Here is a 57671-nt window from a genome sequence, read left to right as displayed (position 1 = left end):
AACGTCTTAATGTTTCTGCACATCAGATATCACCTCGCTCTTGCTCCCCGGCCGCGTAAGCCTGACTCCGTATAACTCCACTCTCAATTCCGTGTTTTTTCAGTTCCTTGCCCAGCTTACCGATAAGCATATACCCGTACATTCTGAAGTCTGCCCTCAAGGACCACACGGGATGACCGAAAGTGGCGGGTTTGTTCCCTTCGATGAAGAAGTGGCTGAACCAAGCGAGCCCATACGCGATGATCGGGCGAGTAGAAACAGCCACCACTTGAAGAGGAAGCTCGCGAGAATGCAGGCGAACACGCAAGTCGTTCCGAGGAAGTGCCAGGCACGTGTGGAAGCTTTCTTGTGCTGTGAAAGATAGAAAGGCCAGAAATCATCGTAACTTTGAAAATTTTTCGTTGTCGGTTCGGACATATGCATGCATCCTCCAGTTTTCGGGTCTTTATTGGACTTGCTTTTTACTCGTCCATCTTTCGTTGATTAAATTTCAGCATCTGATGCTTTGTTGAGCTTGAACGATAGAATATTTTCCAGAATTTTTCGAAAACAAACTGCGGGAGCTCGTTAGTAAATACTTTCCTTAAAAATACCGAATAAGCAAGAAAACCGCAAGATTTTGGCTTCCTAATGTATTGGCTTGTCGCCTCTTACTGCTCCCCCGTCCACGCGTCTTCGAAATAAACATTGTCCATTAAACTAAAAACCATGATAGCATTTTCTGGTGACGGTTTTAGAAAAAACAAGGCCGCTGTTTCCGGTTGAATACCAGGAACAGCAGCCGCTTTATTAATACGCTCTTTTATTTCCGTCTACTCAATAGATTCTGGGCACTTGGTTCTTAATCGGTCAAACCTTATCTTTATACTCATTCGGAACGACCAATCCAGGCTTCGAAAACCACTGTGGGGCGTCTACCCCCGATTGGAGAATGATATTGCCGTACGGATCGAACGCGCCCGTACGGACAATCGCTTTAGCCTTGTTCGCCGCCTCCGTCAGGATCTGCTTATGTGGCAGCGTATCGAATACGGAGCAGTCAAAAATAGCATGTACTTTTTCCATCAGTGGTTTATTGTAGGTGGGAACTTCCGATGCATAATAGACTTTCTCCGCAATGAAATCTCCTGCGATCAAACGCAGCACTGTCTCGACATCCGGATCATCTTTTTGCAAGGCGAGATCAATTCGGCGTACATGATTGGGTATCGGGAAGCCGGCATCTACAACGAGCAGCCAGTCTCCATGCCCCATCCCGGCAATGACCTCATTGAGGTCTTGATTAAGAATCGCGCTTCTTTTCATGCTTCACACCTCTTTCAAAGTTCAAATTATTTCTGGGATTCGGCAATGGCTTCATCGATGTTCTTAGCGGATACGAAAATGGAAGGAAGCTCGATCTTGGCTTCAATCGATTCGCCTTTCGCCAGCTTCACCGCTGTAGCGACGGCAGCTTCCCCGTATTGGTTCGGATAGATCGCCATCGTACCCGCAACTTTGCCATCCTTAATGGCATTGAACGCATCCATCGTGCCGTCATTGGATACGATTACGATGCCCTTCCGGCCGGAAGCTTCAATAGCTTGTAGAGCGCCGAGCGCCATTTCGTCATTGGCTGCATATACGCCGTTGATATCCGCATGGGCTTGAAGCAGGTTCTCCATTACGGTCAGTCCTTCCGCCCGATCGAAGTTAGCCGATTGGCTGGAGAGAATTTTGATCCCCGCATTGCGTCCCATCGCTTCCTGGAAGCCTTGGCTCCGCTCCTGGGCAACACTCGTACCCATTACGCCTTGCAGTTCAACCACTTTCCCCTTGCCGCCAAGTTGTTCTGCCAGGAAATCTCCCGCCGTATTGCCGTGTTTGATTTCGTTGTAACCGAGATGACTGACCACCTCGCCTCCGTTCACTTGCCGGCCGGTCGTAATCACTTTGATGCCGGCTTTATTAGCCGCTTCAACCAGCGGAACGGTTCCGTCACTGTCAACCGGATCAAGTATCAATACGTCGATTTTCTGCTGAATCAAGTCTTCAACGCCTTGCAGTTGAGTCGCGAGATCGTTATTGGCGTCCACCACAGACAGTTTAACGCCAAGGGCCGCCGCTTCCTTCTCCGCGCCTTCTTTCACGGCGACAAAGAACGGGTTATTCAGGGTGTTGATGGCGTAGCGATCTGGATTTCCGAAGACCCGGCTGCCGCTGGTTCTGCACTCGCATTGGTATTACCCTTCTCATTGCCGCCGGATGTGTTGTTTCCGCCGCAGGCAGATAAAATCAAGGTGAAGCACAAGATCAAGAATGCAGCTGTTTTTTTCATAGAGAACCCTCCCGTTTATTGTTTGTCTGCGTTAATGAACCGATCGATAATGACTGCGAGTAACACAATGACACCCTTTACGACATTCTGGTAAAAAGGAGATACGTCGATCAAATTCATACCGGTCGTTAGTACTCCAAGCAAGAGAACCCCGATCAGTGTACCGATTACACCTCCCTTGCCTCCGAATAAGCTTGTTCCTCCGAGAATGACCGCCGCGATCGCATCAAGCTCATAACCGTTCCCCGCAATCGGGGTAGCGGCAGACAGCCTTGCACTGAGGATGATCGCCGCTGCACCTGCAAGCAGGCCGGAAACCGTATAGACGATGACTTTATGCAGATTGACCCTTACTCCCGCCAGCACAGTCGCCTTCTCGTTGCCGCCGATGGAATAGATGTAATGGCCATGCACGGTCTTCTTCAGCACGTAGAAAAAGAGCGCATAGACGAACACCAGCAGAATAATGGGAAACGGAATGGGGCCCAAATAACCTTGACCGATGAACTTGTATACCGGATCGGATATAATAATAGGCTTTCCGTCGGTGTAGATTAGGGTAAGTCCGGATATTGCGGTCATGGTAGCCAATGTTACGATGAAAGGGGTTAATTTAAGCTTCGCGATCAGAATGCCATTGACGAAGCCGAAAAACGCGCCTGTGAACAATCCTGCCGCTATTCCCAGATACGGATTCCCCGTACTGATTGCCGCCCCGGCCGATATCGCACCGGCAAGCCCTACGATGCTGCCGACGGACAAATCAATGCCCGCAGTTAGGATGACTAAGGTCTGGCCGACGGCAATTATACCGACAACCGATACCTGACGCAAAATATTGATAATGTTGGATGTTGTGAGGAAGTTCGGCGTCAGCATAGAAAATATGGCGATAACGAGCAGCAAAATCAAAAGCATGCCGTAAGTTTGCATGAAATACAAAGTATTTTTTCGTGACGTCATTCCCGATGCAGGAGCCGCCTGGTTCATCATCTTGCCACCTCCTTAACCGCTTTGTTGTCCTTGGCTCCTGAAGCATATTCCATCAGCAGTTCTTCGGTCGCCGTGTTGCGGCTGAACTCTACCACTACTCTGCCCCTGAATAACACCAGAATTCTATCGCATAAGCCAAGAATTTCATCGGCATCGCTTGAAGCGACGAGAATACCTTTATCCTTATCTGCAAGCCGTGAAAGCAAATGATAGATTTCAGACCGGGCGCCGATATCAATTCCCCGCGTTGGTTCGTTCAGTAAAATGACCTCGGGATCGGTGTACAGCCATTTGCCAAGGATGACCTTCTGCTGATTGCCACCGCTCAAATTTCGGACCGGCTCGCTCAGCGAGTTGAGTTTAATATTTAGCGACTGGACGTAGGAGTCACCCATCCGTTTGATTTCCCCGTCACGCTTGATTCCGTACCTAGCCAGCTTCCCCATTGAAGCGAGCGCCATGTTCGATGCCGAGCCCAACTCCAGCACCAGCCCTTCATCCTTGCGGTTCTCGGTTACGAGTGCTAGGCCGAGCTTCTTCGCCTTCGCCGGAGAATTGATATCGACCTTGCTGCCATGCAAGAAAATTTCGCCGGAATCGCAGCTTTCCGCGCCGAACATAACCTTCGTAAGTTCCGTCTGTCCAGCCCCGAGCAACCCGAATATCCCTACTATTTCTCCCTTGCGAATCTCAAGGGACACACCGCTGAGCACATCTCCCTTACGGATATCCTTCAATTCGAGCACCGTTTCTTTTGCCCTGCGGTCGGATTCAGGGAAGTAGTGGCCGACCTGCCTGCCGACCATGCATTCGATGATCCTCTCGCTGCTGAAATCCGCGATATCGCCCTTGGCCGTAACGCGGCCGTCTTTCATGATTGTGACATAATCGCATATTTCCTGTATTTCGTCCAAGCGGTGAGAGATATAGATAATGCCGATTCCGAGACTTTTTAGATGCCGGATAACGGCAAACAATTGATGGGTTTCTCCGGCAGTCAAGGTTGCCGTGGGCTCATCCATAATCAGTATTCTGGACTGGTCGGACAACGCTTTCAAAATCTCAACGACCTGCTGGTGTCCGATCGACAAATCTCGGATTTTCTTGCCGGGATCGAGCGAAATCCCGTATTGTTGCATAAGCTTCTTAGCCTCAGAAATCGCTTTGGATCTGGCAAAGAACAGACCGGATGCTCCGAGGCTTCTTTCCTTGCCCAAATAGATATTTTCCGCAACCGTCATTTCCGGCACCAGGCTCAGTTCTTGGTGAATAATGCTGATTCCGAGGTTCTTAGCAGCGATCGGCGACGTGATACTGACCGCCTCTCCACCGATGAAGACTCTGCCGGCATCCAGGGCGTACACGCCGGAAATAATCTTTACCAGTGTGGACTTTCCCGCTCCGTTTGCGCCTAGAAGTGCATGAACTTGGCCGACATCCAGCGAAAAATTAACGCTGTGCAGGATCCGGTTCGGGCCGAACGATTTGTCGATGTCCTTCATCTCCAAAATCGTTGTGGATCTCATCGCACTCCTCCCGGCTGAACGGACATGAACAAAGAAATCTGCTCACGCGTCGGCAGGGCTGGAATCACTTCATGTCCGATGACCGTGTACGCACCTACACAGCACGCAAAATGTACGGCCTCCTCCAAACTTTGACCTTCACCTAGCGCGACGGCCAGCGCTGCGTTGAAGGAATCTCCCGCGCCTGTCGTATCTACCGCATCAACAAGGATCGCCGGTATTGTATAATAGCTGTCAGCGCTTACAACCATAGCACCTTTTTCACCAAGCGTGATGATCACGGCTTCTGGTCCTTTGCGGAGCACCTCTCTCGCCAGGTCAATGTATTCGGAATCGGTTAACTGTTCGTCCGGCCTGCGGCCCGACATAATCTTAAGCTCGGATTCATTTGGCGTTACATAGGTCGCGAACGGCAGAATCGAGTCCAATTCGGTTTGAGCGGGCGCCGGGTTGAAGATGACGACCTTGCTCATATCACGAGCCATTTTCATTGCATGCCTCACGGTATCCAGATGGCTTTCCAATTGAAACAAGACAACGTCGGCTTCTGCTATCGCAGATTGTGCCGCCTCAATGTCTTCCGGTAACAACTCCATATTGGCACCCGGATCCACGATAATGCAATTGTCTCCGTGCTCATTTAGAAAGACGAAACCAACACCCGTTTTCCTTATGGTCGACCGTTTCAAGCGGCTGATATCGACTCCTTCATCGGTTAGCATGCTGACCGCGTCATCACCGTATCGGTCCGTCCCGATACATCCGATGAACCGGACGTCGCCTCCCAACCGAGCTGCCGCGACAGCCTGATTCGATCCTTTTCCTCCCGGGCATTCGCTGAAGCCGCTGCCGAATACCGTCTCACCCCACTCCGGCAATCGGGCAGCCTGAGCGATAAGGCCTACATTGTAGCTTCCGATGACTGTCACACTTGATTTTCTCCCCAAGGTTGTTACCCCTCCCTGACGATCGCGATGGATCTGGTTTATCACATCTTCCAAACTACCGCTTGGATGCTTTTTCGTACATATGTTCAGCAATTTGCTTAATTTCGTCTATTTCTTCCGGGGTGACGGTGTTTAGTACAGCGGCTACAAGCCGCTCGCACTCGCTTTTCACCTTCGTATAATCGTCCGGGTTCAGGCCTCTGTTCTTAAGTGCCTCAGACAGCCAAGTTTTCCCATATCCCGTATGGATCGTTTCATCCGCCCAGTCAAAATCCATATCATGCTGGCTCATGCGGTCATTCATTTTCTCAAAGTTTTTAATCCGTTCAATCTTCTTCCCGATATTTTTCGACTCGAAGTAGAACAACATACCAAGACGGTAAATTGGATCCTGTCCCTTGCAGGAATCGTAGATGTAGGAACCAAGCGGCAGCTCACCATCCTCAAATCCCCATGCCGACAATCGGCTGTACCCCATGCGAACGTGCCGGCTCTCGTCATACACCCATCTCGCCGCATCATAGATAAATTCCCATTCGAATTCACGCGAGAAATGATATAGAACGAATCCCGCGGTTTCAACCGCCCAAACCTCGTTGAAGTGACTGACCGCGCTTCGCAACTGCAGCTTCATACCGTCTCCGTAAGGATAGGAGGAGTCAACCATATCAGGCCAATAAAACCGCACATTCCGAAAGCTGTTTTCGCGAAGGGGAACATGCAGCGGCTCATATTCCTGAACCGGCATTTCCGATCCTGGGGCATTTGGGCCGTCAAGCCCAATTCCGCCGATATGCTGCAGCAGCGCATCCTGTTTCTTTAACCAGGCGTCAGCCGTTTTTACAGCCTCCGCAGGCTCGTCAGCAATGATCATGCCGATAAATTTCTCGATCACTTCAATGTGATGCTGCTTCTCGTCAATCGCAAGCCTCAGGAACCGGTATGTCGGTCCGTCACCGATTTCATCCGCGAATTTCAAATAGGTATGGTATGCGGTTCGGATAGCCGGCTTTATAATGCGGGATAGCAGCATCATATAAGCGAGCGCATTGGGAGCATGATAACCTGATCGGATGAAATCAACCAGCGGCTGATCTGTGCCTACCTCTAGCATTCGGCTTGGGAAACGCAATTCATATACCCGCTCCCGCAACATATTGCCCGTCATTGCATCTTCCCACAGCATTTTCGGAAAAAGCGTTTTCATTTCGAAGTAAGGGATTGCCGGCAGCCAGGCCGCCTGCCCAATGACCATGGCCTGTTCCATGAGGAAAAAACGTTTCAAAATAACTGCCGTATCGTACCGCATGTACGTTCCGCGTTCTGTGCCGGGTAAAAATTGAACCGTCATATCAGCACTCCTATCGCATTCATATTAGTCTTTTGCTTCTTAAACCCGGGGTTGAAACGAGACCAGTGATCTCCTATACTTATAATTAATCGTTGGTGTTGGACTATATACCTTTATATACGTCCTAATAAACATATTAAAGTATACCTCCCGTCACTGTCAATCGCTTCATTTCAAAATAATCTGGAAAGGACTGTCGCTATGGATAATGACAAAATTTCGATAACGAGCCGATTCGAGGTTCACCATTCTTGGTGGGCTATGCGCGGCATAGGCAGCCCGGAAGGAGAATGGCCGCTCGAGGAGAAGCTGGAGCGCATTGCAAAGGCCTCCTATCAAGGGATTCTTGGGCGTTTGCCTGCTGAGAGTGAAGCATCACTGTGGCGCCGGAAGCTCGACGACTTGGGATTCCGTTTCGGAATTGAAGCCTTCATCAATGAACGGAAGGACATCGAGGATTACTTAAGCCGGGCAGCGGATTTCGGGGTGGATTATATCAATGCGCAAGTGGGCAGTGCTTTTGTGACCGGCGGCGATGCTATCGAACTCTTGAACGGCTTGGTTGAACGTGCTGCAGCGTACAGGATACCGCTCTTTGTGGAAACCCATCGCGGCCGAGTGACGCAGGACCTGCTCCGAACCATCGATTATGTCCGGCAGATCGTCGGGCTTAAATTGACGATTGACTTCTCCCATTACGTGCTTGCCGGCGAAATTTTTCGCAATGTGGAAATCGTCGATCCCTATTTTGCACCGCTTCTCGAAAGAACAGCTTCCATCCACGGCAGGATATCTAACGGTCAGCAAATACAGGCGGACATTACTGAGCTTCAGGAGCACCCCATGACAGAGCATTTCGGACGCTGGTGGAGGGCGGGCATGAAAGAGTGGATGCAAAGGGCGAAACCTGGAGATTTCCTGCCGTTTGTATGTGAGCTAGGCCCACCTGATTATGCCGTGGTCTTACCCGATCCAGCATCGTCTGTCCGTCCCGTCGAGTTATCTGACCGCTGGTCTTCGGCGCTTGCTCTGAAGCGGTTTGCAGAGGAGCTTTGGGCTGACGTTGAGGCCGAACACGGCTAAGGTCCTAACGAAAAACCTCGCTTCCGCTGATCTTACTCAGCGAGCGAGGTTTGCGTTCGTGTATTTCTTAATCTCTACGAAGTACGGATGTCAATTTGATCTGATCGCTGCGAATCCATACCTTTGAATATTCGAGCGGTTCATCCGTGTCGGAATGAATAACCTGATCAAGAAGAATAATCGGCGTATTTTTCTTGATTTGAAGCAATTTCGAGATAGGGGGCGTGGAGCCTTGAGCGATAAACGATCGTTTCCCCCATTTGATTTTCTTCTTGTAATGTCCTTCAATAAGGGAGAATAACGTTTCTTTCGTGAAATCATGCTTGTCCATCTCCGGATAAAGCTTTTTCGATAAATAGTTTTCGAGAAAGACGACCGGAGTGTCCTCAAGAAACCGAAGCCGCCGAAGAAAATACAGCTGCTCGCCCTTCTGTAGACCAAGCGCCTCTTCCACTAGTTTGGGAGCTTCGATAAGATCAATTCCGATGAGTTCCGTTGTAAAGTCCTTTTGGTATTCAAGGAGAGCCTCGGCTGTAGACACCAGCCTCTCAGCAACAGGGGATTCCAGCTGTCCGCCTCCAACAACAAATGTGCCTTTGCCGTGAATTTGGATCAATACGCCTTCGTCTGACAGCTGTTTAATGGCTTGCTTCATCGTACCTCTGCTGATCTCCAGCGACTCAGCCAAATCGGACTCGGAAGGCAGCTTATCCCCTGCTTTCCACGTGCGCTGCCGATGTTTTGTTTAATCCAATTCTGTACCTGTACGTAAATCGGCTCGGGACTGATTCTGTTGATAACCGGCGGCATATAGATCATCATCCTCTATACGTTTATATACTATAATATACATATCTAATCCTTTTGTGACAAGCCGTATTCATTTCAGCGACTGTAAAGCACATCCTGTTAGCCGACATGCGGGTTTTCAGACACATTGCATCACCATCAGGATCAGCAAGAATCTCATAATAGTAGGGCTTGGCAAACACCTAAGACAGGTGTTTCCCAGGCCCTCTAATTTTTATCCGAGTCCTTCAAGCGGCTTCGCGTTCACTTGCAAACGTTTGAATTGAGACAGCAGAAATATACCGGTCAAAACCGATGCCACTCCTGACCATAGGAACCACACTTGGACGCCATACTGATCTACAATTGGTCCTGCCAGCAGCAAGCCGATTGGCGAGGCGAGCAGCATTAAACTGGTTACCAGCGAGATGACTCGCCCCAGCATCGCAGGCTCGTAAGCTTTCTGAATCATCGCCATATAGGGTCCGTTAAAGAACGGGGCAGCCGCCCCCATCAAAAACGATAGAATGGCGAAGACAATAAAGGCTTCATCGCTGATTACTCCGCTTCCTATACAGGTTAAGCCGATTAGCACCAAGCTCCCGCAAATATACGTGATATCCTGCCATTTCGAAGCCGCGACGGATAACAATAATCCGCCAAGTATCATTCCGATACTGAACACCGCCTCGATCAGGCTTGCGCTATATCCTCCCCGTTCAAAATGGGACAACGTCATGAATGGAAACAACATCGCAAGCGGCATGAAGACCACGCTGAATATCGTCGTTGCGATCGTAATAATGACAATAGGTTTAACTTTTATGAAAGCTTGCCAGCCCAACTTGAATTCGCTAATGAAATGAGGTGCTTGCTTCGCTTCCGCCTTCGGTTGATTAATCTTAACTGACAGAAGCATAAGGCTTGCAATTAAAGCCCCAACCACATCTAAGAACAACACCATGCCAAGGGAGGCAGCCGAATAAACGGCAATACCAAGAGCCGGCCCGATAACGGTAGAAACCGAAAAGACCATTTGATGCCAGCCTGCCACCCGCGTCAACTGCTCTTGAGGAGCAATGAGGGGAATCGCTGCTTGGAATGCCGGCGCATGGAAGGCGGTAGCCATGGAGCGCGCCATCAATATGAGATAAACGAATCCCAAACTCGGTTCGCCAAAATAATAATATAAGCCTAAAACGAGACTGAATGCCGCAATCGTGCTATCTGCCGCAATCATAGTAAATTTTCTATTCCATCGATCCAGCCAAACGCCGATAAACGGACCTAAGATTGCTTGCGGCAAGAACGCGACAAGCCCGGCTATCGTCAACACTACAGCGGACTCCGTCGTTTCCGTCAGATGCCAAATGATCGAAAATTGGACCATCGAGCTCGTTAATATAGAGAAGATCTGACCGCTAAATATGATCGCAAACGCTTTTTTCCAGTAAGTTGGCATTCTTCATTCCCCTTTTTTGGATGCTAAAGAACCATTCCTCGTTTATGGACAATGTAAAAAGTGAAAAACAAATAAACCTTGCCATCATCCCATACAAATGGCCGAGTTTACCTTGTTCGTTCGTACATTACCTTAAACGCATGGAATGGGTACACAAAATAAACACCTCCAAAAAAGATACCGCTAGTGTATCAATGTTGGAATTGGAATTCAATGGTTGTAAAATGAGAAGGTGATTGTATAGGAGATGTTGTCAATCGACGGACGGAGGTCACGGGAATTCCGTGTTTAACGCGGCAGATCAGCTAGAGGCTATCTCGCTAAGGAATCCAAAGCCATTTCCAAGATGATGATCGGTTAAACTTTTTTAGAAGTTAATCGCAAACAAGCAAACGTCCTCATCGGTGTTGTCAAACGGAATCATGCCTTCAAATTGTAACGGGAAGCGGCCTCAACGGCATACCCTTTCCCTGTAAAATCAGGTAGAAAAGCAAACCCAATATCTACATCTTCTAAGAAATCTCTTTTTACCAGTCCGCAAATGCCCATCGGAATGCCCCCATCCTTCAACTCCGTCATGTAAAATCCGAAACCCAGGCGGGCATACATATCTAGAGCTCCTTTTAGAATATAATTTCGCGCGTCATCGATGGTTCTCACGCCTCTATCACCTATGTAACTGACCCAGGAAGGGTCGTTCAAAAGCTCAAGGATAAAAGCAGCATCCTCAATGGTTTGCAGACGAAGAATCAACCGTTCTGTTTCTAATACTTTCATGGTAGATGCCCCCGAAAAAAATTTTGAGTGTAGAGGTGAGAATAATGAGCAGATTCGGAATGTATGCTAAATTCACGGCTCAATCCGGTAAGCGCGATGCTCTGGTAGAAATCTTGTTAGAAGGTGCCGATTCCAGCCAGTCAATGAAAGATTGTGAGTTGTATATTATCAACATATCGGATACCGAGCCCGACACCGTATGGGTAACGGAAGTATGGAGCAATGCTGAGGCACATAAGGCTTCTCTCACCCGAGAGGAAACAAAAATGGCTATCCAACGTGCAATGCCCTTGATCGCAGGTGTCGAGACCATCAAAATGCGACCATTGGGAGGTAAAGGTCTCTAATCACGATCATGCTGCGGGAAGTACTTAAAGGATACGGTTCTATTCCATATAAACAACAATACCACTCCGGCAAGGAGTGGTCATTGTTGTTTGTTTTTCGCTTTATTCATATTCTCAGAAACTCTGAAGGTAACGATCTTACTTATTAATTCATAAGGCAGCGACTGTCCAATTGGGAATTGAACAGACCCTTTTGCCCCTTTATATGCCGCTAATTCAAGCTTAAATGCTTCGATTCCACTGGGAGCCGGATAAAAGCCTATGTGATTTTTATAAGCAGCAAAATGCACCAAGTTCCCATTCTGCACAAAGGTCGGCATTTGGTAGCTAATCTTTTCCTCTGCGTCAGGTGCTGACTCTTTGATAACTTGTCTTAATTTCAAAAGGATCTTCTGAGTCTCAATGGGAAACTGTGAAATATACTCGTCTATTGAACCAATCTTGCTATGTTCCATGATGTCCCTTTCCACTCCTATATTTTACTCACTTTACGATGGCGAGTTGATCTTATTTCTCGTCTAATCTACCGATAACAGAGCAGGATATTGCCAGAATTGAACGCCTTGCTATCCACTAGCTGAAGGGACAGCTTTTCACGGAAATTCCGGAATAATGGCCTGCCTATGCCCAAGACGACAGGATTCAGAATTAATCGGTATTCATCGATCAAACCAAGCGGGGCGAGAAGCGACACGAGGGTGCCGCTGCCGAAAATCGCAATGTCTTTGCCGGGCTGTTGCTTTAACTCCGCGATTCGGAGTGGGGTGCTGTTGCTGTCCTTGATCAACGATGAACGGTTCCATGTCTTGTACCCTTCGGCACCGTTTACAATGCACAACTTGAGTCTAGCATATTAGCAATATTGAGATTTCTTATGTATTGCTGTTTTAAGAAAGAACGGCCGCTAGCTAAAAAGCCATTTGCACCTCATTCGAGGATGCAACCGGCTCAATTCTGCTTTACACACTTCGCCAAGCAGCGTCCCTACCGGCAGTGTACATCGGAACAACAGCTACCGACAACAGGCCTGAAGCTTGCTTTTGAATAAAAGACGGATGTGATCGTTGATGAGCAATTAGCGTTCGGTGGACGGGGTTGTTATTGTTGCCGTTTCCGTTCACGCCGATAATGCCGATTTATCACCGGTCTCGACCCCAAAAGTGACATCTTCAAACAGAATTTTATCGCCGCAGCTCTTTGTTATATGTTCAACGGATAACAAGTGCTTCATACCAACCCACTTTGTCAGTAAGTTATAGAACAACCACTCGTATCGTATCAGAATGGGTCTGATAAAAGGGGAATAAGCGTCGCCGGGAAACACATTTATATGACATTGTTCATCTATTTTCCTACCTACTCCACTTCATCACTTTATGGTAAAGTTATACATATGCGCTAAATAATCCCGAAAAATATTTGGCGTTATTATATAATTAAAGGAGCGGTAGAATGAAAAGAAAAGCCACGGCATTTGTTCTCGTCCTCGCAATGGCCATGGTGCTAATCGGATCCGCATTTGCGGCCGAATCAAGCACAGACACCTGGCAGGTATCGGTCGGTAAAGAAACAGACGCGGCTTCGCTGGACTCCATGTTCCCAAAAGTAGTTTACATCCATGAAGGAGACAAAGTGGTGTTCACGAACGCAGCGAAATTTACCCCTCACACCGTTACGTTTTTAGCGGGCAAGGCCCCTCTCTCACCTGAAGATCCTGCTTCCGTAGCTCCCTCAGCAGCAAGCAGCGTAAGCTGGGACGGAAAAACGCTTTTAAACTCTGGCATCTTGGAACCTACGAAAACGTACGAAATCACTTTTACAGCGAGCGGAGCCTACCCCTATTACTGTATTCTTCACCCGCTTATGAGCGGAACTGTAGTCGTAGTTCCTAAAGGCCAGCCTATCCCAAGCAAAGTAGAACAGGCCGCGGCTACAAAAGCGCAAGAAAATGAACTCATACTGCAAGCAGAGGCACTGAAAGGGAATCATGAAATTCAATATACCGATAATGGAAACGGTTCTTTGACATACAAGGTAGCGCTGGGTTCCGCTCACACCACCCTTTCCCATAATCGCATGACACCGGATTTAGTGACCATCAGCGAGGGCGATTCCGTGGAGTGGAGTAACCTAAGTCCATACGAACCGCATTGGGTCACCTTTAATAAACCTGCAGATCTAGATTTTTTTACTGACCAGGGCCTCAATCCGAAGTTTTTGGCTCCGGCAGGGGGCAGCGAATTTAACGGAAAAGGATTTATAAACTCCGGAGTGGTGATGAACGGTCAATCTTACAAATTAAAATTCACTAAAGCGGGGACCTATACCTACGAGTGCTATCTTCACTCGGGTTCATTAATGAAGGGCACAGTCGTTGTGTTTCCCAAAAATGCTGTGAAATTCGTAGTTAATGGTAAAGCGGTCGCCGATTCTGCCAAAGCACAATGGAAAAACGGCAGCTTGTACGTTTCTATACCGTCTTTTGCCCAAGCGATGGGTGGAAAAGCCGTATACGACAGCAAGCTTAAAGCGATAGTTGTAACAGTGGGCCAGGGATCGCAGGCAAAAAAAGTTCAAACTGCATCTATTAAATTGAATGGAACCAATTATGCGTCTGCGGAACAAATTGTACGCGCGCTGGGCGGAACTTATACTTGGAATGAAAAAACCAAAACTTTCACCGTTACAGTGGGCGCCGCAGCAACTGCGGATCATACCGGTCATCAATAGAAGTATTATTCATTAATTGACAGTTCAACAGGATAGAGAGGGAGCGTAGACGCTCCCTTTCTTGTCTTTAACAGGAGGGAATTCGACAATGAGAGGGAAGGTACGGTATAGGTTACGGTATGCATCGCTTGTAATTGCGGCTGTTTTGACATCATTCAGTATGACCGGGACCATACGTTTCGCGGAAGCGGAGACTCCTAATGTTAAACAGTTCGAGTTATTTGCAACAGACGGCTATTTAACTCTACCCGATGGTCAAGAGGTTTATATATGGGGTTACAGCTTGAAAAATGAAAAGGGCAGCGCGAGTTATCCTGCCCCAACATTGTCGGTAAATGAAGGCGACCGGGTCGAGGTCAAGCTAACCAACATCGGTGCTAAAAAGACCGGAATCAAACGCCTCGCTCATACGATCCATTGGCATGGTATGGATACGAACCAGCAGAATGACGGAGTGCCTCATACTTCACCTGCCATTCAAGTCGGAGAAAGCTTTATTTACCGTTTTACCGCGGATCATGCCGGTACTTATTTTTATCATTGCCATGTGGATACGGTCGAACATTTACAAATGGGCATGCACGGCGCATTAATTGTCAGTGCAAAAGATGGTGCGAAACAAGCTTGGACCGGCGGACCGTCTTTTGACAAAGAGTACGTATTTCAGCTAAATGAAATCGACCCTGTTTGGCATAAAGCAGTTGAGCAAGGAACGGCGTACGACCGTACGGCGTTTCATCCGAGATATTGGACCATTAACGGCAAGGCGTTTCCGGATACAGAGACGGACCCCACGACCATGATTGAAGGTTTGGTTGGTCAAACTGTTTTGATTCGAATGATTAACTCTGGCTACCAGCCGCACAGCTTTCATATGCACGGTTACCATTTTCAAGTCATTGCTTCAGATGGCAGGCCTCTGCCTCAGCCGCTAACCAAAGACACGATTCTTATAGGGCCCGGTGAACGTTATGACCTAATGGTTAAATTTGATCAGGACGGCATGTTTCCTTTCCACAGCCATAATATCGTTGATAACACGAATAATGGGGTTTATCCGGGTGGTTTGCATACTATGATAGAGGTTGGCAAGCAAGTGAAACCGTCAACCACTGCTTCTATAATTATAAAAGCCGGAAAGAAAACGGCAGTTGTTAACGGCCGAACCATTACGCTTCAGAGTCCGCCGATAGCGATGAATGGGACAACGTACGTCCCCCTCCGTTTCCTAGGGGATCAGTTAGGTGCTGAAGTGAAATGGAACCAGAGCCAGCAGTCGGTGATCTATTTGAAAGGTAATATATCCATTGAGTTGTGGCTGCATAAGAAGCAAGCGAAAGTGGACGGCAGGCTAATCACCCTCTCCGCACCGCTCAAAACAATAAAGGGAGCTATAATGGTTCCTCTTCGATTTGTGTCGGAGCAGCTTGGGGCGAAGTTAGAACTCAATAAGAAAAGCGGGGAAATCATCGTTTCAGCCGATGTGGCACCGAGCATGCCGGAATCAGACGGGTCCAATGGCCATACCGGGCATGGCTCAACAGACAGTACCGACAATAAACCACCCGAAACCTCAGGCACTGTCGGCGGAGCACCGGTGGTGGAAATCAAAAACAATGCTTTCTCTCCCCAGAAGCTTACGATAAAAAAAGGCCAATCAGTCAAATGGGTGAATAAAGACACCCAGATTCATACGGTGATTGACCTCGGGGAATCTTTTACTAGTAACAATCTACTAATGAATGGGGAGTACGTTCACACGTTTGGAAGTACGGGGACATATACCTACTACTGCTCGACCCACCCAAGCATGCAGGCGGAAATCATTGTTACCGATTAGATTGTTTCCAAAAGAAATGGTGCGGTCCTTTGACAAGGAAGACGCACCGTTTCTTTTTATAGACTTGTTTGACTCCAAGATCTAAGATAATTTCGGGCAGGGAATGATTTGCCTTCATATGCCAAAGCCCGAGCGGGGGCGCGCTCGATCTTATTTTCTTCCGATATTCACTCTTCTTCCTGCTCCAGCGCGCGCTCCAACGCGTCGAATTGCATGTCCCAGAGCCGTTCGTAAAATTTCAGCCATTTGCTCGCCACGGTGATCGACGACGGATTGAGACGACACATATGCGTTCTTCCGATAACCGTCCGATAGAAGATGCCGGCTCCTTCCAGCACCTTGATATGCTTAGAGACGCCCGCCAGGGAAATGTCGAAGGGAGAGGCCAGTTCCGATACCGACCGCTCTTGCACGGCGACTAGCCTGACCATCTCCCTTCTCGTCGGGTCGGCCAGCGCATGGAAGACGAGATTCAGCTTTTTTTCGTTATCGTCGATCATCGCCTTATCGCTCATTCGAAGGATCGGCGAAGGAACGAAGCAGATTTCGGCCGAGTGCCGTCGAAGCGACCTTTGTCGGATCGACGTAGCCTAGATAACTTAGAGCGGCCAGCGTCTGTTCTCCTTCGTCGCGAACATGCTCGGCGTAGATCCCGTCAATCGTTGCGTCGTCCAACGTACGCGCGCCGATTTTCTCCACGCGGAATTGCAACGCGAGCAAATCGTTCAAACCGCCGAACATCAACGACCAGCCATGCTCCGAACCGTCTCGATATTCTTTCAACGCTTTTTCGATGTCCGCTTCCGTCCAATTGTCCTGGTGTGGAACGAAGATCTCTTGCGTGAAGCTCATCTCACAACCTTGCTCCAAGGCACGAATTTCGACCGTAATCGTATCGATCGAGTCACTGAACTGAGGCATTTTGAAGGTAAAAACCAAACGATTCGGGCGATCGATCTCGATGTACTCGCCGATAGCCGTATAATCTGTGCCCTCCCGATGTTCAGTGATTTGCCATTCGCCGCCCACTCGGGGCTCGCTAAGAGCAACCTTGTTGGTCGCCTCCCTGGTGAACAGCCATCTTCTCATCATCGCAGGGTTCAACCAAGCATCGCATACTTTCTCTGCCGACACTTTAAATCGTCTGTTCATGTTTAAAGTCGTCTTCGATACATTCGCCATTGCGTTCTTCCTTTCCGTTTCACTATAGTCAACCAATCGGTTAAGTAATATTTCTAGCCGAATTGACAATGATACATTATTTTTCTGCTTACATAAACTTACAAGATAACTTTTTGGCCGGATCCACGTCTAAAGAATAACATCAAATAGACTTGGAGCTGACCTCATGAAAAAGCTTTTCGCATTGCTCCTGCTTACCACGCTTATTACCGGTTGCGAACGGAATGGAACATCGACCCCCGAGCCGAGCGCTTCCGCCGATCAGATTGCTGCTAAAGGCATTTCGCTCCAATTCGTTAAGTCGCCGGACGGAAACATCGAGCTAAAATGGCCGACGAAAGACATTTTCGAGAAAATCGGACATCCCATCCAGTCGGGGGAGAAACTCCGCAACCTTTTTCCCGACCAATTTCCGAGAAAGTCACCGGAGGCGACTTACGCGTTCCATACGCGTCCGAGCGAGGAACAGGGACTGTATTTTCAGTATTTTCCGGCAGACAAGCAGATCCGAGCAACACTCACCGAAGTCGATGCGAAATTCAAGCCAATCGGGCTTCCTCCGAACGTACATACGGTTTCGGTCGATCCTCGAAGCAACAAGGATATCGTACATAAGCTTCCCTTTCGCGTGAACGTAATTATGCCCGAGAAAACCGATGCCCTGTATACGTTACTGACGGAGCTTGTGGAGAAAGACGGGACTGTTTCCGATTCGATCGTTTACGTCTATTACGTGCCCGGCAAGTTCATTAACGCAAAACTCGAGACGGACAAGAAGGTTTATGCGCCGAACGATAACCTTCAATTGAAAATTACGAACCATGGACCGACGAATTTAGCTCACGGGGGCAGGTACGATTTAGAGAAGAAGGAACAGAATGGCTGGGTTCTACTCAACGGTATGAAGAAGGCAACATCAATTGCCGATGTCGGCTATTCCGCTTATACGGTCGGTGAATTCACACAAAATATTAAACTCCCCGACGACCTAAAACCCGGAACATACCGCATTACCAAAAGTGTCGGCGCGGATAAAACGGATTATGGAATCAAACTGTCCGTCGCTTTTGAAGTAAAATAAGCCTCTCTAACATTTGAACCTCCCTGTTGACTTTGACCATAAAAAATACAGAGCATAGGCGATAATCTCACCTTGATCTGTACTTAAAATTGAATACGATCTCTAGCCTTTGGGCTCTTCCTCTATCCCCACCACAATCGGATTCTCCTTATAACTAATCCAATCGCTCCAATTGCTAACTAAAGATCGATTATTTATACTTGGTCCTACAGAAACAGTGATAATCTTACACCAATACTGAATTCTACAAATCAACCTATCGTTTTGCCTGCTGCGCTAGATCCTAAATGGGCTTTACAAGCCAGATGCCTTGTGACCGATGGGTAAAATATGACCGAAGGCACTGTACAGCGTAAATTTGCCGATCAACTTGTTGAATTAGCCATGCACAAATTTCTTTTCCATACGAAAACAACTACGAAATGAAAAAACCAGGCGTATAGTTCACAATCATCAAGGATGACTGCTAGTAACGCCTGGTTTAGTTATTTATTATGTATATTTAACGAGTTACCGAGTTACGTTGAACGATTCGGGGATTTTGAGTTTGATACACAGCCTTTTTCCAATCTGGCCAATTATTGACAGCCTTGATGGCTAATTCAATATGCGGATCCCTCTTTCTCATGGTCATATCGGTTTCCCCTTCTCGATGGAAATACTTCTTTCCTTTCTCCATCTACATATCTCTCCTTTTTGAGTCAAATATAGTCGCCGCGTGTATTTCCCTTTCCAAATAGGAAACAGGTAGCAATTGTGAGCGCATCCTTGCATCCTTATGTTGCCACTTTAGCGCGGAACCATCTTTATTTTTCCTAATTTTATTATAACCTGATCCTAAAGACATTGAAAATAGATCAAAAAATTTTCTTGGACCAATGCCTACAAATGGAGTAAAAACAACCTTTTTCCCTTCCTCACTCACGTCCGTTGAAATAGCATCCGAATGAAATTCCAGAGCTTTGCTTTTTGGGTATGGTTCAACATATATTACCTTAGTAATGCCTGCTGCAATAATATGTTTCGCACAATTATGACAAGGATAAGTCGTGCAATAAATAGTGGCTCCTCGGGTGCTTACATTATTGCGCGAACACATCAATAAAGCATCCATTTCAGCATGAACAACACGGCCGTATTCAGTTATATCCTTAATCTTGCTTCTGCTCAGTTTCTCTTTTACTTGCTGTTTCTCTTCGTCGTCTTGAATCTCCAACGCCTGAATAATATTTTCAATTATTCTAGCTTGTTCAGCTTTATTAGGGTCCTTTCCTCTAATATAATCTCTTCCATCCGGATGGTCTATATATTCATGAGACCCTGCATCCCACTCTGACCAGTACGATCCTCCACCAAATTTAGGTGCATCGTTCGCGCCCAGCGCTATGATTTCATTGTCTTTAGCTATAACTGCACCAACTTGTCTTGATAAATCCGCCGACCGTAACGCAGAGGTAAATGCCATGAACATTGCAAATTCATCAAAAGTCGGTGTTTGATGAGGATGTCCGAATATTAAATCAAGAATTCGCCAAATACTGTTTTTTGCTTGGTCATGATTACTTAAATGAACGTAAAAATCTGCCATCTCGAAAGTGTCCCTAGTGTGTTGTCCAAAACCATCTATTTCATCCATGTCCCGCTTAATGAGATCTTTGGCTTCATTTTCTGTCATGAATTTTGACTTAATCAAATGGTCTTTTCTTCTGCTTTCATCTGAGTTAATACCGATTAAATAAAATCCATTTGAATATATTTCTCTGAGCTTTTCTACTTCTTTTGGATGCTTTAGTGAATTGACTATATAAGCCATCCTTCTATTTGGCTTTCCTACTCCATTGGTTCTATCGATTTCTCTTTTTTTAAATATTTTGGATGCCACCCCAAGTGCGAGTATGGAATGGTCACCTGACTTTTCTCTTGCCTTATTACCTAACTCTATAGCTCTTGTACTCGATCGTACTCCGATTCATGGTCGCTGTGAGTAAGATATAAATCAGAAATGACATCTCTTGAAACATGAATTAACTCTGCCCTATAACGAAAGGCGGTTTGCAACCGATCCTTAATAACTTCAACAATACGACTCTGTTCGGTCCCGACTGCTCCGACAAGTCCAATAACAACTTCGGAGTCCGAGTATTTGTTCTCAAAAAAATCAGCTGAGCCCCTTCTTACCCCTTTTATTTGTGAAAGGTCTGTCTTTTTCACTTCACCGAATCCTCCCGTTTTTTGACAGATACTGCTCATACAATAGTTTCGTCAAAATTTGTAAATATCCTTTATCCTTCTACCAAACCTAATTACTAAATTTATTGGAGGTACGTTAATTGAAAATGCATCAGAACAAAGAATCACCAAAATTAGAGCATGCAGCTTTCGACACACACCCGCAAATCATTCTTGCTCGAATACGTAGTATAACTGAATGACCTTACAAAGGTATGGACACTCAATTATGATAACTCAGGATCGCTACTCGCACCTGTTCCCAACCCTTCAGCAATAGAACCAGCAAAATTAACGTTGTTCTTCCAAATCTATGCTTGAAATTGTAGAAGCCTTTACTGTACTTTAAGACTTGTTGACTCTATGTTGATTCTCTCACGAATACTTAAAGTGTTGACTCTGATGTGAACGGGCTGAAATTTCTGAGGGCTACAGTCCTTAAGTTAGGAGATCATAACTGCTTCTATATCAGAGTTTGCTCGGTTCGTCATAATGCTGAGTGTACCTACAGCACACAAGTGTTGACTCCGTGTTGACTTTAACATAAAAAAAATACAGAGTATTGAGGTTATGCCTCAGATACTCTGTATTTAAAGTTTACCTACTACATTATGTCTTTCGGTCCTTCCTCATCCCCCAACGCAACCGGATTCCCCTCATAGCTAATCCAGTCGCTCCAGCTTACGGATTCCCTGTGAAACTGCCTTCTCGAAGGAATGCTCGACCATCCTTGGTTGGAAGCTCACTTGTTGCAATGAGTCGTAGTGCCCATTGGAGTGGCGAAGAGAGGGCCGGTCGCCAATCCCTTTGCCGTTATCTGTGGATACGGATTCTTTATATCGTCTCTAAAGCGAGAAACACAGACAACAGTTTTGAGTGCCTCGAATATGTTGCTTGTAATCAGTCTTCGATTCTCGGATCGACGACGTAGCTAAGTTCTTGGACATCATAGACCTCAACATCGATACACTCAAATAAAGAGCTATCAAATATGGCCAAGTTATATCCACCTTTATTCATGGTACTTTTATATTCAATACCACAACACACGGTTCCATCTTTAAACTTTATCGTTTTAATGTACTCAGAAATGTACTGTGTTGGCAAATAATCTAAATGGCTATCTTGTCTTCTTAAAGGCTTAGATATGTCATTATTCATTTTTACTAAATTTGGTTTATTTATTGCATGTTGAGTAAAATCCAACCCTGAAAATGCACTAATTTTATCAATTCTAGTTAGGTCAACAACATTGATATCCTCAGACAATTTAAACGTTGCAATTGTTACAAAATCGTGTAGTCCAGCTCTTACTTCGTTTAAAGTTGTTGTTCTATCATTACCTAAATATAAATAGCTAACTCCCTCCGGGTTAACACGACCGGCCGACGCTACTCCTTTCGGAGGGGCCCCCATCTTCTCATTAGGAAAACCGTTTTTATCGGAAATTCGAGCTCTATAAAAGATGGTATCCTTCTTGTAGGCCTTTTTTAGATAGTCTAAATAATCAAATAGAAGTGTGATGTTTAAATGTTTACTGTGGAAACGATTTTCTGTTTTAATGGCCTTGGCAAAGTCTTCCCAACTAAACTCACCAAGTATGGAGTAGTTAAGTAAATATTCTTTGTCACACTTTTCAATAATTCCTACTTTTTGCTCGAATAATTCCGGCTCTTCTGTATATTTTGTCCGGCAGATGCTTTTTATTAAAATATCTATCTTATCAGAACTTAAATTGAATATATCCCAATTTTCTAATAATTCATTCCTCAGGAAATTTAACTGATCAGAAGGAAATCCGGTTGGCAACACGCTTTCAGGTCTATATGTATCTAACAGTGCAACAAAATCATCTACAAGGTCAAAATCAATTTCGGTATCATATATAAATACATTCACAGATTCACAAATATTGCAATTGCCCAACCTATTTAATCCAGTTATTCTTAACTTTATCTCTGTATCATTAAAACAATTGATACAACATTTCATAATGAGTGTTCTCCATCTAAATATTGGCTCATTAATTCAATGTGATGCATTATCGAAAGTTTTTTAACCGTGCCTAGACCAGGATACGTTTCATTTCGGTAATGCTTGATAAACTCATTTAATCCATATGTATTGATATCGTTTTCTTTTTTCCACTCAAATAATTTGCTGACTGCTTCATAAAACTTTCCAGCTGGATCTTGAATATCTTCATTGGAATCTGATACAAAGTGAATGATTCTAAGATTTTTTTCTGAATCAAAATAGACAATATGAATTGCCACTGCAAATGGGGCAAAACCTGCTTCAGTATAATCACTACCAACTACAGAAAAATCAGAAAACCCAGAATACCCCTCCTCGTCATAAAATAAATGGTCTTCTGAGAAAAATTCATCTTTGTCTTTATACTCCGCATTTCTTGCTAGCTTTACAAACTTATCATCAAACAGTACCTTATTGTTCTTTACATATTTTTTAAATACCCTCTCATAGGGAATCAAATTATACAAACCGTTTTTTTCCCCAAAAGTGTCTTCAAAATAGTCTAAACGATCTCTATCGGAAATTATTGTTAAAATTTCTTCTCTCTCGATACCCAATTCTACTAATTTAGAAATCTCCCCTACTGACTGTTTATTAATAATATGTGACTTAATTATCCAATCACTCAACAAGTGGGAATCAAATATTTCTTTTAGTGGACTTTCCTTTGCTATCTCTAAGTTAAAGCTTCCGACTTTCGGATTGTGAACCACTGCAAGCTGCTTTTCTTTTTCAATAAATTTTGACATTGTTTTGGTTAACGTAGATGAGAGTTTGACCGGTTCAATTATGGGAATTATACGATCGTTCAATAAATCCATTTCCAACAACTCTCTCAAAGCAATTATTTCAAACTGTCGGCCTCGAAAATATGGAAAGTACATATGTTACCCCCTGAATTCTTTATTCAAAAAGGTTTCCAGTGCATTGTAATCACTTAAATTGTATTCCGAAAAATAAACTAAAGTCTTTAATTCGTAAGGAACTTTTTTTTCAAACTCATACCTATTGATGTTACTTCGTTTCTTCAATTCCCGTAGCATGTATCTATAAGCAACATCTATGTTAATTTCAGTAAACCAGTTGAGACATTCTTTGTAGTATTTTACCTGAGAAGTTTCCGGTAATCTCCCAAAATGAGTAAATAATATTTCTTCACATTCATGCTTCCTAAGAATTTTAAACATTGATTTATGGTTCAAGTAAGATCTATTAGAAGTCGGTTCTTTTTTTTGTACTGATAGTATTGCGCCTGGTTAGTGTGCATAGTCCAACATCTGTGTTTTGAAGTAATGTCAGGACATTCTTATAGTTCGACTCACTTGTGATAACACAAACATAATCGAAAGCTTTATAATAGTCTTTAAGTTGACCAATTAATCTGTCGAAGTTATCAAGCTCTGTTTTTATTTCATAAACTACGGCTTTCCCATTAATCAAAATAAAATCTGCTTTTGATTTTTCAATAGGTATCTCCGTTAACGCTATTGTCGACTTTATACTGTGCCTTCCTAATAAAAGCTTATTGAGCAAAGTGTTTTTATAAATATATTCATTTCTATGACTCTTCAACATAGTTTTATATATTTGTGATATGACATCTTTGTTTAAAATTGGTGAATTGCTTAAGTATTTACGAATTGACTCATTGAGGTCTGAGTCTTTATGATTTTTAATCCAATCCGTGAAAGTGCTTTTAGTAAATATACGATTTAATAGCAAGTTATTGTTAGCACTCATCAAAAACACCTTCCCCACAACCATTTTACCAAAATTACTCTTCCCGTAGTATGTAGAAATTATTTTTGCTTATGTACTGTTCATTGCGATTGTCTTACGATTGTTACAAAGTTGATTCGCGTTGATTTCCACAACTTTGCATCTGATGTGTTGATTTAGACGTTACTGGATGATTTAGCGGGCAAACTAATTCTAATGTAGTTACTAATAGACCCGGAAAACACCGTTGTGGTAACTTCAAGGCCTTCGTTGTGCATGTACCGAGGATGCGAGCGCGTGCTCGGTCCGAGGGTTCCTGCAAGTACTTTCAGTAGCCGATCGTTGACTCCGTGTTGACTTCGACACATAAAAAATACAGAGCGACGGTGTTCAACTCACCATGCTCTGTACTCAACTTCGCTTACTGCTATACGCCTTTCGAGTCTTCTTTGTCCCCCACTGCCACCGAATTATCCTCATAGCTAATCCAATCGCTCCAGCTGCCCGCGTACAGCTTAACGCGCGTAAATCCCGCTTCCTGCAGCGCCAATACGTTCGGACAGGCTGTAACTCCCGAGCCGCAATAAACAATAACTTCGTCATCTTTGAATAGATCGGCAAACCGCACGCCCTGCTCTTCCGCCGATTTCCAACTCCCGTCCGAACGCCGGCCTTCCGCCCAGAAACGGTTACGGGCGCCGGGTATATGCCCTGCTGTGCGATCGATAGTTTCTACTTCGCCGCGATAGCGCGGACCTTCCCGGGAATCCACTAGCACAACTCCGAGTGCGCTCAGCTTGGACTTCACTTCTTCCATATCCGCCAACATCTCAGGCCGCGGGCGAGCGGCAAAATTGCCCGGCACGACGATCTTCTGCTCCGCAGAAACCGGAAAATCGGCAGCTTTCCACGCAGAGAACCCTTCGTCCATTACGTACACGGAATCATGGCCGAGATATTTCAGAAGCCACCATAGCCGCGAAGCCATGGCACCGCCCTGATCGTCATAGGCGATCACCCGGGAATCGCTGCCGACTCCGGCACGGCGCAGCGTGTTCGCCAAATCTTCCACTTTCGGCAAGGGATGGCGGCCACCGTGCTCACCTTTCGGCGCGGATAAATCTTTTTCCAAGTCCAAATGAACGGCACCCGGTATGTGCGATTCCTCATAGCTTGACGCCCGGCATCTGGCTTACCCAGCTGGAATCTGCAGTCTACGATGACGACATCCGGTTCGAAAAGACGGGCCAACACCCATTTCATAGACACGATATTTTGCATGTACGATAACCACCTTCCCTAGTCTAGTGCAACGCCTTATAAGCAGCAGATTCAGATATCTGCCTGGCCGGTTTAGCTGCGAGCAACGCCCAGATCACAACCAGCAGCATGACAACGGCGAATCCCGCGAACAGCCAGCGAGTCGCTGCGGCACCATTTTCATCCAAATACCATCCCGTCAATCTCGGCAGTAAAGCTCCGCCTATGCCTCCGAATGCCATCAGCAGGCTCGTTGTCTTCTCGGTCATGCCGGGCGCCGCCCGGTTAGCGAACACCAAAGCAACCGCGAACATGCCCGACATCGCCAGCCCCGCTCCGAAGGTCAATACAAACAGTGCGCCGACGCTCTCCAGCCCGCCCATCAGCATAAACAGCACAGCGGCAGCGATACAGGTGGCCAGCAAATACGCCGCTCCACCCCAGCGGTCCGCCGCATGTCCCGCCACTAAACGGCCCAAAACCATAGCGCCCCAGAAAATGCTCAACGATAGAGCGGCGGCAGACTCCGTAAGACCGTTATTCTCCACCAGCAACGAAGGCAAATAATGAATGAAACTCATTTCAAAACCGACATACATCGTAAAGAACGCTGCACTAGCGATAAGGATCATGGCTACCCTGGATCGTGCTTGTCTCGGCGCTGACAGGGCAGCCTCATCGGCTGCATGTGCCCCTGGGCGGTCCAACATTTCAGGCCACATTACGAGCCAGACCACGAGTGTAATCACAGTCAGCACACCGACAAGCGCAAAAGCAGCGACCCAATAACCGTTAGAAATAAGGGCAGCGCCTGCAAAGGGCATGAGGAGCGCACCGACACCAAAAAACACTTCAATCCGGCTCATCGCCACATTCGCGTTCCCCGCCGCAGCCCCGATCACGAATGATCCCACGACCGCCTCCGTCGTTCCGAAGCCAAATCCCGCAAAAGGCGCCGCTGTCAGCATCCAACCCCAAGGCGGCTGAAAAGTATAAACTGCCTCAGCAATCGCCATAACCGCAAGTGCTGTGAGCAGCAGCGGCTTCTTCCCGACTCGGCGGACCAGCCACGGGGCAAGAAGAACGCCGATCAGCCCGCCTAAAAATTGATGCATAACGAGCTGTCCGCCGTCTCCGTACTGAACGCCGTACGCTTTCACCATAGGCTCCATTACCGTACCTACAACCAGCTGCCCCAACCCGACCACCAAATATGCAATACAACCCAAGAAGACCAGCCGGGCCATATGTGTAATCCCCTTCCACTCGATCATGTTGCTCAACGTCCCTATCATACCATGCAGCTAAAATATCGAGTAAGCTGAATTTCTCAATTATACCGCCCCACGCATTCGCCGTCCGTTATAATGAAGACTTAGAGGTTGTACGGAAGGAAGAGTCAGTATGCAAAAAAACCCGACATTTATACTCGAGGATATGACGGAAGAGGATGGACAAGCCGTATGCGATTGGCGCTACCCGCCTCCTTATGAGCGTTACCGTTGGCCTTCTTGGGAAGCGATGGTCGAGCATAAACGGGAGTTCGGCGACCGGGAGATCAGGCAGAGGCAATACAAGGCGGTACGCAACGAGGAAAAAGAATTGATCGGCTATGTGCAGCTTTTTCCGCTGGATCGGACTGTGCGAATCGGGCTCGGATTGAAGCCGGAGTGCTGCGATAAGGGGTATGGACCCGCGGTTATCCGTTTAGCCGTGGAAGAAGCGAGGCTTCGCCGCCCTGGAGCAGAAATCGATCTGGAAGTGGAGCAGTGGAATCGGCGGGCCATTCGGGCATATCAAAAAGCGGGGTTCGTCGTCACGGATCAATATGAGCGCAAAGCGACACATCGTGCCGTGTTCGTGTTCTGCATGGTATGGCAGCCGAACGCTGAGTGAAAGTTCAGGAGAACAGTCATAATGGACGGCTTGCGCTTCATAAAAGTATAAGGAACAACCAACAAACGCACTTCTCGTGCAATGTGGAAAGGAGGATGGTACCGGATAAAATCACTCAATGTGATCAGCCTGTTATTGATCATTATTGGCGGTTTGAATTGGCTTGTTGTCGGTCTGTTCGACTATGATGCAGTGAGTGAGCTTTTTGGAGGATCGGATGAAGTCGGTGCGCGTATCGTCTACACTCTCGTCGGCGTTGCTGCAATCTATGCATTGGCGCTTGTAGGGAAAGTTTCCAGGGACGACTAAGGCCAGCATGTATAATACGAAGACTGCCTATCAAGCCATCCGGTTTGAGAGGCAGTCTTTTGTTGTTTACAGCGTTCAGCAACGCAGCTGAAATCCAGCATGAAAGTGGTATTACTGGTCGTAATCCTTCGCGGAGTTGATGTCCAGAGCGGTCAGTCCTCCCGAGTTCCAGCTGGTAATACGAAGTGTTACCTTGCGATAATCGATAGCAATGAAAGGATGGTGATTCATCTTTTCGGCAATTCCCGCGACTTTGTTCACGAACGCGATGGCTTCAGGGAAGCTTGGGAACCGATACTTTTTCACCAGCCATTTGCCCTCTTCAACCGACCAACCCGATAACTCGCTTAACCCTTCCTGCAGTTCCTGTTCATTTAACAGTGGATGCTTCACGCGAAACTCCTCCTTCAACAGGCTTATATGCGGCGTCGTCCGGGTACTCCAGCCGTTCCAGTGTGCCGTACTTGCGCCGATATCTCTCCAGTAACCGAATCCATGAAGGGCCGAAGACGATGATGAAAAAAAGATTGGCCGCCGCATGCGTAAGCTCAAACGGTAAGCTCAGCGCGTATTTGGCCGCAACGGCTTTCCAGGAATGAGTCTGTACCCATTGATCCAGCGCCAAAGTCAAATTCATTATCCAGCCATGCAGGAAACCCCATATTACTCCTAAAATGGCGAGCGGCACCCTGCGTTGACGCCATGTACTGCGATGTGCGAACAAACCCGCCGTGTAACCGGCCATTCCCCACGCGAACATTTGCCAAGGCGTCCAAGGACCCTGGCCCAAGAACATGTTGGATACAAGCGCGCCGGCGGCCCCTACCATCCAACCTGCCTCCGCTCCGAACACGACCCCCGAGATGATCACGACAAAAGTAACCGGTGTAAAATTAGGCAGCAGCGCGGCGAATGGAATACGGCTGATGGAGGCGACAGCTGCCATAACGGCAATTAGCATCAGCTCACGGGCTTTCCTTTCACGGCGTTCGAAACGGAGCACGAAAGGAATCATGGACAGCAGCACAAGGACAATGCCGATCAGCAGGGAGTTACCCCTTTGCAACGCCAACCAGGCTAAGCCTATATAGGCAATACCTATGGGAATGATCACCCACTTAGCACTTAATAAGCGGAGTTGTTTGGAGTTCATCTGGCCGGCACCTCCTGATGACTGCGCGGTGTTATGTCAGCATGTTCGTTCAGCAGCCGGTGCATATGTGTGGTGTAGAACAAATTCCCCCCGGAAAAAAGGTTCCGGCTCGCCGTCCGCAACGATTTCGCCGTGGAACAACAGCGAACAGCGATTGGCGTAGGCTGCGGCAAATTCAACATCGTGCGTGGCCATCAATATCGTCGTGCCCTGGGTGTGAATGTTTTTCAGATACGTGGCCAGCCTCTTTTTGGCCTGGGGATCCAAGCCTTTCGTCGGCTCGTCAAGCAGCAGCATCTGCGGCTTTGCGAGGAGGATCATTGCCAGCGCCCCTATTTGCTGCTCTCCTCCGCTCATATCATGCGGATGGCGTGTCAGCAGATGCGCGATTCCGAATCGATCGGCCATTGCTCTGGCTTCCTGCTCCGCGTCTTGGATGCCAGCACGATTTGCGGCATGCTTCAAATCCTCCAGTAACGTATCATGCGCATAATGAAGCACCGGGCTCTGGGCTAAATAACCGATTGCTCCGATTTGCTCCTTGGAATGCTTTCGTGAAAGCGGCGCTTTACCCCATTTGACCGACCCTCGCTGCGGCATGCGAATCCCGGCAAGCAGCTGAAGCAATGTCGACTTCCCGCTTCCGTTCCCTCCGAACAGCACACCCCAATCTCCACGCCGGATTTGCCAGTCCACGCCCCTCAATACTGCAGGCGAATGCTTGTCATAGGCAAAAAAGATTTGGTCGGCACTGAGGAGAGGCTCCCCATGGCGCGTTGGTTCGACTGTGGAATTGGAATGCTCTCTCGCGTACTGAGTAGGATTGCCCCTCTTGTGTAACCAAAGGCGCGCCTCTTTCACGGAAATCGGCGGTTCAACAAATGCTTGCGGACCTTGTTCTATGGCCCATCGAGTGATTGAAGGCAGCGCGCTGATCCAGTCCGCATCGTTGCGATTCCATGCTTCTGCCGCGAAATCCCGTGGTTTGCCGTCAAAAACGATTCTGCCGCAGTCCAATCGAACCACTCGATCCGCTAGGGGAAGGAGGTCATCCAGACGGTGTTCACACATAATAACTGAGATCCCCCACTCATCGTTGAGCCGCTTGATCATTGCGAGCAGCTCCCGCGCCGCGAGCGGATCCAATTGTGCCAGCGGCTCGTCGAGCAGCAGAACGCGCGGCTGCAGCATCAGTACCGCCGCCAAATTCACCGTCTGCTTCTGCCCGCCGGACAGCTCGTCGGTCCTGCGGCCCAGCAGCGGCTCCAACCCGAAAAATCCGGCCATCTCCGCCATGCGCCTTCGCATAACGTCCCGATCCAAGCCGAAATTTTCCATTCCAAAAGCCAATTCATGCTCAACCGTATCCACCACAAGCTGATTGTCCGGATTTTGCATAACAAGCCCTACCATGGCTGCCGCTTCCCTGGACGTCCATTCATGAAGCGGACTATCGTTCAGCAAAATAGAACCGCTCATTCTTCCACCTGGCGACACTTCCCGCTTCAGCAAACGGAGCAGCGTCGATTTACCGCTTCCGGACGGACCGCAAAGCACGACAAATTCGCCGGGTGCCACCGAAAGAGATACATCGGACAAAGCAGGAAGCCGCTCTTCCGGATAGGTGAAGGTTACATTTTGTATTTTAAAGTGCGCCATGATTTGCGATCCCTCCATTCCCAGCCTAGCGGCAGCAACAAATAGGTGATATAACCGGCCAGCGCAACCTGGTCGCCTGTAATAAGACGAAACGAACCTAAGTTAGGATAAACCTTCATAAAACCATATCCGCTTGCCCAGACACCGAGCAGAAGAACTGCACATGCCGTTAACGCCGACACAGTCCACATATCCCGCGAGCGGAAACGGAACCCTGCATACCCGCTCCTTCTCCCGGTCCCATATCCTCTCGCCTGCATGGAGTCCGCTGTCTGCAAGGCATCCTCAAGCGTCCACGAGAGCAAAGTTCCAACGATGCGCGTACCGTTTCGCGCCCTTTGCGCCAATGAGCCTTCCGTCACGGTTATGCCCCGGCTTCTTTGGATCAGCATCAGCTCTTGCAAGCGCCTGCGCAGCCGTGGCACCATACCCAGCGCCATCATGGCCACAAGTGCAGCTTTAGGCGACAGCCGGCTGAAAAGGAACAGAAACTTCTGTTCCGACATGACCAGGCGATAGGTGATGAACAAGGTCAACAGGTTCAGCATGGATAGCGCAAGCGTCATCCCGTATACGACCGATTCGAGCGTGATCGGCATGTCACCGAAGTAATACAGTACGGTGCGGCCCCGGTGCGATAATATCGGATTCATCAGCAAGATCAACAGGCAGCCGACAGCCATCGGAACCGTCCACCGCCGCCATTCCCGGCCGCCGTCGAGATGGAGATTGACGACAACGGCAGCCGCCCATCCCGCGAGCAGAATGAGGGGATGAAACAACAACATGCCGAAGGTAATTCCTCCGGCATAATAAAGCAGTATGGTAAAGGGATGCAGGGAACGAAAACCGAAGCTGTCTGTCATGGCGAGGACTCCTTATCCTCTTTGGCCGCTTCGTCCTCAGAAGCGTAGAACCATTCCAGCCGGTCTCCCGGCTTCAGCTTATAAGAACCTGCACCGATATCGAGCACTTTGCCGTTGATCCGATATTTCCAGCCGCTGGTCGGCCCGTCATCAAATTCGTACAGTCCATCAATGCCTTTCACATATGTGAGCTCCCCGCTGCCGGTGGTTTCGAAGGCTAGGCGATGGGCCTTTGCCGTGCGTTTCAATACCGAGGCGGCAGTGTCGCCTTGCGTTACCATTATGGATTCAGCGCTGACAATCGTTCCCCATTCTGCGTTTCCGACTATGGAAATGGTGACCGTATCCACAGCTGGAGATGCTTTAGGCGGTCTGGGCTTAGGCGCCTGCTGCGTCGCCTTCGGAGAAGGCGACGGCGTCGGCGACACCGAGGCTGACGGCGCTTTGGACGGTGACAGTTCCGCCGGCGCTGAGGGTGTCGGCGATACTGCCGGCGATGACTTCTTGGACGGCGATGCGGATGAGACGGGTGACGATGGTTCAACCGATGAGGATGCTGTTGCCTCAGGTGAACTTTCAGGTGAAATTACAGGTGAAGGAGAAACGGCAGGGGTTGCCGACCCGCCCTCCTGTATGCTGCCTGTGATCTGTTGTGCTCCAGTTGCGCTTGATGGACTTGCACTCTTGTCGCCACATCCAGCTAAAAGCAGTACGACCGCCAACAACAAAACTACTATTCTTTTCACTGCCGCTTCCTCCTTTCCCTAAGTCCTTACCACGCGCCGGAGCGCCGAGTGATTATCCGTGTATGGCCGATGACCGGACTTACAGCGCTCCGATCAAGCCGACTTTACTCTCCTAAGTCCGTTCATCAGAGTTACAGCGTACCGGTCTGGCCGAGTTTCTCCTTCTAAGGCCGGTGACCGGACTTACAGCTTGCCCCGCGGGCCAATCTGTTCCGTGTAAGACGGTTTTGTCGTCTTACAGCTCGCCACACGAGTCGATCCATTCCTCTAAGACGGTTTTGTCGTCTTACAGCTCGCCACACGAGTCGATCCATTCCTCTAAGCCGGTTTTGTCGCCTTACAGATTGCCGCGCGGGCCGATCTGTTCCTGTAAGACTGTTTTGTCGCCTTACAGATTGTGCCGCTGCGGGCCGATCTGTTCCTGTAAGACGCTTTTGTCGCCTTACAGCCTACCGCTTCACTTTGCTTCCCGACCAACGCCAGGCTCGAACAGGATGCGCACCGCAATGACCGCCGCTTGTTCACGGGATACCGCCATTTTCGGCGAGAAATGTCCCTCGTAGGCGCTCATCCAGCCGCGTTCGATTACCGCTTGAACCGAAGCCATGGCACCGGCATTCACCTGTTTGGCGTCCGTCATCACGGCGGATTTCGAGGCTTTCAGCTTCAGCGCACGGGTCAGCAGAATCGCCGCCTGCTCCCGGGTCAACGTCGCTGCAGGAGCGAACGTGCCCGGAGCAATGCCGCCGACAAGGCCTGCTTTCGCAGCCGCTCCGACATCCTTCGCATACCACGCGCTGCCCGGTATGTCTTTAAACGTCGTGCCGCTAACCGGAACCAAGCCGAGCGTGCGCGCCAGAGCGGATACGAACTCCGCACGGGTAACGGCTTGCTTAGGCTTGAATACGGATTTCGTATCCGATGGCCCGCGGAGAACAGCTGCAGCTCTGGCCGTTGTCACTGCTTCTCCGGCCCAGCGTGCAACTAACTTCTCATCATTGTATTTACCCGCGACAATGAGGGGTACGCTTAAACGCACTGCCTTAGGAGCTCCGCCTTCGGCATAGGACGACACTTGAAGCCGGTATAGACCTTCCGCCACACCTTTGAGTGTCGCTTTCCCATTCTCATCCGTAACGGCCTCGTTAGCACCGGAAGAAACCTTGGCACCGGCCAGCGGCTTGGGCTCATCGAACCGGTTCTTATCCCAGTTCCAGTCTCTATATGTCACCGCTACGGTGAAGTCCTCACCGGGCTTAGGCTGGGACGGAGTTACGATGACCGGGTCCGCCAGCTTCGTTGCCTCGCCGCCGTAATAGACGACAACCTGATCCCCGTCTTCCAGCAGGAACGTCCCGATTCCTTCCGCAGGCACGATCCAAGAGCCGTTACGAATGACCGCGAACATCCAGCCGTCGAACCCGCCATATTTACCGGCAGCAATTCCATTAATAGAAGAGATATATTTTCCGAAAGACGTTTCTTTGATTTCAGCTTTCAACTGCTTCTCTTTCAGAAGCTTCTCCACTGCCTCAAGCGCAGTCCCGCCTTGGGCGGAGCCGGAAGCTACAGCTGCCATATCGCCTTCAATCCGAACGGACACCTTCTTTATATAAGAAGCCGCTTCAAACGAAGTTTTCGCTGCGAGATAGAGAGGAGTGCTGCCGGCGCGGTATCCGTCTACCGACAAAGTATACGTTCCTGCCTTCAAAGCTTGCAGCTGCGCTTTGCCGTCCTTATCGGTTGTGACCGTCTGCCCTCCGGCTTTGATTTGTGCGTAAGCCGCAGGCCCGATAATCACTTTGCCGGATTCCCAGTCATAAGTCTCCTGCTCAACGCTGACCGTCACAGGCTGACCCTCACGCGGCGCGGCCGGATCAAGCTTCACAGAATGGATCAACCGCGTTTCGCTTCCGCCGTAATAGACGAATACATCGTCTCCGGCCTTAAGTGCAAAGTCAGCCATGCCTTCCTGGATCGCGACCCAATTTCCATCCCTTTTGACAGCATATTGCCAACCGTCAAAGCCGCCGAATTGCCCGCTTGTCACGTCTTTCACGGTTTTCAGATATGCGCCGAATTGCGGATGCCGCTCCACAACATATGGGATGCGATTTGTTTTTAATAGATTTGCCACAGCCTCAAGCGCAGTTGTTCCCGCCACGGTGCCGGCTGACAACTCACCGGTCGGACCACTGACAGTAACATGGGCTTTGAGCGTTGAAGGCACACCGGCAAATAATCCCGGCAGCCCATCCGACCAACGCTCCGCCGCGGTCAGACCGAGCAGCGCATACATCGTGGCCATACCGTCTGCTTTGCCGCCCGGCACATGAGCGAATCGTCCGTCTGCCAAGCGATACTCCATCAATCGCTCGACAGCCGATTTGCCGTTGTTTATGAACCGCGTATCACCAAAAGGATCAATGCCCAACGAGGTCAATGCGATGACGACCTGTGCCGTGCTTTCGCTTGACTCCGCCGGATTGCCGAAGCCGCCGGTTTCCCGTTGGACGCCGGACAGCCATTGTACCGCTTGATCGATTATCGTCCCGACACCTTTATGATCCCGATGAGGGGCAAGAGCAGTGAGCACGATACCCGTTACATCCACATCGCTTTTGCCTGCGCTGAGCGACCAACCGCCATCGATATTGCGATGGTCGACGAGCCATTCGATTAAATCATCCCGTGTCCAGCGATCGTTAGCGCCTGGCGTATAATTACCGGCATCCAGCGCCAGCAGCGCATAAGCAGGCGCGTTCGGGCCTTGCGCCGTCATTTTCTCAAAACCCGCAATTTTCTTCAGCAAATCTTCCTTGCCGATTTTGCCGGGATCCCCGCCATTTGCATGAACCGCCAACGCGACTCTCGCATAATCGGTCACAAGACGAAGGCTTCCGTCGGATGCTGCTTTCGCGGCCACAGGCAAATACCGATCCGCAACCGGCTTTCCCGAACGCGCGAGACCGAACGCAACCCAGTCGCTGACCGGCTGAGATTTGGCCAGAATGTTCTGCAGCTCGGCGACTGCACTGTTTATTTGATCTCTTGCGGCGGGCGTCGCAGCGCTCGCAGTTGAAGCGCCCCACGCACCTGAAACTAACTGCATCGATAATACCATTGCCAGAGCGCCGCGAAGCCAACGCCTCAACTGTCCCCGTGTACCGATTACTTTTTCCCCTGTCACCGTTCCTCACTCCTCCACGTATGTACCGCCCGTTGGCCTGCCGAGTAAAAACAACAAAAAACATCCTCCGAATTCGGAGGACGTTAGCTCGCGTGATGGCCCGATGAATGCCGCGCTTCCGCGCGAGTGACAAGCAGGCCCCGGTGTCGCCGGGCCTGAGACTTGCCGCATTAGTCCGCCACGGCCGCCAAAGGATACAGTACCTCAACGTTGCCGCGGCGAATGCCGCCACACCTCCCCTATTCCTCGTAGGTTATCGGGTGTTTGTCGAAAACAGGCAGGTTTCCTGGCTCCTGGATCATCGCTTTCCGGGCCTTCCCATTGACGTCTGCTGACGCAACAGTGGCTGCTTCCGGATTGCTCCCCATGGACAGTGGCGGGACCGCGTCGGTTTTGCACCGAACTTCTCTTTTAAGCTCTTGCGAGCACCTGTTTTCCGCCGTATTCACTTGTGATGCCATATTAACATCTACGCCCGGGACTGTCTATACCGTATCCCTTCCATCCCGTCGAATATAAACTTGCGATCAATTTGTGAAAAACGCCTTCGGGCTCTAATGCTTTCAAGCCGTTCTGTCGATAAACCTATTATCGTGTCGGCTGTGTGAGTAACCTCCTGTCGCACCAATTTCATTCTCATATGCTGGGGTGTACGATGAAAAATTCAACGATTATCGGCTTAACTTTAGGCTTTGTTTCACTTATATTCGGTATGTATTTGAAAAACGCTCCTCTTGTCAATTTGATTAACAATCCGGCTGCCTACGTGATTATCCTTGTAGGAACAGCCGCGTCTGTTTTTATGGCATTTCCGATGAGCGAGCTGAAAAAAGTGCCGAAGCTTTTCGGGATTGTATTCAAAGAGCCTCAACTGCTGCCGCGGCAGCAGTTGGTCCATATGTTTATGGATTGGGCAACGGTCACTCGCCGTGAAGGGCTGCTCGCGCTCGAAGCAAGGTCGATGAGATTGAAGATGCCTTCCTGAGATCGGGAATGCGCATGATCATAGACGGCAACGATCAAGATTTCGTACGGGACGTCCTGCTGGAGGACATAACCGCGACCGAAGAGAGGCATCGCGGCGGTGCCCAGATTTTCTCCCAGGCGGGCATGTACGCACCGACACTCGGGGTGCTGGGAGCCGTAATCGGTCTGATCGCGGCGCTCGGAAATCTCGAAGACATGGAGAAATTGGCTCACGCCGTAGCTGCGGCCTTCATCGCGACACTTCTCGGTATTTTTACAGGTTATGTACTCTGGCATCCGATTTCGAATAAGCTCAAACGTCTCTCCAAACGCGAAGTCGATCTGAAGCTCATGATGGTAGAAGGCTTGTTATCCATCCAATCCGGTGTCTCCACGATCGCTATTCAGCAAAAAACTGATGGTCTTCCTTACGCCTACCGAACGCCTGGCATTCGCCGAGAAGGAGGATGCGCGCGTTGAGCAGCAAACGGCATGAACCGCATGAGGAGCACGCGGACGAGTCATGGCTCCTTCCGTACTCAGACTTAATGACGCTGCTCCTGGCATTGTTTATCGTTCTATACGCGGCAAGCGCGGTTAATACGTCCAAATTCGACGAAATGTCGCGAGCGTTCAGATCCGCTTTCAACTCCGGACTCGGCGTGCTCGATAAAAACTCGGTCATGGAGAACGACCAGCAGCGGCGGCGCTCCGATGAGATGAACAACAAGAAAGATGAAGCCAAAACCCGGGATTCCCTGAGGAAGCAAGAACAGCAAAACCTCGAAGAGCTCAAAAAACAGCTGGACAGATATATTCAGAAGAACGGTTTGTCTTCTCAGCTCCAGACGGAACTGAATACATCGGAACTGCTCATTACGATTCGCGACAATGCTTTATTCGCTTCCGGCAGCGCCGGTATCAAGACGGAGTCGCAGAAGCTGGCCGCTGCCATCGGTGAGATGCTGCAGGGTTATCCGGATTACGATATTCTGGTAACCGGACATACCGACGACCAGCCCATTAATACCAAAGAGTTTCCCTCCAACTGGGAGCTGAGCTCCAAGAGAGCGATTAACTTTATGAAGATTCTTTTGGAAAATGATGCTTTCGATCCGAAGCGGTTCAGCGCCACCGGTTATGGAGAGTTTCGTCCTGTCGATACGAGCGGCACCAACCTGGGCCGTGCGAAGAACCGCCGGGTTGAAGTGTCGGTCCTCCGTAAATATTCCGAGCCGGCATCGAACTCCGAGCAGATGACGATGAATGCCATTGCCAACGAAGGCAAACCTAAATAAAGCTTACAACATCAAAAAAACGTCATAAGCGAACCATCGCCTCTGACGTTTTTTTCGGCTTTAATCCTGGGCCAAACGAGCAATTTTATCACTTGGGTACATGTAAACCCCAGGATTGGAATCCGTATTAGCCGCCTTGATCATAGCGGCAGCCACAGCATCGCCCTCAATCGCCCGATACTTGCGAAGCGGTCCGAGCAATAAAGGATGAATCCCCTTCATCACTATTGCGCCGATTCGCTCGCCTTTTCGCAGCTCCGCACGTTCGCCAAGCAGCAAGGAAGGACGGAATAGGTGAAGCTTCGGGATCCGCAGCGCAATCAAATCCCTTTCGATTTCCCCTTTAACTCTGCTGTAGAAAATAGAAGATTCCGGAGAAGCTCCCATCGCGGAGACCAGCAGGAACTGCCCGGCTCCGGACTTCACGGCCTGTTCGGCAAGCGCCAGCGGGTACTCGTAATCTACGCTGCGGAAAGCTTCCTGCGACTTCGCTTGCTTGATTGTCGTTCCTACCGCGCAATACCAATCGTCCGCTTGCAGATCGCGAATCACTTTCGAGAGCGCGTTAAGATCGGCGGTCACCACCTGAAGCTTGGGATGGCTGATTAATAGCGGTCTCCGGGTCAATGCCACAATCCGCGAGTACCGCGGGTCGTGAATCAACCGTCTGAGCAAGCATTGGCCGATCAGTCCGGTAGACCCTGCAACAAGTGCTGTTTTCGCTGAAGAAGCCATCGTCTTTATCCTTCTTTCTTCGATGTACCTTCTTTCCTCTCTATTGTATCAGCCGATTGTCTTTTTTCCCAACGATAGAGCACGGCAGCCAGTTCCGCCCAAGTCACTTTCCGGTCCGGGTGCGGCACAGGCTCAGGCAGTAATCGCTGATCCTTAAGCCAGTTCATCTCCTCACTGCATAATAATGACCAATCCACTCTGCGCGTAACCCTATCCATTAAGGAACCCAGCCCTGCAGATTGCTGAGTATTCTCATTATCCACAGCTTCCTCCTCCTCTTCAGCGCTCCATTCCATCAGGTTCCGCCACATCGCGACGACGTCTTGTCCGTAGCGATTGACGCCGATCGACCACTTGCCGTTCAAATCCTCCCAGCAATGCGCACTGCCCTGCCAACCTGAACGAACAAGCGCATCCACTCTGCGATCCGAAGTGTCCAGCTCGGAGCTCAGCGGTATGTCCGAAGCCATTGTGTAGAGAAGCTGCATATGTACTGCGATTGAAGCTTCCTCTCCTCTTTGCGCCAAGCTGAAAGGACCCCAGGAAGGACCGGAGAATTCATTGGACCAGCACCTTGATTCGTAGACCATCTGGCAAAAAGCCACGTCCCCGCGGACACCATACCGCCGCCCCGCCTGCAGATACAACTCCGCAATTTGCGGCGCTTTCGGATTTCTCCGCTTGACATAAGCGTTCATCCGCTGTGCCGAACAAAGCGCCCTACCCAAAATGGAGAGCTTCCCCGTTGGCTCCAGCTCAGGATGCTTACGGAAAAAAAGCCCGACTGCCTCCATTCGCAGTCCACCTTCCTGCACCGTTATTTTCCAGAGGCTGTCCACCTCTTTCAATATAGTGTATTCAGAAAGTTTCTTAGGTTTGACCTTATTTGCCAACCTGTTACAATAAAATTGACTTATACCCAGAATAAAATGAAAAATGTGCATAAAGCTGTGGACAATAAAAAGTTATCCACAATTTTATACACACCATGTTAACAACGAATGCACGTTCGCGGTACATTATTGCCATTGACGCAGACAATCACTTCGACGCTAAGGGAATTTAAAGGAGATATGAAAATGACGGAAGACGAACGATGGATGAACGAGGCGATCCATCAGGCGCGTCTGGCCGAATCGATGGGTGAAGTTCCGATCGGTGCTGTAATCGTGCGTGGAGGCTCGATTGTCGGCGCCGGTTACAATCTGAGAGAGACGGAGAAGGATCCTACCGCGCATGCCGAGATGATCGCCATTCGGCATGCAAGCGAGAGTCTTCAGGCCTGGCGCCTGTTGGGCTGTACACTGTATGTCACGCTTGAACCCTGCCCGATGTGTGCGGGCGCCATTCTTCAATCACGAGTGGAGCGTGTCGTGTACGGAGCGGCCGATCCGAAAGCCGGATGCGCCGGTACGTTAATGGATCTGCTGCAAGATTCCCGATTTAACCATGTGTCCCCTTGGACTTCAGGAGTTCTTCATGAAGAGTGTGCCGCTTTGTTGACGAGCTTCTTCCGCCGTCTGAGAAGCCGTTAACAGCGATACTGTAGACTCGGGACCCTTGCGGCCTTCCGCTTCCTCTTTGCGAAGACGTTGAAGCTGAATGATCAGCCGATCCGCTTCTTGGCTGACGGCTACAATCTCGGGGTCGGTCAGATTGCCCAAGTCGCCTGCCATCTCACACAGCCGGCGTTGCAGCAATTGGAGGCGATGGATAAGCTCTGATGTGTCCATATGAGTCTCCTGACCGCTCCTTATTCTCGAAATTTGATATTCAATCTTCATCAAATGATAGATTTATCACTCTGACCTTTTTTATTATAGGACAACATTATCCAAATTTTTGTAGAAACATGTCGATCAAAAAGACCTTTTTTTAAATTTTTTTTCATTAATATGGGATTTTCTACCCATTACTCGCGATTCATTGCTGAAATTTGTCTATCTATGTACAAAGGAGTCATCGACTGTGGCGGCTAATATCTTGTTAGTTGAAGACGATGAGTCCCTTCACAGAGGGATTCAATTTACTCTGCAGCAAGAGGGTTTTCAAGTACATAGCGCGTATACCCTAGCAAAAGCTCTGACGGAAATAACAGACCATCATTTCGATCTTATTCTATTGGATGTTCAGCTGCCTGACGGCAATGGGTTTGATTTCTGCGCCGAAGTTCGGCGAAATCTGGATATTCCAATCATCTTTCTGACGGCGAGCGATCAGGAATTCGATGTTGTCAGGGGACTTGACCTGGGCGGAGACGACTATATTACGAAGCCGTTCCGGCTGCGGGAATTTGTGTCGAGAATTCAAGCGGTATTGCGCCGCCGGTCCGCCATCGGACGTGAAGAAGAAAAATCAGCGCTGATGGCGGGGAATTTAACGCTCCACGTAACTGAAATGCGATTGGAAAAAGAGACCCGCGACATTCCGCTCAGCATTACTGAATTCAGGCTGTTGTCTCTTTTTATGAGCCACCCGCGGTCGGTGATGTCTAAGGACCAGATTATTCGGCATGTTTGGCCCGACGGAGTCGAAGCGTTGGACGATAATACGGTGGCCGTCAATATCCGTCGATTGAGAGAGAAGATCGAAGATGATCCGCAGAATCCGAAGCATATACAGACCGTTCGAGGAGCCGGATACCGATGGAACGCATAGACGACCAGGATACGAGGCTCTCTCTAGCGAGACTATGGCGTAATGCGACTGTGCGCAGACAGGCTCTATTCTTGACATCCATTCTGGTTCTATCGATCATAGCGGTCTGGATCTACAGCCATGTATCAAGCGAACGCTTAAAAGAGCAATGGTTGGATCAGCAAACCGGCATGGTCGGGCGTTTGTCGGCAACTGATCCTGAAGCAGCGAAGCTATGGATAAAGTCACTCACTGCCTCCGAACCCCCGTCCTCCGAGGCGCTGGAACGGGGCCGTCAATTGATGGAACGTTACGGCCTGACCTCCGAGCTTGAGGGCCGCTGGCTGCCTGTTATTGGCGGATACCAAAGCCGCACTTTTTGGACTTTACTAGCCGGAACGGTAGTCATTATCGGTATTATCGGTTTGATGTTATTCCTTGAAGCGCGAATCCGGCTGGGAGATGTCAGAAGACTGGCCGTGTCTTTAGATAATAGCGTGAAACATAACAAGCCGATGGCATTCCGCATTTATGGCGAAGGCGAAATGGGCTTACTGGCAAACGGAGTGCAGGAGCTGACAATCCGCCTGCAGGAAACGATTGAGCAGCTTCACCGTGACAAAGCCTTTTTGAAAGATACCGTCGCCGACATTTCCCACCAGTTGAAAACACCGCTCAGCTCTTTAATCATTTATATGGACTTATTGCGGGAAGGTAAATTAACGACGGATCAAGCCGCAGAGTTCCTGGAAACATGCAGGCGGGAATTGGACCGGATGGAATGGCTGACGCTCAGCTTGCTGAAGATCGCCCGTCTGGAAGCGAATGCGCTGGAGATGAACTTAAACCAGGCATCGCTGATCGATACGGTGCGTAAAGCTGTGGACGCCGTTCGGCGGCTTGCGGACAATCAGAATATAACTCTACTGATCAACGAACCGATCAATCCGATTTGGCTGCCTCATGACCCTCAGTGGCTGGCAGAAGCGCTTGCTAATGTGGTGAAAAACGCATTGGAGCACAGCCCGCCGGAGCGCAATGTAGAAATCGGCTTCGAGCAAACTCCCGTGTTTGTCCGTGTTTACGTAAAGGATTACGGCACAGGCATTGATGAACGCGAATTGCCTCATATTTTCAAAAAGTTTTATCGTACTTCTCCGCGTGGGAGCGGCGTCGGCCTCGGCCTCCCTTTGGCCAAATCCGTTGTGGAAAAACATGGCGGAATCATCTCGGCCGCCAACCATGCTGAAAGAGGAACCATTGTCACCATAACGCTTCCTCTCCATCCTTTCCCGAGCGAATTCGCTTTCCTTACAAAACTGTAATCCTAGTATATATTGGTTTGTAAGGTTAGCGAGTTATACTGGCCACGTTGGCATGCGAACGATGGCCGGAATTTCCGGCCCCGCGACTTATGAAGCCGGAAGGATGTATACAGATGAATGTAATAAGTGTAGATGGGTTAAGCAGATCGTACGGTAAAGGAAGCACTTTGGTTCAAGCGTTAAAAGGGGTGTCCTTTTCTATCCGTCAGGGAGAGTTTGTAGCCGTTGTCGGAGCAAGCGGGTCAGGCAAAAGCACGCTTCTTCATATGCTGGGCGGGCTGGATAAGCCGACGGGCGGACATGTTCACATCGATGGAGAAGACCTGTACGGGCTCAAAGAAAAAGAACGTGCGGTATTTCGCCGCCGTAAAATCGGCTTCATCTTTCAATCCTATAATCTGATTCCCGTTCTGAACGTGGAAGAGAATATCCAATTGCCGCTGCTTCTCGATCACAGGCAGCCCGACAAAACGTATATCAATGATTTGATCCATACGCTCGGCTTGGATCAACGCCGCAAGCATCTGCCCTCCGAGCTGTCGGGCGGACAACAGCAAAGAGTGGCTATCGGACGTGCCTTGGCTTATCGCCCTGCCATCGTGCTTGCAGACGAACCCACCGGGAATCTGGACAGCGCGAACGGGCGGGAAGTGTTGGAGTTGCTGAAGCTGGCGGTGCGCCAGTATCATCAGACGGTTATCGTCATCTCCCACGATATGAATGTTGCTGCGGAAGCCGATCGCGTCTTGAGGCTTCAAGACGGGCTTCTCATAAGTGACACCTACGGGGGGAAAGGCGAATGAAAAGCTACAGCTCATTGGCGGGAAGGTACTTAAAGCAGCAGCGCAGAAAATCGATTCTTACCGTGATCGGTATCATACTTTCCGTCGCTCTGATAAGCGCACTAGGCACGATGGGACAGGCGATGAAGGACAATATGCTGTCCGAAGCCATTTATGAAAACGGCTCCTACCACTTTGCATACAAAGAACCTACTCCCGATTTATATACGAAAATAAAAGATCATGTTTTGGTTGAACGGGTGGGCATACTTCGCGAAGGAGTTCATACAGAGCTGCCGAGCGGCAATCAGATTCAGGTGGATGAGCTTGACGCAAATGCAATCCAGCTCCTGCCCATTCATTTGGATAAAGGGCGGTTCCCGCAAAGCTCGAACGAGCTTGTCGCAGAAGCATGGCTGCTTAACCAGCTGCCTGAGAAACCGCAGCTCGGAGGGTTTGCTGAGCTGTTCTCGGCTGACGGGAAGAAACAGCGCTATGAAGTGGTCGGTATTGTAAAAAATCAAAAGTACAGCCAACTTGAAGGTAAGGCGCATGCTTTCACGATGTTGACAGGCGATGAGTCTGCGATAAATGCCCGTTCGACCTTGTTCCTGACATTGAAGCCCGGTGTTGATATCAGTATTCAGATCCAGCCTTTTTCAACACTTCATACCCCATTCGATACGAACCGGCCTGTTCTGAACTATTTGGGAGAGTCTAGCGACAGCAATTTGAACCGAGCTCTTGCCATTATCTTCGGCACCTTGATCGGATTGGTTGTTCTATCGACTGTAGCGGTTATATATAACTCTTTTAACATCGCGGTTTTGGAAAGAATCCGGCAATTCGGACTGCTTAGGACACTGGGAGCGACGCCCCGGCAAATCCGGCATCTGGTCTTCCGTGAGGCTTCCACTCTCGCCGTGATCGGCATTCCGATTGGTCTTCTGCTGGGTTGGGGAGGGCTTTGGCTGACGTTATGGCTAATGACCTCAAGCGGATTTCAGATCCTTCAGATGGAGGATTTCCACCTGACATTCCATTGGTGGATTATCGGCGGAAGCATGGCCACCGCTCTTCTAGCTGTGTACTTGGCGGCTTGGCTTCCGGCGCGTAAAGCTTCGGGTGTTTCACCTGTCGATGCGGTCAGAGGAGCCGGCAGCATCGTTCGCGAATCCTATCGCAAAAACCGTTTTCCATCTTTATTGAAACTGATCGGCATCGAAGGTTCCATGGCTTCTAAAAATATCCGCAGAAATCGCGCGAAATTTCGTATTACGACCTTTTCGATTATCGTCAGCATAACTTTATTTATCGTATTTCACTTTTTCACACAGGAAGCTTTTAAATTAACGGTAAACACGAACGAGAACGACCGTATCGCCTTCGAAGTTCGGCAGACCGTTTATTCCGGGGATGAGGCGAACCCGAATAAAACAAATGATATCGTATCTCCGAAGACCGTGAAGGAAATTGCCGATATGCCGGGCGTGTATGGGGTATATGGACAATATCAATGGCCTAATACACAAGCCTTGGTTCGGCATGATGATGTCGATCAGTCCTTTCTGCAAAAAACCGAACTGGCGCTTGATGACGTAAATTGGAATGGTGAAGGCAAGAAAGTTGTGTACTCAAATCTTACTTTATATGATGATGCAAGGCTCAAAGAAGCGGCCAAATATCTCATATCCGGTACTGCAGATCCGGATAAGCTGGCGGCAGAAGATGGAGTTCTGATCGTGCAGACAGTAAAGCCGCTCGTTGACGGCGGACGGAAAAGAGAACAGATGGAGCTCACCCGTTACAAGGTTGGGGATAAATTAATCCTGATGATGGGCGTTACCGAGAACCCGACTAAGGAGAACGTTCGCGAGGTGACGGTCGCGGGAATTCTCAACCAGTCTCCTTTTAACGCGCCTTACTCTGAGCATTCACTGACGGTTATGGCAGTAAAACCGACTTTTGCTAAGTTGTTAGAGGCTGTTGCTCCTGAACAAGACGGCATTGACTACGGCACTTCCCTGATTGGTATTGAAGTCGCCTTGAAAGATGGCGCCGATCCCGAACCTATCAGGCAAAAGCTGGAAGACATTGCGAATACAGTACAGGCCGGACGATTCATTGATTACGTATCGGAACAACAAAAGGCACGTAACTTTGCTTTGCAAATGCAAATATTCGTATATGGATTTCTTTCGGTGATCGGGCTCATTGGCAGCCTCAATATTATCAATACGGTGCAGACGAACCTGCTTCTTCGCCGACGCGAGATCGGATTGCTTCAATCCGTAGGCATGACGATGAGTCAAATTCGCAAAATGGCTTCAGCGGAGGGAGTATGGTTTGGTGTCATCGGAAGCTTCTGGGGGCTTCTGCTTGGCGCCGGTATCAGTTACTTTCTGCACATGCAGCTCAGCAACGTTCAAGGGCTGCCGTTCGCGTTCCCATGGGGCGGCGCTCTGATTGCCTGCGGTATTGCACTGGCTGTCGGCTTGCTTTCCGTACAAGGCCCGCTGCGGCGCATGGCCAAAGCCAACTTAATCGAAGAACTGCGTGAAGAAGCTTAACATTGCACAATAGGGCGGTCCTCTCCAAGTCTGTTTCGACCGGGGGCCGCCCTTTGGATTGTTTCACGTAATTTCTAGGTTTTCGAGGCCGGTTTGTGTTATAATAAAAGGCATTGTGGCCCCGTAGCTCAGCGGATAGAGCAACGGTTTCCTAAACCGCAGGTCGCACGTTCAATTCGTGTCGGGGCCGCCAATATTTACAATGTACAAACCCCTTCACAATTAGAATTGTCGGTGCTATAATTGATTTCATTCGCTGTCATAACAGCTCATATTTTCGGGACGTAGCTCAGCTTGGTAGAGCACCTGGTTTGGGACCAGGGGGTCGCATGTTCGAATCGTGTCGTCCCGACCATCATCACGATAATAAAACGGATCTCGCATTTGCGGGATCCGCTTTTTTTATTTGTCTGGATATTAAAAAAACCCCCGCCAACCGGCGGGGGAGTAACTGATAAGCTCCGAATGCTTTTTTACATTGAAGGAGTTGCCGTATCGGCGCCGAACATGCCGCCCATTTGTTTATTCATCTCGTCCATCGTAATGATGCTGTCGCCTTTAGGTTCGCCGACTTCGAACTTCACTTCTTTGTTAATGTTGTTCATTTGGCTGACGGTTTTGAGCGTAAAGTTCCCGCTCTGGCCTTCGATATCAAGAGCAGCCTTGATGGTAGCGTCATAGTAAGTCGGGAAGTCTTTCTTATCGATACCGATGTTAGAAGTGATTTCTAACGTCTTGATCACTTTTTTCATTTCTTCCAGACCTTTGTTCAAGTTCTCGCCTTGTACTTCCTTCAGGCCTTCTTTGGCAGCATCGATGTCTTCCGCCTTCATGCCAAGCATGTCACGATATTCTGTGTTTTTGGAAATCGCATCGATGATTTCTGGAGCAATCTTCTCGACGATCGTTTTCAGGAAGGGCTCAAGCTTCGCTTTATCCAGATTGAAACGTACCACTTGATTGACTTCCGCATCTTCCGGCAACCCGGCATCCTTCACTTTTACAGAAGTAAGATACGTTTTTTCATCCAAGTGTTTGAACACAATCGCAAGCATATCGTTCACAAATTTCTGCTGTTTAGCGACATCGAGATTCGGCAGCGGTTCCCCGGCGTCCTCAGCGAGCTTCTTAAGATCGATTTCCAGGAACTTGCCTACTACCGTCTCCGGGATAGGCAGCATTGGAATGCTCGGAATTTTGATCCAAATCTTCTCTTTGTTCATCACGATCGGTACTGAAAAATTAATAGCCATATCGCCTTTCAGCGCAAGCTGCATATTGATTTCCATAAGCATCGGATCTGCACGGTAAGCGCCGGTCCAAGTCAATTCCGCATTCTTGAACGTGTTCAGCATTGCAGCTGATTCTTCAGCACTCATGCCTTCCTGCGGGAAATTGATATCCTCGAACTTTGCGCTTCCTTTGAAACTATAAGACTTCATATCAGACGATTTCGACATAGAAGCTTGAAGCGCTTCTTTCGGCGATTTCGAGCTGCTGCAGCCACTGAGGACAACCGCCACTGCCAACACTAACGACAGTATAGCGAAACCTGTTTTACCCTTGAACAAAATGCAAAAACCCCTCTCCCAATCTGAAAATAATTCCCTTTCAAACAAACTTCATTGTATCTTAATTTCAGGCATGCGAAAAGACTTTCTTTACTAAAAATCAGTTAAAATGAATGGATATTAATGGTTAATGAATGTCTTTCTTTTTGAAGCGGCCGCCCCTTACATCATGGATGTTCCCGATAGCCAGAAAGGCTTGCGGATCCAGCTCCGTAACGATTGATTTAAGCTTTGCTTCCTCCAGACGGGTGATGACGCAGAAAATGACTTTTTTGTCGTCTCCGCTGTACCCGCCTTCTCCATGAAGCAGCGTGATCCCGCGGCCGAGGCGGTCTGCAATAGCCTGTCCGATATCCTTGTAGTTATCGCTGATGATCCAGCACGACTTCGACTCGTCAAATCCGGTCAGCGTTAAGTCGATGACCTTGAATGCAATGTAGTAGGCGATCATAGAGAACATGGCCCGATCCCAGCTATACACAAACCCTGCGCTCGCCAGTATGAAGAAGTTGATGAACATAACGGTCTCGCCGACTGAGAATGGCGACCTTTTGTTCGAAAGGATGGCTACGATCTCCGTTCCGTCGAGCGAGCCTCCCGCACGGATAACGATTCCGGTTCCCGCTCCGAGCAGGATGCCTCCGAAGACAGTTACCAGCAAGATATCTTCTGTAAAAGGAGGTACGGGATGCAGCAGCGTAGTCGTTATCGACAACACGATAACTCCTAATAGAGTCGACAGGGCAAATGTTTTGCCGATCGCCCGGTAACCGACGATAAGAAAAGGGAGATTGAGCAGCGTCAGGAAAACCCCGATCGGCAAGCCGGATAACGTTGAAGACATGATGGAGATACCGGTAATGCCGCCATCAATGACGGAGTTGGGCACGAGGAATATTTCCAATGCTACGCCCACCAGAACGGCACCCAATACAATGAAAAAGATCCGCCTGGCAATCTCCAAGGGGGTGAGCTTGTGATGGCGCATCGTTCGTTTCGGCTTAGAAGCCTCAGGTGGAAGTCGTTTCGAGGATGACCTGGGTTTCTTTGTTTCGAGATGCGTCACTAAACTTCCTCCCATGAAACCATTTGTTCTAATTATATCAGGAAATGGTCTCGTAGGTTTAAGGGTTGGAATCTTCTATTTGTCGTGACGAAGGCACCTCTTTGGCCTGTGCTTTCACTTCTTCTCTCCGGCCGGACGGTTTTTTAAATTTGAATACTTTATCCACCAATTTGTATATGGCTTTCGATTCTTTAGTCAGAAGCGGCCCGAGAATGGCTAAGATCAATACGTATAACGCGGAAAACGGCTGCAAAATAGCGGCTAATCCCCCGGCTCTGCCCAAGTTGGCCATGATGATCGAAAATTCACCCCGGGAAACGATCGTTAAACCGATGTTGGCGGAAGCTTTTGGAGATAATCCTGCGGTTCTGCCTGCCCACATTCCTGCAGCCAAGTTACCGATGAGCGTGACGATTGCAGCTCCGATGGATAACCATGCGGCCTGGCCAAGCGTGTACGGATCGATCGATAATCCGAAGCTGAAAAAGAAAATCGCCCCAAAAAAGTCCCTGAACGGAATAACAAGACGTTCTATTCGATTCTGATGTTCTGTTTCAGCCAGCACCAGACCAACCAGCAAAGCACCTATCGCTTCCGCAACATGGATCGTTTCCGAAAAACCGGCAATCAGAAACAGAATGGAAAATACGACAAGAGTAAAAATCTCATGTGAGCGGATGTTCAGCAAACGATTCAAGTACGGCACTATTTTCCGCCCCACAATGATTAACAAAAGCATGTAGCCCAATGCCACACCTGCAGACAGCAGCACTCCTCCGAGAGTAGTCGACCCGCTGAGTACAAGACCGGAGACAACCGAGATGTACACGGCCAGAAACACGTCTTCGAACATAATGATTCCGAGGATCATCTCAGTCTCGGGATTCGCAGTCCTTTTCAAATCCACAAGAACTTTGGCCACGATGGCACTGGATGAAATCGTTGTAATGCCGGCGACAATTAAGATTTCCAAAAATTCAAAACCCGTTATCCAACCATATAGAACGCCTAACGTGAAATTAAGCATTATGTATATGGTGCCGCCCACGGCAATGGAACGTCCCGATTTGATGAGACGGCCCACGGAGAATTCGAGTCCCAGATAGAACAACAGGAACAAGACTCCGATTCTCCCCATAAACTCAATAATTGGAGCACTTTCGATGAAAGTCAGGTCAAAGTAACCGAAGTGAGGAGCATGAGGGCCGACTGCCATACCGATTAATATATAAAAAGGAATGACGGACGTGCGAATTTTTGTCGACAATAGACCTACTGCGGCGATTAAAGTAATGGCCAGCCCAACTTGCAGTACGATGTGATCCATACGGCACTAGCCACCACCGTTCATCAGAAGTTGTTTGAAGCTGTTCAGATTTTTCCGTTCTCCGGCAACAATCAAGGTCGATTCGGCTTGTACAACATAATCGGCACCTGGAGTGATATGTTTCCGCCCGTTTCTTTCTATAGCCGCTATAATCGAGGCGCCGGTGTTGGGACGCACTTCCAAATCCGCAAGGGACTGACCGATGGCTTTCGCATTGGGCTGCACTTTATACCATTCGATCAACAAATCATCCATTGCGACTTCGATCGTCTCCAACGCTTGAGGCTTGTAAGTCATGCCGCCGACAATGCTGGCCACGAGTCTGGATTCGTCATCGTCCAGGGTAACACTCGATATGCTGTCGTCGGGATCCTCGTGATCGAAGTGATACATTTCTCTTCGGCCGTCATCATGAATGATGATGACCAATTTGTCGCCGCTTCTTGCTTCTACTTGATATTTTTTGCCTATACCCGGCAAATCGCATTCGCGAATATTCATATGTGCCTGGTCCTCCCTTATATTGTTTTGATATGAATTATAAGTATATCATAGCGTTGTAACTGTGCTCAAAGCGTGAGACTCTTACTGTTAGTAGGAATACGGCAAAGGCCCGGCCATCAGCCGGGCCTTTGAATTTGTTCTAAATATGGGTAAAAGAATGGAGCTGCTGCGCGCACTCATGCAAGTGCCGGCGATAATCTTCGATGAGCCCCTGCATGATTTCATTTGTTTCGTCTACCGTCTGTCCGTCTTTTTCCGCATCTGTGAGCTGTACATCGATTTCACGGCTGTCCACATAGCGTACGGCGAAATCAAACTCATACATCTGCCGGCCGGCACAGTCAATATGTACTCTCAGAGTACTCGGGTCGGCCTCATCTGCTCTCACTTCAGCCGAATCTCCGTTATTCAGGCATCTGGGCAGAATTTCCCCCCATGCGTCAACAAGGTCTTCCTGCGGTACCCTAAGCTCATCATTACTCGACATATAACGAACACCTCCAAGTTTAGGTTGACCTGACGCCTCCTTCTTATGCACGACTTCATGAACGCAAAAAAACCGACCCACATACGGATCGGTTGCAAATTGTAATAGGTATGGCGGAGAGGGTGGGATTCGAACCCACGTGGGCTTGCACCCTAACGGTTTTCAAGACCGCCCCGTTATGACCGCTTCGGTACCTCTCCAGGCTGGCAGCCGGGGAATCCATGAAGCTCCTATCCAAGCATGCCAAATTATCATAACATAAGGGGCCTTCAGACATCAAGCCCGCGGCGAGATGTAATTAATGCCACCCATGTAGGGACGCAGAACTTCAGGCACCTCAATCGTTCCGTCTGCCTGTTGATAATTTTCAATGATCGCCGCGACGGTTCGCCCAAGCGCAAGTCCTGAGCCATTCAATGTGTGCACGAATTCAGGCTTCGCACCTTGCTCGGGACGATAGCGGATCGCCGCCCGGCGAGCTTGAAAATCCTCAAAGTTCGTACATGACGAGATCTCGCGATAGGTGCCTGCGCTTGGCAGCCACACTTCCAGATCATAGGTTTTAGCTGAGCCGAAGCCCATATCTCCCGTGCAAAGCGCGAGCACCCGATAGGGCAAGCCCAACAGCTGCAGTACGCGTTCAGCATGCCCGGTGAGCTCTTCCAACACCTCATACGATCGCTCAGGAGCAACCAACTGCACAAGCTCCACCTTATTGAACTGGTGCTGTCTGATGAGCCCGCGCGTATCGCGTCCCGCAGCGCCGGCTTCGGACCGGAAACATGCGCTGTAGGCGACAAACCTCTTCGGCAGACCTTCTGCCGACAGAATCTCGTCCCTGTAATAGTTGGTAACCGGAACTTCGGCTGTGGGAATGAGGAAATAGTCCGTTCCTTCGACCTTGAACAATTCTTCGGCGAATTTCGGAAGCTGTCCCGTTCCGATGAGACTGTCCCGGTTAACCAGATAAGGAGGCAGCACTTCTTCATAGTCATGCCGGTCGGCATGCAAGTCCATCATGAAGTTAATGAGCGCGCGTTCCAGTCTTGCACCCAAACCTTTGTAAAATACAAAGCGCGACCCTGTTACTTTAGCCGCCGCCTCGAAATCCAGAATGCCCAGTTCCGTTGCCAAATCCCAGTGCGCCTTCGGCTCGTAATCGAATTCACGGGGCTGACCCGACTTCCGCAGCTCTACGTTATCGGCTTCGGAGGCACCGACAGGCACCGTCTCATGAGGGATATTCGGAATGGTCAGCAGCATGTTGTCCAGCTCCGCATCGAGCTCGCGCACTTGCTCGTCCAACTGCTTGATGCGGTCATTTACATCGCGCATTTCGGCAATGAGGTCGTCAGCGTTACCGCCGCTTTTCTTTAGCTTTGCCACTTCCTGCGAGACAAGATTGCGCCGGTTTTTCAGCTGGTCGCTCTCCGTAAGCTTCTCGCGGCGGCTGGCGTCTAACCTTGGAAAATCCGCGATCAATTCTTGCGAAGCGCCGCGGTTGCGTAAAGCCGTTGCCACTTTCTCATAATCGTTACGGAGCAATTTGATATCCAACATAGAGATAAACCCCTTTTCCCGTAAAGGGATGGTCTTATTTCGTCTTGCGTTGTGCAGCTTTCCATGCCATATCGATGAAAAGCTCATGAAGACGGTAATCGTCCGTTAACTCGGGATGATAGGAGGATGCAAGCAAGTTCCCTTGGCGAGCCGTGACGATTTCTCCTTGATATGAGGATAAAACCTCCACGTCTTGTCCTACTTCTTTAATGAGCGGTGCACGAATAAAGACAGCTCTTAGCGGAGTTTCTATGCCCTTCACGTCCAGGTCGGTTTCGAAGCTTTCACGCTGCCGTCCGAAAGCATTACGCGCTACCGTCATATCCATTAACCCCAAATGCGGCTCTTCGCCGCCTTCCAGCCGTTCCGCCAAAACGATCAAGCCGGCGCAGGTGCCGAATACCGCTTTGCCGGCGTTCGCGTAGTCCCGAATCGCTTCGATGAAACCGTACTTACGCATCAGTTTGCCGATTGTGGTGCTTTCTCCGCCGGGAATAATAAGCCCGTCAATGTCAGCGAGTTGTTCCGTCTTTTTGACGGCGACCCCTTCCGCGCCGGCCAACTGAATGCTTCGAATATGTTCGGCAACCGCCCCTTGCAGCGCCAGTACTCCGATGTTCATATCCGTTCCTTCTTTCGCAATCTTGTGAAAATCGGCAGCGGCTTCCTTCGGCACATAGTGCCGCATGGAAGCCGCTTGATGGTTAATCGTGTTACGAGACCAGCAAGTTCGACTTGCTAAGGTACTGTTTAGATACCGCGATCCTGCATCCGTTGGGAAGCTTCGAGCTTGGAAATTTCAATCCCTTTCATCGGTGTACCAAGATCCTTGGATACGCGGGCAATCAGTTCATAATCTTCATAATGCGTTGTCGCTTCTACAATGGCACGCGCAAATTTCTCGGGGCTGTCGGATTTAAAAATACCGGAGCCGACGAACACGCCGTCTGCGCCCAAATGCATCATCAAAGCGGCATCTGAAGGTGTGGCGACGCCTCCCGCCGCGAAGTTAACAACCGGCAAGCTTCCGGATTCGTGTACACCCAGCAACAAATCGTATGGAACGCCCAAAGTTTTGGCTTCATGGTACAGCTCATCCTTGGACAAATTCTGGATCTTCCGGATTTGTCCTGTAATGATGCGCATATGCCGAACCGCCTCAACGATATTTCCCGTTCCCGGCTCGCCTTTCGTGCGGAGCATGGATGCACCTTCTTGAATACGGCGCAAAGCTTCGCCGAGATCCTTAGCACCGCAAACAAAAGGAATGGTGAACTGCGTCTTGTCAAGATGATACACTTCATCCGCCGGGGTGAGCACTTCGCTCTCATCGATGTAATCGACGCCCAGTGATTCCAGAACTTTTGCTTCCACAAAGTGCCCGATTCGCGCTTTGGCCATAACCGGAATGCTGACCACGTTCATGACTTGCTCAACGATTTCCGGTGTGGCCATTCTGGCGACCCCGCCGGCCGCACGGATATCGGACGGCACTCTTTCAAGCGCCATAACCGCCGTTGCTCCGGCAGCTTCCGCGATTTTGGCTTGCTCGGCGTTCATGACGTCCATGATGACGCCGCCTTTTTGCATTTCGGCCATGCCGCGTTTGACTCTCGAAGTACCCGTTTCCATTTTATCCTGCCTCCCGAAGATTCTAACCATTAATTTACCATGAATTGTCGTATATAGACAACCGTACGGTCGGGATTTAGAACAGATTCACAACCCCGTTAAATAAGCCGACGAAAAAGTCTTTGATCGCGCGGAACATGAGCCTCCACCAACTGGCCTTATCCACATCTTCCGCAGCGATGAGATCAACCGAGATCGTCTTGTTCTGGTCGGTTGAAGGATCTTTATATTTGTATGTCACCGTACCCACCTTATCTCCGGTTTTCACCGGAGCCATCAGCGGATCTTGAGTGGCCTTGACTTCCTGCACTTCAGGTTGCACAGCTTTCCCTTTCGGGATGAGAACCGTTATGTCGCTGGCCGTTACGACAGGCAGCTTCGTGGAAACACCTTTCTTCACCGCCAAAGTTTCATGTTCAGGAACAGCCGCTTTGGCCTCAATGATCGTCTTTTTCTCGAAGTTGTTGAATCCGTAGTCGAACAGCTTCGCGGTTTCCAAGAAACGCTTGCCGTCCGTTGTGGAACCTGGAACACCCATTACAACAGCGATAAGACGTGTACCGTTGCGAAGGGCCGTTCCTGTAAAGCAATTGCCCGCTTTGCTGGTGTGCCCTGTTTTCAGTCCGTCTACACCTTCATATGCGAACTTGCGCAGAGATTCATTATTCTTGTTGGAGCCCAGCATCCAGTTCCAGTTGTCCATCGGTTTCGCGTCGCGCTCGCGGAATTTGTACTTTTGAATTTTGGCCGTTTCCAAGAACTCCGGCTCTTCTTTAAGTATTGCATAAGCCAATAGCGCGGCATCCTGTGCGGACATGACCGTTTCGCCTGCAATAGAGGCCGGGCGATATTTCTCAGGCATATCGGCACGATCCAGCCCTGTCGAGTTAATAAAATTAGCATTTTTCATGCCAAGTTTCTTGGCGGTCTCGTTCATGAGCTTAGCAAATTCTTCTTCGGAGCCGGCGACTGATTCAGCCAATTGCGCCGTAGCGTCATTAGCCGAGCCGACCGCCATTGCGATGTAAAGTTCTTTAATCGTATGTTGATCTCCTTCAGCGAGGAAAATACGGCTGCCGATCTGCTTGGAGGCATTCTCGCCGACCTTCACCGTTTGATCCCAACTGAGCTTGCCCTCTTTCACAGCTTTAGAGACGAGATACTCGGTCATCATTTTAGCCATGCTGGCAGGGGGTAAAGCAAGTTCCGAGTTATATTGATACAATACCTGTCCGCTTTCAGCATCCATAAGGATTGCCGATTCGGCTTGAAGCTGAACCGCGCCTTCGGTCCGCGGCGCGGCTGACACTGCCGCAGCCAGAACGTACATAGAGAACAGATTAAGCAGAACAACTAAAGCGACGAACCGTTTCGACAGAATGATGGACGACGGAACAATAGATGATGGCGATTCAACGCGTTCTCTCCCTTTTTATAACATATTACGAAAAAACATTACGTCCTATTGTAACATAGGCTCCACGAAGGAAAAAGCCGCAGGCACAGTTAATTCCTGCCTGCGGCTCGGCTGTTTCGCCGTCCATTAAAATCTTATAATGAATAGTTCGGCGCTTCTTTCGTGATGAGCACGTCGTGCGGATGACTTTCCCGTAAGCCCGCGCCGGTAATGCGCACGAATTGCGTATCGTTTTTCAGTTCCTCTATTGTAGCGGTGCCGCAATATCCCATACCGGACCGAAGTCCGCCCATCAACTGATGTATGGTGTCCTTGAGCGGACCTTTGTAAGGAACACGTCCTTCGATGCCTTCCGGAACGAGCTTGCTTGCATCCTCCTGGAAATATCGGTCTTTGCTGCCCTCTTTCATGGCGCCGATGGAGCCCATTCCCCGGTAAGATTTGAAGCGGCGCCCTTGGTAAATCTCCGATTCCCCAGGGCTTTCTTCCGTGCCGGCGAACAAGCTTCCCATCATCACACAGCTTGCTCCGGCGGCGATCGCTTTGGTCACTTCCCCGGAGTACTTGATTCCGCCGTCAGCGATGATCGGTATATTATATTCGCGTGCTACAGTTGCACAATCATATATTGCCGTAATTTGAGGTACGCCGATGCCTGCAATGACTCGCGTGGTGCAAATCGAGCCCGGGCCGATTCCTACTTTGACAACAGATGCGCCGGCTTCAATGAGTTCTCTTGTGCCTTCACCGGTTGCAACATTACCAGCTACAATGGTTAACTCCGGATATCGCTCCCTAAGATTTCGAACCATATTGACAATGTTAACATGATGCCCATGTGCCGAATCCACCACCAGTACGTCGATGCCCGCGTCGACTAAAGCTTGCGACCGTTCAAAGGTGTCTTTGGAGACACCGACAGCAGCGCCTACAAGGAGCCGGCCTTGGCTGTCTTTCGCCGCATGCGGGAATTGGATGGCCTTTTCGATGTCTTTAATGGTAATTAAGCCTTTAAGCGTGTTGGTCTCGTCGACCAGCGGAAGCTTCTCGATCTTATACTTCTGCAACAGCCCTTCCGCTTGCTCCAAAGTCGTACCTACGGGCGCGGTTACCAGGTTGTCCCGAGTCATGACTTCACTGATTTTAATGGAGTAATCATGCACGAAGCGGAGATCGCGGTTCGTCAGAATCCCGACCAGCTTACCTGCTTCATTCACAATCGGCACACCCGAGATGCGATATTTGCCCATTAACTCTTCCGCATCGTAAACATGATGATCAGGTGTCAGTGAGAACGGGTTGGTGATGACTCCGCTCTCCGACCGCTTCACGCGATCCACTTCCTCTGCTTGCTGCGCGACGGACATGTTTTTGTGAATGATGCCCAGTCCACCTTCACGAGCGATCGCAATGGCTAAAGCCGCCTCAGTCACAGTATCCATTCCAGCACTCATCAAAGGAATATTCAGTTTCACCGTAGGGCTGAGCACTGTTGACACGTTGACGTCCCTAGGTAAAATGGATGATTTCCGGGGAACAAGCAATACGTCGTCAAAAGTGAGACCTTCCTTGGCGAATTTGTTTTGCCACACGTGCTTTTACCCCCTTTGCCGTCGTCTCTGCGGCAAGCTGTCCGATTGATTATGGCAATCTTAGCAGAGGCACCATAGGCTGTCAAGCATCGCAAAACCGCGAAAACCCTTGCTGTGTAAGCGTTTCTGATGGACAGCTCAATGTCAGAGTATCATGTAGTTGATTAAGCGGGAGATGAATTTTTCACCCAGTCAGCGCTTTTTTCTGAAGTCTCCGCACACGATATATGGCTATTGTGTACAACAAACGAAATTCTGTTGAGCTAAAGGGCATGGGAAAACAAGGTAGAAGTTTGGCAATCGGGCCATTCATCAGCGGTCTGTGATCCGTTCGCAGATGGCAGCATATATAGCTGGCGTCAGGCCCGTTAATCGGAGCTGTGAGGATACCGACGCGATGCTTTTGAACATATAGCGGGACTGTGGTGCGTAAGCAGGCAGATTTTGTGAATATGTATTCAAGTAGCGGGTGTCAGGCCCGTTAATTTGAGACGTAATGAAAAAGACACCTCAGATGAAGGTGTCTTTGCTTTTTGCCCGGCAACGTCCTACTCTCCCAGGACCCTGCGGTCCAAGTACCATCGGCGCTGGAGGTCTTAACGGTCGTGTTCGGTATGGGAACGCGTGGAACCCCTCCGCCATTATTACCAGACAGTTGCTGCAGGAAGCAATGCACGGCATTGCAAAGCAGACTTGTACAAGGCTTGCGCCTA

53 protein-coding genes, 3 tRNA genes, 1 rRNA gene, 6 pseudogenes and 1 riboswitch (1 of these 64 running past the window's edge) are annotated in these 57671 nt (G+C 49.1%); of the genes and pseudogenes, 17 read left to right on the top strand and 46 right to left on the bottom strand.

The features are described 5' to 3' along the window. The 9 genes and pseudogenes from SD71_RS23280 to SD71_RS19005 all read right to left on the bottom strand — a co-directional run. Positions 1-23: pseudogene (locus SD71_RS23280) on the bottom strand (DUF2277 domain-containing protein) (it extends 257 nt beyond the left edge of the window). Next, a pseudogene (locus SD71_RS19035) lies at positions 23-417 on the bottom strand (Mpo1-like protein). The pseudogenes SD71_RS23280 and SD71_RS19035 overlap by 1 nt, the downstream one beginning before the upstream one ends. A 432-nt stretch (positions 418-849) precedes the next feature. Next, entirely contained in the window at positions 850-1305 is a 456-nt protein-coding gene (gene rbsD / locus SD71_RS19030; RefSeq protein ID WP_041066763.1) for a D-ribose pyranase, read from the bottom strand. Positions 1306-1331: 26 nt separating this feature from the next. Next, positions 1332-2129, bottom strand: coding sequence for a substrate-binding domain-containing protein (locus SD71_RS19025; RefSeq protein WP_161793421.1), 798 nt, complete (start codon positions 2127-2129; stop codon positions 1332-1334). A 20-nt stretch (positions 2130-2149) separates the two neighbouring features. Then, the gene (locus SD71_RS24080) at positions 2150-2317 is read right to left on the bottom strand and encodes a hypothetical protein (protein WP_161793420.1); all 168 of its coding nucleotides are present in this window, start codon (positions 2315-2317) and stop codon (positions 2150-2152) included. Between the two features lie 15 nt (positions 2318-2332). Then, positions 2333-3310: an ABC transporter permease gene (locus SD71_RS19020; RefSeq protein ID WP_041066761.1), complete on the bottom strand. Its 978-nt coding sequence runs from the start codon at positions 3308-3310 to the stop codon at positions 2333-2335. Beyond that, entirely contained in the window at positions 3307-4836 is a 1530-nt protein-coding gene (locus SD71_RS19015; RefSeq protein WP_041066758.1) for a sugar ABC transporter ATP-binding protein, read from the bottom strand. The genes SD71_RS19020 and SD71_RS19015 overlap by 4 nt, the downstream gene beginning before the upstream one ends. After that, positions 4833-5783, bottom strand: coding sequence for a ribokinase (gene rbsK, locus SD71_RS19010; protein WP_041066756.1), 951 nt, complete (start codon positions 5781-5783; stop codon positions 4833-4835). Before rbsK ends, SD71_RS19015 begins: the two co-directional genes overlap by 4 nt. A 55-nt stretch (positions 5784-5838) precedes the next feature. Next, positions 5839-7134: a DUF455 family protein gene (locus SD71_RS19005; RefSeq protein WP_041066753.1), complete on the bottom strand. Its 1296-nt coding sequence runs from the start codon at positions 7132-7134 to the stop codon at positions 5839-5841. A 201-nt stretch (positions 7135-7335) separates the two neighbouring features. On the opposite strand from SD71_RS19005, the gene SD71_RS19000 reads away from it, so the two are divergent. Further along, a complete protein-coding gene (locus tag SD71_RS19000; protein WP_052476421.1) occupies positions 7336-8217 on the top strand; it encodes a sugar phosphate isomerase/epimerase family protein in 882 nt (293 codons plus the stop codon). A gap of 67 nt (positions 8218-8284) precedes the next feature. Here SD71_RS19000 and SD71_RS18995 read toward each other — a convergent pair whose 3' ends face one another. From SD71_RS18995 to SD71_RS18985, 4 genes and pseudogenes are all read right to left on the bottom strand, one after another. Beyond that, entirely contained in the window at positions 8285-8758 is a 474-nt protein-coding gene (locus SD71_RS18995; protein WP_268747769.1) for a GntR family transcriptional regulator, read from the bottom strand. Positions 8759-8812: 54 nt separating this feature from the next. After that, a pseudogene (locus tag SD71_RS25700) lies at positions 8813-8938 on the bottom strand (GntR family transcriptional regulator); the annotation flags it as partial. 303 nt (positions 8939-9241) lie between these two features. Continuing rightward, entirely contained in the window at positions 9242-10468 is a 1227-nt protein-coding gene (locus SD71_RS18990; protein ID WP_041066747.1) for an MFS transporter, read from the bottom strand. A 441-nt stretch (positions 10469-10909) separates the two neighbouring features. Next, positions 10910-11245: pseudogene (locus tag SD71_RS18985) on the bottom strand (GNAT family N-acetyltransferase); the annotation flags it as partial. 44 nt (positions 11246-11289) lie between these two features. Here SD71_RS18985 and SD71_RS18980 point away from each other — a divergent pair. Further along, on the top strand, positions 11290-11592 hold the full coding sequence (locus tag SD71_RS18980) for a putative quinol monooxygenase (protein WP_041066744.1): 303 nt from the start codon (positions 11290-11292) through the stop codon (positions 11590-11592). Positions 11593-11672: 80 nt separating this feature from the next. On the opposite strand, the gene SD71_RS18975 is transcribed toward SD71_RS18980, so the two are convergent. Together SD71_RS18975 and SD71_RS18970 are read right to left on the bottom strand one after the other, a co-directional pair. Beyond that, entirely contained in the window at positions 11673-12047 is a 375-nt protein-coding gene (locus SD71_RS18975) for an iron chaperone (protein ID WP_152619512.1), read from the bottom strand. 68 nt (positions 12048-12115) lie between these two features. Further along, positions 12116-12430 carry a dihydrofolate reductase family protein gene (locus tag SD71_RS18970; RefSeq protein ID WP_082034357.1) on the bottom strand — a complete coding sequence of 105 codons (315 nt, stop codon included), beginning with the start codon at positions 12428-12430 and terminating at the stop codon, positions 12116-12118. Between the two features lie 614 nt (positions 12431-13044). Between SD71_RS18970 and SD71_RS18965 the strand changes: the two genes are divergently transcribed. Next, positions 13045-14322 carry a plastocyanin/azurin family copper-binding protein gene (locus SD71_RS18965; protein ID WP_041066738.1) on the top strand — a complete coding sequence of 426 codons (1278 nt, stop codon included), beginning with the start codon at positions 13045-13047 and terminating at the stop codon, positions 14320-14322. Between the two features lie 283 nt (positions 14323-14605). Further along, complete coding sequence (locus tag SD71_RS22570; protein ID WP_161793419.1) at positions 14606-16162, top strand: stalk domain-containing protein; 1557 nt, start codon at positions 14606-14608, stop codon at positions 16160-16162. A gap of 167 nt (positions 16163-16329) precedes the next feature. On the opposite strand, the gene SD71_RS18950 is transcribed toward SD71_RS22570, so the two are convergent. Both SD71_RS18950 and SD71_RS18945 read right to left on the bottom strand, forming a co-directional pair. Further along, positions 16330-16677 (bottom strand): ArsR/SmtB family transcription factor, encoded by a 348-nt coding sequence (locus tag SD71_RS18950; protein ID WP_041066732.1) that lies wholly within the window; start codon positions 16675-16677, stop codon positions 16330-16332. After that, positions 16667-17344, bottom strand: a complete 678-nt coding sequence (locus tag SD71_RS18945) for an SRPBCC family protein (protein WP_082034355.1) — start codon at positions 17342-17344, stop codon at positions 16667-16669. Before SD71_RS18945 ends, SD71_RS18950 begins: the two co-directional genes overlap by 11 nt. Positions 17345-17510: 166 nt before the next feature. Here SD71_RS18945 and SD71_RS18940 point away from each other — a divergent pair, with 166 nt between their 5' ends. Next, positions 17511-18425: an immunoglobulin-like domain-containing protein gene (locus tag SD71_RS18940; protein WP_041066729.1), complete on the top strand. Its 915-nt coding sequence runs from the start codon at positions 17511-17513 to the stop codon at positions 18423-18425. Positions 18426-18927: 502 nt separating this feature from the next. Here the strand turns inward: SD71_RS18940 and SD71_RS24075 are convergent. The 8 genes and pseudogenes from SD71_RS24075 to SD71_RS18910 all read right to left on the bottom strand — a co-directional run bounded on the left by SD71_RS24075 (position 18928) and on the right by SD71_RS18910 (position 26917). Next, complete coding sequence (locus tag SD71_RS24075; RefSeq protein WP_161793418.1) at positions 18928-19104, bottom strand: hypothetical protein; 177 nt, start codon at positions 19102-19104, stop codon at positions 18928-18930. After that, complete coding sequence (locus SD71_RS25695; protein ID WP_268747768.1) at positions 19105-20322, bottom strand: anti-phage dCTP deaminase; 1218 nt, start codon at positions 20320-20322, stop codon at positions 19105-19107. A 41-nt stretch (positions 20323-20363) separates the two neighbouring features. After that, the gene (locus SD71_RS24480) at positions 20364-20636 is read right to left on the bottom strand and encodes a hypothetical protein (protein ID WP_200889625.1); all 273 of its coding nucleotides are present in this window, start codon (positions 20634-20636) and stop codon (positions 20364-20366) included. 918 nt (positions 20637-21554) lie between these two features. After that, on the bottom strand, positions 21555-22646 hold the full coding sequence (locus SD71_RS18930) for an RES family NAD+ phosphorylase (RefSeq protein ID WP_041066726.1): 1092 nt from the start codon (positions 22644-22646) through the stop codon (positions 21555-21557). Then, entirely contained in the window at positions 22643-23575 is a 933-nt protein-coding gene (locus SD71_RS18925; protein ID WP_041066723.1) for a sce7725 family protein, read from the bottom strand. The genes SD71_RS18930 and SD71_RS18925 overlap by 4 nt, the downstream gene beginning before the upstream one ends. 328 nt (positions 23576-23903) lie before the next feature. Then, positions 23904-24431 carry a sce7726 family protein gene (locus SD71_RS25180; protein ID WP_235427243.1) on the bottom strand — a complete coding sequence of 176 codons (528 nt, stop codon included), beginning with the start codon at positions 24429-24431 and terminating at the stop codon, positions 23904-23906. Between the two features lie 406 nt (positions 24432-24837). Then, positions 24838-25691 (bottom strand): annotated as a pseudogene (locus tag SD71_RS18915) (sulfurtransferase). Positions 25692-25714: 23 nt separating this feature from the next. After that, positions 25715-26917, bottom strand: coding sequence for an MFS transporter (locus tag SD71_RS18910; RefSeq protein WP_041066721.1), 1203 nt, complete (start codon positions 26915-26917; stop codon positions 25715-25717). A gap of 157 nt (positions 26918-27074) precedes the next feature. Here SD71_RS18910 and SD71_RS18905 point away from each other — a divergent pair, with 157 nt between their 5' ends. Both SD71_RS18905 and SD71_RS18900 read left to right on the top strand, forming a co-directional pair. Beyond that, positions 27075-27566: a GNAT family N-acetyltransferase gene (locus SD71_RS18905; RefSeq protein WP_041066718.1), complete on the top strand. Its 492-nt coding sequence runs from the start codon at positions 27075-27077 to the stop codon at positions 27564-27566. 120 nt (positions 27567-27686) lie between these two features. Continuing rightward, positions 27687-27875, top strand: a complete 189-nt coding sequence (locus tag SD71_RS18900; protein WP_407637559.1) for a DUF378 domain-containing protein — start codon at positions 27687-27689, stop codon at positions 27873-27875. Between the two features lie 111 nt (positions 27876-27986). Here the strand turns inward: SD71_RS18900 and SD71_RS23275 are convergent, their stop codons facing one another. Genes SD71_RS23275 through SD71_RS18875 form a run of 5 tightly spaced genes read right to left on the bottom strand, consistent with a single transcriptional unit; the run spans position 27987 to position 31834 of the window. After that, positions 27987-28268, bottom strand: coding sequence for a 4a-hydroxytetrahydrobiopterin dehydratase (locus tag SD71_RS23275; protein ID WP_200889627.1), 282 nt, complete (start codon positions 28266-28268; stop codon positions 27987-27989). Beyond that, complete coding sequence (locus SD71_RS18890) at positions 28246-29028, bottom strand: ECF transporter S component (protein ID WP_082034353.1); 783 nt, start codon at positions 29026-29028, stop codon at positions 28246-28248. The genes SD71_RS23275 and SD71_RS18890 overlap by 23 nt, the downstream gene beginning before the upstream one ends. Positions 29029-29064: 36 nt before the next feature. Continuing rightward, positions 29065-30687, bottom strand: a complete 1623-nt coding sequence (locus SD71_RS18885; RefSeq protein WP_052476418.1) for an ABC transporter ATP-binding protein — start codon at positions 30685-30687, stop codon at positions 29065-29067. Next, positions 30660-31553 carry an energy-coupling factor transporter transmembrane component T gene (locus tag SD71_RS18880; protein WP_041066715.1) on the bottom strand — a complete coding sequence of 298 codons (894 nt, stop codon included), beginning with the start codon at positions 31551-31553 and terminating at the stop codon, positions 30660-30662. Before SD71_RS18880 ends, SD71_RS18885 begins: the two co-directional genes overlap by 28 nt. After that, positions 31550-31834, bottom strand: a complete 285-nt coding sequence (locus SD71_RS18875) for a DUF4430 domain-containing protein (protein ID WP_052476417.1) — start codon at positions 31832-31834, stop codon at positions 31550-31552. Before SD71_RS18875 ends, SD71_RS18880 begins: the two co-directional genes overlap by 4 nt. On the opposite strand from SD71_RS18875, the gene SD71_RS18870 reads away from it, so the two are divergent. Then, complete coding sequence (locus tag SD71_RS18870) at positions 31791-32321, top strand: hypothetical protein (RefSeq protein WP_165418325.1); 531 nt, start codon at positions 31791-31793, stop codon at positions 32319-32321. The genes SD71_RS18875 and SD71_RS18870 overlap by 44 nt on opposite strands. Before the next feature lie 435 nt (positions 32322-32756). On the opposite strand, the gene SD71_RS18865 is transcribed toward SD71_RS18870, so the two are convergent. Further along, positions 32757-35489, bottom strand: coding sequence for an S-layer homology domain-containing protein (locus SD71_RS18865; protein ID WP_041066709.1), 2733 nt, complete (start codon positions 35487-35489; stop codon positions 32757-32759). Positions 35490-35748: 259 nt separating this feature from the next. Beyond that, a riboswitch (cobalamin riboswitch) is annotated at positions 35749-35937 on the bottom strand. Positions 35938-36144: 207 nt separating this feature from the next. Between SD71_RS18865 and motA the strand changes: the two are divergent. Together motA and SD71_RS18850 are read left to right on the top strand one after the other, a co-directional pair. Next, positions 36145-36951 (top strand): annotated as a pseudogene (gene motA, locus SD71_RS18855) (flagellar motor stator protein MotA). Then, positions 36932-37753: a flagellar motor protein MotB gene (locus SD71_RS18850; protein ID WP_041066704.1), complete on the top strand. Its 822-nt coding sequence runs from the start codon at positions 36932-36934 to the stop codon at positions 37751-37753. Before motA ends, SD71_RS18850 begins: the two are co-directional and overlap by 20 nt. Positions 37754-37813: 60 nt before the next feature. Here the strand turns inward: SD71_RS18850 and SD71_RS18845 are convergent, their stop codons facing one another. Then, a complete protein-coding gene (locus SD71_RS18845; RefSeq protein ID WP_041066701.1) occupies positions 37814-38488 on the bottom strand; it encodes an NAD-dependent epimerase/dehydratase family protein in 675 nt (224 codons plus the stop codon). A gap of 5 nt (positions 38489-38493) precedes the next feature. Further along, complete coding sequence (locus SD71_RS18840) at positions 38494-39282, bottom strand: glucosaminidase domain-containing protein (RefSeq protein ID WP_041066698.1); 789 nt, start codon at positions 39280-39282, stop codon at positions 38494-38496. Positions 39283-39567: 285 nt separating this feature from the next. Here SD71_RS18840 and tadA point away from each other — a divergent pair, with 285 nt between their 5' ends. Next, on the top strand, positions 39568-40023 hold the full coding sequence (gene tadA / locus SD71_RS18835; RefSeq protein WP_152619510.1) for a tRNA adenosine(34) deaminase TadA: 456 nt from the start codon (positions 39568-39570) through the stop codon (positions 40021-40023). Here tadA and SD71_RS23270 read toward each other — a convergent pair. After that, entirely contained in the window at positions 39955-40221 is a 267-nt protein-coding gene (locus SD71_RS23270) for an aspartyl-phosphate phosphatase Spo0E family protein (protein WP_082034351.1), read from the bottom strand. The two genes, tadA and SD71_RS23270, sit on opposite strands and share 69 nt — an antisense overlap. Positions 40222-40456: 235 nt before the next feature. Here SD71_RS23270 and SD71_RS18830 point away from each other — a divergent pair, with 235 nt between their 5' ends. The 6 genes from SD71_RS18830 to SD71_RS18805 all read left to right on the top strand — a co-directional run bounded on the left by SD71_RS18830 (position 40457) and on the right by SD71_RS18805 (position 46157). Continuing rightward, positions 40457-41146 (top strand): response regulator transcription factor, encoded by a 690-nt coding sequence (locus SD71_RS18830; protein ID WP_041066692.1) that lies wholly within the window; start codon positions 40457-40459, stop codon positions 41144-41146. Continuing rightward, entirely contained in the window at positions 41134-42450 is a 1317-nt protein-coding gene (locus tag SD71_RS22565) for a sensor histidine kinase (protein ID WP_052476416.1), read from the top strand. The genes SD71_RS18830 and SD71_RS22565 overlap by 13 nt, the downstream gene beginning before the upstream one ends. Before the next feature lie 113 nt (positions 42451-42563). Continuing rightward, positions 42564-43253, top strand: coding sequence for an ABC transporter ATP-binding protein (locus SD71_RS18820; RefSeq protein ID WP_041066689.1), 690 nt, complete (start codon positions 42564-42566; stop codon positions 43251-43253). Further along, on the top strand, positions 43250-45802 hold the full coding sequence (locus SD71_RS18815) for an ABC transporter permease (RefSeq protein WP_041066686.1): 2553 nt from the start codon (positions 43250-43252) through the stop codon (positions 45800-45802). Before SD71_RS18820 ends, SD71_RS18815 begins: the two co-directional genes overlap by 4 nt. A gap of 117 nt (positions 45803-45919) precedes the next feature. Next, positions 45920-45995, top strand: a tRNA-Arg gene (locus SD71_RS18810). A gap of 85 nt (positions 45996-46080) precedes the next feature. Then, a tRNA-Pro gene (locus SD71_RS18805) sits at positions 46081-46157 on the top strand. A gap of 118 nt (positions 46158-46275) precedes the next feature. Here the strand turns inward: SD71_RS18805 and SD71_RS18800 are convergent. From SD71_RS18800 to rrf, 12 genes are all read right to left on the bottom strand, one after another. Beyond that, positions 46276-47373: a hypothetical protein gene (locus SD71_RS18800; protein WP_052476415.1), complete on the bottom strand. Its 1098-nt coding sequence runs from the start codon at positions 47371-47373 to the stop codon at positions 46276-46278. Positions 47374-47500: 127 nt separating this feature from the next. After that, positions 47501-48361 carry a YitT family protein gene (locus tag SD71_RS18795; RefSeq protein ID WP_041066825.1) on the bottom strand — a complete coding sequence of 287 codons (861 nt, stop codon included), beginning with the start codon at positions 48359-48361 and terminating at the stop codon, positions 47501-47503. A 136-nt stretch (positions 48362-48497) separates the two neighbouring features. After that, positions 48498-49766 carry a cation:proton antiporter gene (locus SD71_RS18790; protein WP_041066683.1) on the bottom strand — a complete coding sequence of 423 codons (1269 nt, stop codon included), beginning with the start codon at positions 49764-49766 and terminating at the stop codon, positions 48498-48500. 6 nt (positions 49767-49772) lie between these two features. Continuing rightward, positions 49773-50267 (bottom strand): cation:proton antiporter regulatory subunit, encoded by a 495-nt coding sequence (locus SD71_RS18785; RefSeq protein WP_041066681.1) that lies wholly within the window; start codon positions 50265-50267, stop codon positions 49773-49775. Between the two features lie 142 nt (positions 50268-50409). Next, the gene (locus SD71_RS18780; protein WP_041066678.1) at positions 50410-50757 is read right to left on the bottom strand and encodes a hypothetical protein; all 348 of its coding nucleotides are present in this window, start codon (positions 50755-50757) and stop codon (positions 50410-50412) included. A gap of 111 nt (positions 50758-50868) precedes the next feature. Next, positions 50869-50957: transfer RNA gene (locus SD71_RS18775), tRNA-Ser, on the bottom strand. A gap of 76 nt (positions 50958-51033) precedes the next feature. Next, the gene (gene serS, locus SD71_RS18770; protein WP_041066675.1) at positions 51034-52317 is read right to left on the bottom strand and encodes a serine--tRNA ligase; all 1284 of its coding nucleotides are present in this window, start codon (positions 52315-52317) and stop codon (positions 51034-51036) included. A 34-nt stretch (positions 52318-52351) separates the two neighbouring features. Further along, the gene (pdxT, locus tag SD71_RS18765; protein WP_041066822.1) at positions 52352-52939 is read right to left on the bottom strand and encodes a pyridoxal 5'-phosphate synthase glutaminase subunit PdxT; all 588 of its coding nucleotides are present in this window, start codon (positions 52937-52939) and stop codon (positions 52352-52354) included. A gap of 128 nt (positions 52940-53067) precedes the next feature. Next, positions 53068-53949, bottom strand: a complete 882-nt coding sequence (gene pdxS, locus SD71_RS18760) for a pyridoxal 5'-phosphate synthase lyase subunit PdxS (RefSeq protein ID WP_041066672.1) — start codon at positions 53947-53949, stop codon at positions 53068-53070. A gap of 76 nt (positions 53950-54025) precedes the next feature. Beyond that, a complete protein-coding gene (locus tag SD71_RS18755; protein ID WP_082034350.1) occupies positions 54026-55279 on the bottom strand; it encodes a D-alanyl-D-alanine carboxypeptidase family protein in 1254 nt (417 codons plus the stop codon). 221 nt (positions 55280-55500) lie between these two features. Then, on the bottom strand, positions 55501-56958 hold the full coding sequence (guaB, locus tag SD71_RS18750) for an IMP dehydrogenase (RefSeq protein WP_041066666.1): 1458 nt from the start codon (positions 56956-56958) through the stop codon (positions 55501-55503). Positions 56959-57493: 535 nt separating this feature from the next. Next, a 5S ribosomal RNA gene (gene rrf / locus SD71_RS18745) occupies positions 57494-57610 on the bottom strand. Between the last annotated feature and the right edge of the window lie 61 nt (positions 57611-57671).

The organism is Cohnella kolymensis (genome assembly GCF_000829465.1).
Taxonomy (GTDB): Bacteria; Bacillota; Bacilli; order Paenibacillales; family Paenibacillaceae; genus Cohnella; species Cohnella kolymensis.
The sequence above is the reverse complement of the archived record's forward strand: the minus strand, read 5'-3'. Positions and strand labels throughout refer to the sequence as shown.

Bases quoted from the DNA above. Each gene is read 5' to 3' on its own strand.
- rbsD (WP_041066763.1), bottom strand. From the start codon at position 1,305: ATGAAAAGAAGCGCGATTCTTAATCAAGACCTCAATGAGGTCATTGCC.
- SD71_RS24080 (WP_161793420.1), bottom strand. From the start codon at position 2,317: ATGAAAAAAACAGCTGCATTCTTGATCTTGTGCTTCACCTTGATTTTA.
- SD71_RS19020 (WP_041066761.1), bottom strand. From the start codon at position 3,310: ATGATGAACCAGGCGGCTCCTGCATCGGGAATGACGTCACGAAAAAAT.
- SD71_RS19015 (WP_041066758.1), bottom strand. From the start codon at position 4,836: ATGAGATCCACAACGATTTTGGAGATGAAGGACATCGACAAATCGTTC.
- SD71_RS19005 (WP_041066753.1), bottom strand. From the start codon at position 7,134: ATGACGGTTCAATTTTTACCCGGCACAGAACGCGGAACGTACATGCGG.
- SD71_RS19000 (WP_052476421.1), top strand. From the start codon at position 7,336: ATGGATAATGACAAAATTTCGATAACGAGCCGATTCGAGGTTCACCAT.
- SD71_RS18990 (WP_041066747.1), bottom strand. From the start codon at position 10,468: ATGCCAACTTACTGGAAAAAAGCGTTTGCGATCATATTTAGCGGTCAG.
- SD71_RS18980 (WP_041066744.1), top strand. From the start codon at position 11,290: ATGAGCAGATTCGGAATGTATGCTAAATTCACGGCTCAATCCGGTAAG.
- SD71_RS18975 (WP_152619512.1), bottom strand. From the start codon at position 12,047: ATGGAACATAGCAAGATTGGTTCAATAGACGAGTATATTTCACAGTTT.
- SD71_RS18965 (WP_041066738.1), top strand. From the start codon at position 13,045: ATGAAAAGAAAAGCCACGGCATTTGTTCTCGTCCTCGCAATGGCCATG.
- SD71_RS18950 (WP_041066732.1), bottom strand. From the start codon at position 16,677: ATGAGCGATAAGGCGATGATCGACGATAACGAAAAAAAGCTGAATCTC.
- SD71_RS18945 (WP_082034355.1), bottom strand. From the start codon at position 17,344: ATGGCGAATGTATCGAAGACGACTTTAAACATGAACAGACGATTTAAA.
- SD71_RS18940 (WP_041066729.1), top strand. From the start codon at position 17,511: ATGAAAAAGCTTTTCGCATTGCTCCTGCTTACCACGCTTATTACCGGT.
- SD71_RS24075 (WP_161793418.1), bottom strand. From the start codon at position 19,104: ATGGAGAAAGGAAAGAAGTATTTCCATCGAGAAGGGGAAACCGATATG.
- SD71_RS18930 (WP_041066726.1), bottom strand. From the start codon at position 22,646: ATGAAATGTTGTATCAATTGTTTTAATGATACAGAGATAAAGTTAAGA.
- SD71_RS18925 (WP_041066723.1), bottom strand. From the start codon at position 23,575: ATGTACTTTCCATATTTTCGAGGCCGACAGTTTGAAATAATTGCTTTG.
- SD71_RS25180 (WP_235427243.1), bottom strand. From the start codon at position 24,431: ATGAGTGCTAACAATAACTTGCTATTAAATCGTATATTTACTAAAAGC.
- SD71_RS18910 (WP_041066721.1), bottom strand. From the start codon at position 26,917: ATGGCCCGGCTGGTCTTCTTGGGTTGTATTGCATATTTGGTGGTCGGG.
- SD71_RS18905 (WP_041066718.1), top strand. From the start codon at position 27,075: ATGCAAAAAAACCCGACATTTATACTCGAGGATATGACGGAAGAGGAT.
- SD71_RS18890 (WP_082034353.1), bottom strand. From the start codon at position 29,028: ATGAACTCCAAACAACTCCGCTTATTAAGTGCTAAGTGGGTGATCATT.
- SD71_RS18885 (WP_052476418.1), bottom strand. From the start codon at position 30,687: ATGGCGCACTTTAAAATACAAAATGTAACCTTCACCTATCCGGAAGAG.
- SD71_RS18880 (WP_041066715.1), bottom strand. From the start codon at position 31,553: ATGACAGACAGCTTCGGTTTTCGTTCCCTGCATCCCTTTACCATACTG.
- SD71_RS18875 (WP_052476417.1), bottom strand. From the start codon at position 31,834: ATGGTAACGCAAGGCGACACTGCCGCCTCGGTATTGAAACGCACGGCA.
- SD71_RS18845 (WP_041066701.1), bottom strand. From the start codon at position 38,488: ATGGCTTCTTCAGCGAAAACAGCACTTGTTGCAGGGTCTACCGGACTG.
- SD71_RS18840 (WP_041066698.1), bottom strand. From the start codon at position 39,282: ATGGAGGCAGTCGGGCTTTTTTTCCGTAAGCATCCTGAGCTGGAGCCA.
- tadA (WP_152619510.1), top strand. From the start codon at position 39,568: ATGACGGAAGACGAACGATGGATGAACGAGGCGATCCATCAGGCGCGT.
- SD71_RS23270 (WP_082034351.1), bottom strand. From the start codon at position 40,221: ATGGACACATCAGAGCTTATCCATCGCCTCCAATTGCTGCAACGCCGG.
- SD71_RS22565 (WP_052476416.1), top strand. From the start codon at position 41,134: ATGGAACGCATAGACGACCAGGATACGAGGCTCTCTCTAGCGAGACTA.
- SD71_RS18820 (WP_041066689.1), top strand. From the start codon at position 42,564: ATGAATGTAATAAGTGTAGATGGGTTAAGCAGATCGTACGGTAAAGGA.
- SD71_RS18815 (WP_041066686.1), top strand. From the start codon at position 43,250: ATGAAAAGCTACAGCTCATTGGCGGGAAGGTACTTAAAGCAGCAGCGC.
- SD71_RS18795 (WP_041066825.1), bottom strand. From the start codon at position 48,361: ATGCGCCATCACAAGCTCACCCCCTTGGAGATTGCCAGGCGGATCTTT.
- SD71_RS18790 (WP_041066683.1), bottom strand. From the start codon at position 49,766: ATGGATCACATCGTACTGCAAGTTGGGCTGGCCATTACTTTAATCGCC.
- SD71_RS18785 (WP_041066681.1), bottom strand. From the start codon at position 50,267: ATGAATATTCGCGAATGCGATTTGCCGGGTATAGGCAAAAAATATCAA.
- SD71_RS18780 (WP_041066678.1), bottom strand. From the start codon at position 50,757: ATGTCGAGTAATGATGAGCTTAGGGTACCGCAGGAAGACCTTGTTGAC.
- serS (WP_041066675.1), bottom strand. From the start codon at position 52,317: ATGTTGGATATCAAATTGCTCCGTAACGATTATGAGAAAGTGGCAACG.
- pdxT (WP_041066822.1), bottom strand. From the start codon at position 52,939: ATGAACATCGGAGTACTGGCGCTGCAAGGGGCGGTTGCCGAACATATT.
- pdxS (WP_041066672.1), bottom strand. From the start codon at position 53,949: ATGGAAACGGGTACTTCGAGAGTCAAACGCGGCATGGCCGAAATGCAA.
- SD71_RS18755 (WP_082034350.1), bottom strand. From the start codon at position 55,279: ATGTACGTTCTGGCTGCGGCAGTGTCAGCCGCGCCGCGGACCGAAGGC.